Below are 44,259 nucleotides of genomic sequence, written 5' to 3'. Positions count from 1 at the left end.
TCTCCCGGGCGAAGAAGGCCGCCGCGTTTTTTAACAAATCCCGCTCTTGACGCAGAATCTTGTTCTCATGCCGAAGCCGCGCCAGTTCCTTTTCCACGTCCGGATGGGGGCCAGACAGCAGTTCCGTCTCCGTTGCTTCTGTCTTCCAGCGCTGCAGCGTCGATTTCCCGATCCCAAGATCGGCTGCCACTTCGGCCACCGTCCGACCGCTCGTCGACAAAATCCGCAGCGCATCTCGCTTGAATTCCGCCGTGATCTTGACCTGCTTTACTCGAACCATCAAAACCTCCATCAAACCCAAATTTTAGGATGATGGCTCTCCACTTTGCCAGGGCAAGTCCACCCGGCTTGTCATTGATCGTGGACTCTATGGTGTGGCGGTTGTGGCGCTATTCCGGCAGATGCTCCATCCGCGGGCCGCGCCAACGGCTCTCGCCATGCCGACCGAGCCATACCATGCCCGGTGGCTTTGGTTCGCCTGCCACCCGGATGCCTGCCAGGGACGGGTTATTTGTCCTTGCTGCGGCTATCCGGGGGTGCCGGAGGGGAGTGCCGCGGGTACGGACTGCCTGCTGTGCGGATGGATTGCTGATGGCGATGATCTCGATCCGTTGTGGCGAACCCCAGCCAATGGCGGCATTGACCTTTCCCTGGCCCGGCAACGGTTCGAGGTGCTGGGTTATGGAACAGTGCCGACAAGCCTGTCGTCAGAACAGGCTGCCATTTGGCAGGATCCCGTTATCCTGGCCATCAAGCGGCGGCTGACGCTGGCATTGGCCCGGCTTGTCGGGGGTGGCGCTGTTGATGGTGTCGCACTGGCAGAGATTGAAACGCTCTGGCATGGCTACCGCACCGCGTTGCGCCGATGCGGATGGGAAGGAGTATGGCCGGATGAGCCCTCAGTCGAAACGTGACCAATCCCGCACGGCAGCGCGGCGCAGTCTTGAACAAGCCGCCGGCATGCTCAGGGGCGAGCGGATCAATGTCAGTCTGCTGTTCAGCGATATGCGCAGCGCTGTCAATTGGGCGGTGGATTGCTGGCTTCGACAGCAGTCGGAGGCACCTGGCGTGAGTTGGTCCGACCAGGAGGTCCAGTTTCTGCGTGTCGCTCCGGCTGATCTGCGGGGTGATTATCTCCGCCTTGTCGGCGAATTGCCCCGGCTGGCGCAGGATCTGTTCGATCTGCTCGGCACCGATGGTGCGGGTGAAATCAATGGCACGGCACCTTCACTGCGCCCCTGGAAAGCGGCGGCGGCGGTGTGGACCCAGAATGCCGCCGAACTCATTGGTCGTCTGGTCGATGAACAGGCCTCGGACCGGGCATCAACAGCCCGTCGCGTTGAAGCGGGCGCGTTGCAAGGTCGCCTGAACGGTTTGGTGCCTTGTCTGCTTCTGGTCCAGCCGGGTGGACATTACAGCCGCCTGCGCCATGCCGGCGGACAGGCCGGCCTGTTTTCCCTTGGGGAACCCAATGCAGACCGCTCCGGCAGCATGATTTCCAAGGGGTTGGTGATGCCGCTGTCCCTGTGCCGCGATCAGGCGTTGCGCGAGAAGCTGCTGGCCTTCTCGGAAATGTTGCGCCCGCCAGCGCCGGGCACGCCGGCTTGGCGGGTGGCCAACCGCCGCCGCGCGCTTCAGAACTGGCTGGATCGGGAGGGGTTGAGCACGCTGCGTCTTGCCGACCAGGAGCCGGTGCAGCGATGGACCAGGTTCACCTTGAACGCCGCAGTCTATTCCGACTTGCTTGCCCGTTGTGACTATGTGACGGCCATTGCTGATGATCCTGGGCAAACGAGCCGGGTTCTCGACCATGCCCCCTTTGCCTGGGCTTCCCATGGTGCCTTGTTGGACTGGTACATGGGTCATGATCTGTCGATGCCGGTCTCGCCCTTTCACCTGTATCTTGCCACGGATGTCAGCGGACTGTCGGATCCCTTCCGCCCTGGCCGCGGTCGGGATTGGCAGTTCCGTCCGGTGTCCTATTGGGCGACCTTCATCCAACCGGTCGAAACAGCACAGACCACACCTGTGTCTGTTCGATTGACCCAGGAAGAAGCGGACTATGGCTGGATCTACCTTGATCTCAGCCTGGGTGAAGGTACGGCGCAGATCACCCTGTCAGAGGTCTATGATCCGCTGCCGGCATTGCTGGATTGGCTTAAAGCTGTCGAGGATGGTGACCTTCCGCTTGGAGTCGCGGTCGATGAGGAAGGCTCCGAGGCTTGGCTGATTGCCCATGAATTTGATGAACATCGCCTGCTTGTTGCTGTTCTGGACCGGTATGAACGGACGGAGCGCGTATCCGCCGTTGTTGATCGCACGGATTTCATCGAGGTTTTCCAGGCCGAGCTTTTGCGATTCCTGAGTTCAGAGCTGGACACCGAACGCTGGAATACACGCGAGGAGGATGAATCCAAGTATCTTGAACGACTTCTTGCGCATCCTTTTTTTGGTAAACACTCGGATGCTTGATGTTCGAGAAAATAGATACAAATGTATCCAATTGTTCTCAATCAAAAAACTGCGAACGCTAGCGAAGAGAGAGTTTGTCTCCAGGTGCTTTCCCTCCGCCATCTACCTGATAAATCAGATACTTATCAGCATAACTTGCGGTTCGTGAACGGGGACCAGCCGTTGCGAATGGTTGTCTTTATGCTGACGCCTATGCTGACACATAACCGGCCCCGCCGCCAACATGGCGAACAGCCCGCTGCCGGGTTTCCGGGTCCAGGTAATCCAGATACAGTTCCGTGACCTTGACGCTGCTGTGCCCAAGCACGCCTTGCAGGTCATAGATGCTGCCGGCGCCGCGCTGGAGATAATCGACGGCAAACCAGTGCCGTGGGTCATGGAATCGGAAGGTGATCCCATGCTTGTCTGTCCCGGCCGGCCCCCGCGTGTTGCGGAAGCTGGAGGATGGATTGCTGATTCGCACCACCTCTTGCCGGCCGCCGTCGGCCTGCGCCAGCTGCCATGGTGCCTGTGCGATTGCCGCCAGCCGGTCCAGAGACAGGGGGCACGGGCGGCGATTGATCAGAAGCTGTTCAAGAACCATCGGCGACAGATAGGCCAGCCGTAGGAAGCGGCTGATAAAGGGCACCGTCACCCCCTCCGCGGCGGCGATATCCGTCAGGGTTGCCGCCTCGCCCCGCTCCAGCCGGCGACGCCAGTTCCAGGCGCGGGCGATGGCCCGCAGTAAACGGGGATCGAGCGCGCGCCCGTCGGCGGTCATTTCGATATCGGCTGGCGGCACGATGCGCGGGCGGTTGTTGCGGCGCTTCAGGGCGAGCGGGATGACAATGCGGATGGTATCGGGGGCAACGCTCTCCAGGCTACGCGGGGTGAGCAGATCGCGTACCAATGTGCCCAGGCTAGCGGTGCGCAGGTCAACGATGATGCCGTCTGCGGTAACGGTGACGCGATTCACCAGCTGCCGTACCAGACGCGCCTGTTCGGCCACGAACAGGGCAGACCAGATCTCATCGAACCGGTCCAACGCCGCCACCACCTCTCCCGCGGTCAGGTCGGGCGCTTCGGAGCGGGCCGCTGCCAGGGTCTGCGCCACGATCTCCTGGAGGTGGCGGTGTTGAAACTCTGGGGCACGAAAACGAAGGTGACGCCGTTGCGGTCGAACACCTCGACCAGCCGGGAAAAGCCCATCAGGGCGCGGTTCAGTTTGTCGATGACGGCTACTTCATCCTCGGTCCAACCGGCAATGCGGTTCTGGCCCTGATCGACAATCGGGAAGCGGCCGGCCCGCTTGTAGTTACGAGTTTGAATTTTCGCCTTTCCCGTCACGGGTACCGGAATAAGGCAGTCTGCAACGGTCGCCGTGGTCCACGTTCCCATTAGTGCCCCTCCTTAATCGACTGGGGGCGCAGCAATCGTAAAAGCTCGGACGTAATCAGAGCATCTTGCTTGCCGAGATTTTCCAATTCACAGATCAGGGCCGGAACGGAGCCCGCTTCAGCATCTTCGCTTTGGCCGGCCCACCGGCAGGGGCTGAGGTTGTAGTCCGCCTCCTCGGCCTGCACCTTGGTGACGACGGCGACCTCGCCGTCGACCGGTTCGCCTTTCAGACAGGCTGCCGCCGCCGTTGCGCTCGGCGGCGAAATCCGCAAGTCAGGTGCTCCCCGATGTCACGGGGCCGTCGCACCCATTGATGATGGTGGGTCTGATGGTGGTGCGGGGAATTTGCGGTTATTTCCGCCGCTGGTTGGGGCACTGGGGCAAGGTCATCGTCGCCCGTGTGCGGCCCCGTCGCCGATGCACCTTCAGGACAGAACAGGCCCGCCGCTCATTCACACCGAACGTCGCCCCCAGATGGGCGATCGTTCGGCGGCGCGCGGCGGGCCTCACCACTTTTTTTCCGCAACCTCGCGCAACATGGCGTTGTCCAGCATCGCCTCGGTCAGCAGTTTCTTCGGGCGGCTGTTCTCATTCTCCAAGCCCTTCAGGCGCTTGGTCTCCGATACTTCCAGCCCGCCATCTTTCGCTTTCCTGGCGTAAAATGTCGCCTCGGAAATTCCATGCCGCTGGCAGATCTCTGCTGTCTTCTGTCTCGCCTCCTGCTCCCGCAGAATCCCGATGATCTGCTCCTCGCTGAAACGGCTCTTCTTCATCAAATAGCCCTCCCCGGTCGGAAGGACTCCGCTTTACACTGGGCGCATTTCCAGGGAGCAGGTCAGTCAATTGCTGACCCCGCGAATTTATGGGGCGAACGGCTTTTCACACCACTTTGCGCATGGCGTCCAGAAAGCCGTCAATCTCCCGGTCCAGATCCTGGGATTGGCGGGCCAGTGCTGCGGCTGATCCTAGCAATTGGGTGGAGGCGGCACCGGTGTCGGCCGCTGCCCGGGTGACATTGGTGATACGGTGGGAGACATCCCTGGTGCCGGTGGCGGCCTGATCGACATTGCGGGCGATCTCGTTGGTGGCGGCACCCTGCTGTTCCACGGCGGCGGCGATGGCCACCGTGCTGCCATTGACGTCGACGACGACCTGGGTGATCTCGTTGATGCTGTCTACCGCCGACTGGGTGGCCGCCTGGATGTCGGCGACCTGGGTCTGGATATCCTCGGTCGCCCGGGCCGTCTGGCCAGCCAGATTCTTCACCTCCGACGCCACCACGGCGAAGCCCTTACCGGCCTCCCCGGCGCGGGCCGCCTCAATCGTGGCATTCAATGCCAGCAGGTTGGTCTGGGCGGCGATTTCCTGGATCAGGCCGACAACCTCACCGATGCGCTGTGCGGCGATGGACAGGGTGCCCACCCGGTCATTGGCGGCACGGGCGCGTTCCACGGCATTGCCGGTGACGGTGCGTGACCGTTCCACCTGCTCGGTAATCGCCTGGATGGAGGCGGACAATTCCTCAGCAGCCGAAGCCACCGTCTGCACATTGCCCGACGCCTGTTCGGCCGCAGTGGCCACGGCCATGCTTTCGTGATTGGTGTCTTCGGCGGCTTCCGACATGGTCTTGGCCGTATCCTCCACTTCCGTGGCGGCGCGGGTCACCTGATCGGTGACATTGCGGATGGAGCTTTCGAACTTATCCGCCATGGTGCGGAACTGTTCCACCTTCTGCCCCATGGCGCTGGTGGCGGTGTTCATCATGCGGCTGCCGGCCAGGAAGGTGCCAACCATGCCTTTTTCCATGACACGCCGGTAATAGATCTGGTTGGTCACCGCCTGCATGGAGGCCGCCGCCTCCCGCACGAAGGCATCGGCCCGGTCGGTGACATCATTGATCCGGTGCAGCAATTCCCCCAGCTCCCCGCCTTCGCGGATGCCGGTGATGCGCGCCTCATAATCACCCTGGGCCAGCCGCTCCATCACCTGGTTGGCGGCGATGATAGCGTTGTTGGCGCGGGTCAGCAGCACGAAGGCAGCGGCGGTACCGGCCATGGTGATGGCCCCGCCGATGGCGGACAGGATGCTGTGACCCAGAACCCAGCCGATCAACCCGACCAGCCCGCCAGCCAGGGCGATGATGCCGGCGATCTGTGCCTTAAAGAGAGAAGATGAACTGGTCATAGCTCTGCCCCCGTTCCCGCAATACCTTGCCCAGCAATGCCTCGCTCGCCGCCATGCCTTCTCGGATGCGGCTATGCTTGGCCTCCTCGTCCAACAGTGCCTTGTAGACGGGGGTGATGATCTCACTGACGATGCGGCGGTCGGCGGTGCGCCGGTTGGAATGGTAGCCGATAATATTGCCGCCCATGTCGCGGGATGGCGTCACATGGGCGAAAACCCAGTAATAGTCACCGTTGCGGGCCCGGTTGAGCACATAGGCGAAGATTTCCTTGCCGGCGCCGATCTGGTCCCACAACAACTTGAAGACGACGCGCGGCATATCCGGATGCCGGATACAATTGTGGGGCGTGCCGAGCGCTTCCGCCTCGGTCATATGGGCAACTCGCAGGAAGGTACGGTTGGCATAAGTAATGCGTCCGCCCTTGTCCGTCTTGGTGACGATCAGTTCGTCATCGGCGAACTGGCGCTCCCGACCGGTCAGGGCTGGCCTCTGGTTACTATTTTCACTCATCGGCGTTCCTTCCACGGCATTTTTGTGGCACCCTTCTACTGTAATGATTAAGTGGCCGCATTGATCTAGGTCAGCTACTTTCCATTTGGATATTGTTGGAAATTTTCCACTTTTTCGTGTGGCGGGCCTCACTATTTGTTAATGATACTTGGTTTATCCTGGTGATCGTTAGGGCACAGGCTTGGGAGGGTTTGGCCGATGAAAAACTTTCTCGACTCTGTTATGGCCGTCCTGCGCGAGGATGATGTGGTTACCCCGACCCCGTCAATGGGGGCGCTGCATCATGCAACTGAAAATGCCCATGATCCGGTGGCAATCCCGTCGCGTGGGCATAGTGCGGCCCTGGGCCCCACCTTGCGGCGCATTTTCGGCGAACGTGACCCCACACAATGCGGCAGTATGCATCTGCTGGGGCTGGAAAGCCTGCAGGCGCGGCTGGGTGCTCGCTGGGCCACCGTGGCGGAACGGGTTCACCAACTGGCGGAAAAGCTGCTGGAACAGAAACTGGGGCCGGGCGATGCCTGGTTCCGGCACGGACATGAAACCTATGTCGTCGTCTTTGCCCATCTGGGGCCAGACCAGGCCCGGCTGATCTGCGCCAAACTGCTGGAGGAACTGCAGAAGCTGTTGTTGGGCGATGTCGATACCGACTCGATCATCGTGCATACGGCGGTGCAGGAACTTGGGTCGGAGATGCTGTTTGCCCCGGCCAAGCTGAAGGACATGCTGGATGCCGCCATGGCGCAGCAGCGCCATGGGCTGGTCGATGCGGGCGGGGCACAGGCGGAGCCAGGGGCGGCGGCCGGATCGCATCCGGCCCTGTCCGGCTGGGCGGGGCCGCTGGAGGTGAAATATCGTCCAGCCTGGGATTCACGCCAGCAGGTGCTGTCGATCTTTATCGCCCGCTGCTGCCGGGCCCGCCGGGGGCGGATGCCGGCCTGGGGCTATGAGTGCCAGGATGATCCAGCCGATCCGCATCAGATTTTACAGACCGACATGGCGATCATGCGTCACGCCGTGGATGTGGCGCTGGAACTATACGATAACCGCTTCCGCTTTTTCCTGTCCTTGCCGATAAATTTCGAAACATTGGCGGTTGTGGCCCGCCGACGGGAAATGGTGGCGCTGCTTCAGACCATCCCGGCGCATATGCGGGCCTTCATAACCTATCACCTGACCGGTGTGCCGGCGGGCGTGCCGGCCGGCCGGTTGGCGGAGATGGTTTCCACCCTGCGGCCCTTTGGCCGTACCATCATGGTGGTGGTGGATATTCATGGCAATGATCTGCCGGCGGTCGCGGCCTCCGGTGCCAGGATCGCGTCGCTGATGCTGCCGCCGGGAAGCAGCGCGGAGCGGTTGCGGCCGGATTTGCTGCGCTTTGGTGCCGCTGCCGCCAAGCTGCGCCTGCACATCTCCTTGGAGTCGGTGGAGGATGTGGAGATGGAGAAGCTGTGCGAGGAGGCGGGTGTCTCCTTCCTGGCCGGCGGGCTGATCGGCGGCTGGGTGGATGTGCCGGAAAATGTGCTGCGCCTGTCCCGCGATGAACTGGTGAAGCCGCGTTAAGCGGTGCAAATCGGCAATAAAAAAGCCGCCAGAAGGCGGCTTGATCCCGAAGGTATGGTGGGCGGTACAGGGATTGAACCTGTGACCCCTTCCATGTCAAGGAAGTGCTCTCCCGCTGAGCTAACCGCCCGTATCTCTCACACGCAGGGCGCAGGATGCCCGGCGATCCGGCCTTTCGGCCCATACCCGCTGGATGGTGGGCGGTACAGGGATTGAACCTGTGACCCCTTCCATGTCAAGGAAGTGCTCTCCCGCTGAGCTAACCGCCCGATCCGTCGAGTGCCCCGGAAGTCGTAACCACCGGAGTGGGCGGGCTTATAGCAACTGCCCCGATGGCTGGCAACACCCTATTTGGGTGGCGGGGATAAATTTTTCATACCCGCCTTGGCTGGCGGGCGGCGAAGGATTCCGTTACATCTCACACCATGAGACCTGCGCCACCCAGTCCCAGCGTTGAACACCGCGTCACAGATGCGGAAGGGGGCATCTTCCGGCTGCATCAGCCGGAGGAGCAATTGCTGCCGGTTGTGCTGGCCAGCCCACATAGCGGGCGCGATTATCCGCTGTCCTTTATCGCCCGCTCCCGGCTGGACCCGGTCAGCCTGCGCCGGTCGGAAGATGGCTATGTGGATGAGATATTTCAGCCGGCCGTCGGCCTGGGGGTGCCGATGTTGGCGGCCCTGTTCCCGCGTGCCTTTCTGGACCCCAACCGCGAAGCCTTCGAACTGGACCCCAGCATGTTCGACGGGCCGCTGCCCGGCCATATCAACAGCCGCAGCCCGCGCGTGGCCGCCGGGCTGGGCACGGTGCCCCGTGTGGTGGCGAATGGGGAGGAGATCTATACTGGTCGTTTGCCCTTTTCGGAGGCACAAGCCCGGCTGGATCGCTGCTATTATCCCTATCATCAGGCGCTGCGGGGGTTGATCGAGGCGACGCGGGCGCGCTTTGGCTATTGCATCCTGCTGGATTGCCATTCCATGCCCTCCATTGGTCTGCCGCCGGAACTGGCTGCCGTGGGCAGCCTGGATGCCGTGCTGGGGGATTGCTTTGGCAGCGCCTGTGCGCCGCAGGTCACACTGGCGGCAGAAAGCAATCTGACTGCCATGGGCTATGTGGTGGGACGCAATGCCCCCTATGCGGGGGGCTATACCACCCGTCATTATGGGTGCCCCGCCGATGGGGTGCACGCCTTACAGATTGAACTGAACCGTGCGCTTTACATGGAGGAACGGTCCTTAAGCCGGCTGCCCTATCTGGAAGTATTGGCCGGTCATATGCGGCGGCTGGTGGCGGCGGTGGGGGCCGTTCCGGCACCGGTTCTGCTGCCCCGGCTGTAGAATCAGCCGGGGCAGCAGAACCGGTCAAGAATGAAGAAGAACAGGGGGAAATCATATGAGCAGCATCAGCATTCGCCCGGTCCGGCCCGGTGACGCGGCCGCCATCGCCACGATCTATGCGCCGCATGTGACGGACGGAACCGCCAGCTATGAGGCCGTACCACCCGATGCCGCTGAAATGGCCCGGCGTATCCAGGGGCTGGTGGATCAGGGCTATCCCTATCTGGTGGCCGAGCGCGACGGGCGCTTTTTAGGCTATGCCTATGCCAGCCCCTTCCGCTCCCGCCCCGGCTATCGCTTCACGGTAGAGAATTCGATCTATATCGCGCCGGAGGCCCAGGGGGCCGGGGTGGGCCGCGCCCTGCTGCGGGCGCTGATCGATATCTGCACCAAGGCCGGTTATCGCCGCATGGTCGCGGTGATCGGGGATGGCGGAAATGATGGTTCCATGGGGCTGCATCGGGCGCTGGGCTTCACCCCGGCCGCCACAGTGCCAGGCTTGGGGGTGAAACATGGACGCTGGCTGGATTGGGTAATGATGGTGCGGCCGCTGGGCAGCAGCGAGGCGCCGCCCACTCTGGATGCCATGCCCGTACCCTTTACCCCCCAGATGCTGCCGGGGCTGTAAAGCAGCCCTTCTGGGCCAGCACTGCCCAGGTGCGGGCGGCCAGCCGGGCCGTATCGTCCAACGGCGCATAGTGCCAGCTTTCCAGCTGTCCGGTGAAGGGGCGGGTGATGCCGGCCGCCCGCAGCCTGTCATGGAAGCGGGTGAATTTGGGTGCATTGCCGGCCAGGTCGATAATATGCACCGGCTTGCCGGTGCTGGCCGCCTCCGACACCATGGCCACGCTGTCGCTGGTGACGATCAACGCATCGGCCAGGGCCAGGAAGCCGAAATAGGGATTGTCGCCCGTGCCGTCCCACAACCAGACCGGCAGGCCCGCCAGTTTCTCCCGTAGGATGGCCTCATTCTCGGCACCGGTGCGGCGCGATGTGGTGATCATCAGGCCCAGCTGCTGTGCGCGCACCAGCCGGGCCAGCCTTTCCGCCAGTTCCGCCATGATGGCCGGTGTCAGCTGGCTGAAGCGGTTGGAACCGCCGATCATCACCGCCACCAGCGGCCGGGCCAGTCCCGCCACGCGTGGGGCGAATGTTGCCGCGGCGGCGGCCAGTTTTGCCGGCGTCACCCGATGGATAGCACCGATGCTTTCCACCAGATTGGCCCCGCTTTTGCCGTCATGGGCGGGCAGGGAGACCAGATCGAACCGGTCGAACGGCACGCCGGGATTCTGGATATGCACCCGCACGCAGCGTGATGCCCGGCGCCCGATGGCCATGGACAGGCCCACCGCTTGCCGGCCGGAGGAGATCAGCACATCCGGCCAGGGCGGACCCAACCCGTCTGAGCCCGGTGCCAGCGGCAAGGACAGGCCGGGCAGCGGCAGATAGGGTGTGGTCTGCCGCCAGGGTGTGCGCAACGCGATGCGCTTCACGATGGGTGTCAGGCCCATGGCTTCCGCCAGACCCAGGCAGGGATTTTCAATCCCGGCGCGGCCATCGGACATTACCCAGCAGGTGGGAAGGGGACAGTTTGTCACGGTTAATGGCCTTTTACCCATGGATCGTATAAGAAAATTTCACCTGAAACGGCCCCCGCTCTTGCAGCTTGCCGTCGGGCGTGTAATATCATTGCTCAAATCCAAACTCCTGGAGTCAAAGAAATCACCATGCGGCGGGTTAAACTCGACCGGATTGATCGGCGCATCCTACGCGACCTGCAGGCAGACGGCCGGATGACGAATGTGGAGCTGGCGCGGCGCGCTGGCATCTCGGCCCCCCCTTGCCTGCGCCGTGTGCGCGCGCTGGAGGAAGCCGGCTATATTCGCGGCTATCATGCGGACATCAATCCCGAATCCATGGGCTTCCATGTGACGGTTTTCGCACAGGTCGGCCTGTCCTCCCAGGCCGAAACCGACCTGAAGCGTTTCGAATCCCTGGTCAATAGCTGGCCGGAGGTGCGGGAATGCAACATGCTGGCCGGTGAGACGGACTTTCTGCTGAAGGTCGTCGCCGTGGATTGGGACAGCTATCAGCGCTTCCTGACCACCAAGCTGACGGCGGCCCCCAATGTCAGCCATGTGAAGTCGGCGCTGGCCATCCGCCAGTCGAAATATGAACCGGGCGTGCCCATCGATGTCGATGTCGGCCCGGAAACCAAGGATGATGACGAGGATTACGACGACGAGGCGTAATCAGTGCGGCACCGGTGAGAGATCACCGGTGCCGTTTTTGTTTAAGGTGACTCCCTACAGCGGCTCCACATCCACCGCCACCAGCACCCCGTGGCTGCCGCCGCCCAGAATGACGCCGCGCAGCGGGCTGACATCATCATAATCCCGGCCCCAGGCCAGGGTGACATGATCGGTATCGGCCTGCCGGCCATTGGTAGGGTCCAGATCGATCCAGCCGGTGCCTTCGCCGCACCAGACCTGCACCCAGGCGTGACTGGCATCGGCCCCGCGCAGCCGTTCCTGGCCCGGCGGGGGCAGGGTGCGCAGATAGCCTGAGACATAGCGCGCCGGCAGGCCCACCGCGCGCAGGGCCGCGATCATCAGGTGGGCGAAATCCTGGCAGACGCCGCGCTGCTTGGTCAGCACCTCGGCAATCGGGGTGCTGACGGTGGTGGCGGTGGGATCGAAGCTGAATTCGCTGAAAATATGCCGCATCAGCGCCATCGCCCCTGCCGCCGCCGGCCGGCCGGAGGGGAAGAAGGCGGTGGCGAAGGCGGTGATGGCGGCATCCGGCGGGGGGACGCGCTGGCTGGCCTGCACAAACTCCACCGTTTCCGCCCGCTCCAGCGCCTGTAAGGCCACCTGTTCCCAGCAGGCACTCTGCGCCGGGTTCAACGGCGGCGGCGGCAGCACCTGCATTTCCATTTCCACCGTCACCGTCAATTCCCGGTGCGGGGTCTGGATGCTGGCATAGGTGGTCGGGTTGCCGAACCAGTCCAGCCGGTCCACCAGGGAGGCGGGCCAGGGCAGGATGGTCATGTCCGTCACCCGCCCGGTCTGGCGCGGATGCGGGCGTGGGGCCAGATGCGCCAGCAGATGCGAGCTGGTCACCATCTCCCCATAGGAATAGCGGGTAACATGGCGGCAGCGGTAGCGCATGGCTCCCGCCGGCCGCTCCCCCTCAAGTGGTGCGGGCGAAGACATGGCTGAAATAGGCCTGGCTGAGCAGGTTGGAGATTTCCGGCAGAATGCGGCCCAGCCGCTCCGTCAGGTCGAAAAGCGCCCCGGCATCGCGGGCCGGCTGCGGGTCGCGCACCAGTTGCGTGGCGGTGGAAAGCAGGGACAGCGCCAAGTGGGTGGGGCTGACATTGCTGCCATCGCCTTCCACCTCTGGCAGTTTGGCCAATTGCCGCTCCACCGTCTGGATCTGGAAGGCCAGCGAACGCGGATGTTCCAGATCGGCCAGCAGCAGCGACAAGACCGCTTCCCGCCGGATACCGATCGGGTGGCGTTCCCGATAGGCGGCATTGGCGGCCCCCAGTTCCAACAGAACCGACAGGGCCGCCCCGATATCCACCGTGCCGGCGGCAACCCCGCTGCCCTGTAGGGCACCGACAATGCCGATGGCGCGTTCCAGCCGCCGCCCCAGCACCAGGAAGCGCCAGGCTGGCCCGCGCGACATGCCATCCAGTTCCAGCCCCACCAGGGCGGCCAGCAGGGGGGCAATCTCATCCAGCCGCAACTGCACCGCTGCCGGGTCGCTGCGCAAGGGCGTGCTGGCCCGTTGGTCCAGCACCACCAGCAGGCGGCTGACATCAGCCGGCAGCCGGTCCCGCACGCACAGCACCGACCGGCGCAGCCGGTCCATATGGGCGCGCAACCCGCCAGGATTGCCGGGATCGGCAATGATCTCCAACGACTGGCGCATGGCCCGCACCGCATCGGCGGCGGGCGAGGCGGCGATGACCGGCGGGATCATGCCCACCCAGCCCATCAGCCGCAGCAGCGGCACCAGTTCTTCATCTGCGCCCGGATGGGCATCGTCGGATAGGCGGCGGGCGGCGGCGCGCAGAATGCGCACGACATTATCCGCCCGCTCCGCATAGCGGCCCACCCAGAACAGATGGTCGGCGGCGCGGCTGGGCAGATCGCCGCCATGCGGGCCGGTATCGCCGGCCCCATCCGGGGCGGTGACGCGGCTGCGGCGCGGCTGTGTCGCCAGCCCGCTGCCCACCACCCAGACATCCTTGGCCCCCGCCCCCTGCTGCAGCGAGACGGTGGGGTATCGATCATCGGCGCTGATCCGGGCCAGCCCACCCGGCATCACCATCCAGTCACCATCCGGGGTGGCGCAGGCAAAGGCGCGCAGCACCAGCGGCCGCGCCTCCATCCGACCATCGCGCCAGACGGGGGCCGTGCTGGGGGCCACCGCCTCCTGCGCCACCCAATCCTGCGGGCGGCGGCGGATACGGTGGATCAGGTCGGCACGGGCCGCCGCATCCAGGCTGGCCGGATGGATGGGCGTATGGCCCAGATTGGAAAAGGCCGGGCGGAAGACCAGCTGATCCAGCCGACTGAACATGGCCGCCCGTTGCTGCAGGTCACCCCCCCACAGGGTGGGCACATCGGCCAGCAAGGGCGCTTCCCCCAGCAGATACTCGCTGAGTTTGCCCATCCAGGGCAGCAGGGCGACACTGTCCGTCACCCCGGCACCGACGGCATTGCAGACCGTTACGTTACCGGAACGAACCGCCTGCAAAAGGCCGGGCACACCCAGCGCACTGTCGGGCCGCAATTCCAGCGGGTCGCAGAAATCATCATCCACCCGGCGCAGGATGACGTCGATCCGTTCCAGCCCGCCCAAGGTTTTCAGGTAAACGCACTGGTCGCGGACCATCAGGTCCGCGCCTTCCACCAGCAGCAGGCCCAGATGTCGGGCCAGATAGGCATGTTCGAAATAGGCCTCGTTGAAGGGGCCGGGGGTCAGCAGCACCATGCGCGGACTGCCATCCGGCCCCGAGGAGCGCGGGGCCAGACTGGCCAGGGTCTGGCGCAACTGTTCGAAGAAGGGCGACAGGCGCTCAACATTGCAGTTGCGGAACGACTCAGCCAGCGTCTGGCTCAACACCACGCGGTTTTCCAGCGCATAGCCGGTGCCGGTGGGGTTTTGCGTGCGGCTGGCCAGCACCCGCCAGATGCCGCCGCTGTCGCGCACCAGATCGGCGGCAAACAGGGTCAACCGGGCGGCGGGTTGAACCTCCAGGCCATGGCAGGGCCGCAGAAAACCCGGATCGCCCATCACCAGCCCCGGCGGCAGCACGCCATCCCGGATCAGGTTCTGGGTGCCGTACAGGTCACAGAAAACCCGGTCCAGCAGCCGGGCGCGCTGGCGCAACCCGCTGCTGATCGCTTGCCATTCCGTGGCGGGCAGCAGCAGCGGGACCGGGTCCAGCGGCCAGGGCCGTTCCACCCCCTGCGGGTCGGCGTAGGCGTGATAGGTCACACCGTTCTGGAACAGCAGCCGGCGGGCGGCGTCCCAGCTTTCTTCCATCGCGCCGGCTTCCGCCTCCCCGCTGGAAAAAAACCCCTGCCAGTGCGGGCGCACGCGGCCTTTGCCTGTGACCATCTCGTCCCAGGCATCGGCAGGGCAGGGGGGAAGGGAAAGAGCGGGTTCAGCCAAGGCGCAGGTCGAGGGTCAAAGGGAATTCCAGATTCTTGATCTCCGCCGGGGGCGGCATCGGCCCAGGTGTATGCCCGAACGGGAAGAAACGCGCCAGCCTCCGTCCTTCCGCCTCGTTGGCGTTGACGGGGAAGGTGGTGAAGTTCCGCCCGCCCGGATGGGCGACGTGATAAGTACAGCCACCGATGGAACGGCCCGTCCAGCTATCCAGAATATCAAACACCAGCGGTGTGTGAACCGGGATGGTGGGATGCAGGCAGTTAGGCGGCTGCCAGGCGCGATAGCGCACGCCGGCCACCAGTTCCCCCTCCACCCCCGTGGGGGTCAGCGGCACCTTGCGACCGTTGCAGGCAATGATGAAACGGTCGTCGGTGGCGCCGGTCAGGCGCACCTGCACCCGTTCCAGCGAACTGTCGACAAAGCGCACCGTGCCGCCGCCGCCCGGTTCCTCCCCCAGCACATGCCAGGGTTCCAGCGCGCTGCGCAGCTCCAGCGTCACATCGCGCTGGGTTATCGTGCCCAGGGTGGGGAAGCGGAAATTCAGGTGCGGCTTGAACCAATCTTCCTGGAAGCCATAGCCGGCATGGCGCAGGTCGGCCACCACATCAGCGATATCCTGCGCCACGAAATGCGGCAGCATGAAACGTTCATGCAGCTTGGTGCCCCAGCGTACCAGCCGGGCGCGATAGGGTTGACGCCAGAACCAGGCGATCAGGCTGCGCAGCAGCAATTGCTGCAACAGGCTCATCTGCGCATGGGGTGGCATCTCAAAGCTGCGCAGTTCCAGCAGGCCCAGCCGGCCCGTGGAACTGTCCGGGCTGTAGAGCTTGTCGATGCAGAATTCGCTGCGATGGGTATTGCCCTGCACATCCACCAGCAGGTGCCGCAACGCCCGGTCCACCAGCCAGGGCGGGGCACCCGGCCCCGCCTCGTCCAGGATTTTGAAGGCGATTTCCAGTTCATACAGACTGTCATGCCGCGCCTCATCCACGCGCGGATGCTGGCTGGTCGGCCCGATGAACATGCCGGAGAACAGGAAGGACAGTGCCGGATGGTTCTGCCAATAGGTCAGGAGTGACCGCAGCACATCGGGCCGGCGCAGGAACGGGCTGTCCGCCGGGGTGGCCCCGCCGACCACGATATGGTTGCCGCCCCCGGTGCCGACATGCCGGCCGTCGAGTGCGAATTTCTCCGTCGCCAGCCGGCTCTGCCGCGCATCCTCGTACAGGTCCGTGGTGTTGCGGACCAGTTCTTCCCAGGTGGAAGCGGGATGGATATTCACCTCGATCACGCCGGGATCGGGGGTGACGGCGATGGAATTCAGGCGCGGGTCGCGCGGCGGCGAATAGCCTTCCAGCACCACCGGCATATCCACTTCCACACAGGTCGCCTCAATGGCGGCGATCAGTTCCAGCCAATCCTCCAGATGCGAGGTGGGGGGCAGGAAAATATAGAGCCTGCCATCGCGGGGCTCCACACACAGGGCGGTGCGCACGATCCACCAGGCGGATTGGCCGCGGTCCGGCACCTCCTCGCGCACGTCGGCCATCTGGCGGCGGCGTTCCACCGGCTCCGTCTGGCCCTTCAGTTCAGCGGCCTGCTGCGCCAGTTCCTGATAGGCGGGCAGGGGCTGGCGCGTATCGAACGGGTCTTGCTCGTAAGACCAGGGATATTCCTTCTCATCCACCCAGGGCAGGCTGCCCAGCGGCAGGCGATAGCCCACAGGGCTGTCACCGGGGGCCAGCAGCAGCCGATCGCTGCGCAGCGGCCAGCCGCTGGACAACCAGACCGGCCCCGTCGCCTCATGCCGCCGGTTCAGCGGCAGGGCAAAGCCGATCGGCTTATCCAGCCCGCGTTCGAAGACGCGGGCCAGCCTTGCCCGCTCCTCCTCATCTTCCAGCTTGGCGTCGAACGGATCGACATTGAGGGGGAGCTTGCGTTCCTTCTGGATATAGTACCAGGGGTCTTCAAAGGCGGCGCGGGCATATTCCGGCGGGATGCCCAGGCGAGTTGCCAGGGCGCGGATGTATCGCTCGGCATCCTCCTGGCCGAAACCGTAATCCTTGCGCTCATCCGCCTGATATTCATCATGTGCCCACAGGGCATCCCCGTCGCGGCGCCAAAGCAGTTGCAAGGCCCAGCGCGGCAGGCTTTCGCCGGGATACCATTTACCCTGGCCGAAATGCAGCAGGCCGCCGGGGGCGAAGCGGTTTTTCAGCCGGCGGATCAGGTCGCCGGACAAAAGCCGCTTGGTCGGCCCCATGGCGGCGGTGTTCCACTCGGCCCCGTCCATATCGTCAATGGAAATGAAGGTGGGCTCACCGCCCATGGTCAGGCGGATATCGCCTTCCTGGATTTCCCGGTCGACCTGATGGCCCAAGGCCTCAATCGCCGCCCATTGTTCGGGCCAATAGGGTTTGGTGGTGCGCGGCTGCTCGGCAATGCGGGTCACCGACATCGCATGGTCGAATTCCACCTCGCACATTTCCAGCGCCCCGGTCACCGGGGCGGCGCTGAACGGGTCAGGCGTGCAGGCGACCGGAATATGGCCTTCCCCGGCGAACAAGCCGGAAGTCGGGTCCAGCCCGATCCAGCCGGCGCCGGGCAGATACACCTCGCACCAGGCGTGCAGGTCGGTGAAATCGGCCAGTGGTCCTTCCGGCCCTTCCAGCGGCTTCTGATCAGCCACCAACTGGATCAGATAGCCGGAGACGAAGCGCGCCGCCAGCCCCAGATTGCGCAGCAACTGCACCATCAGCCAGGCGCTGTCGCGGCAGGAACCGGTGCGCTTTTCCAGCGTCTCCTCACAGCTCTGCACCCCCGGCTCCAGCCGGATGACATAACCGATGGCCTGTTGTAGCCGGATATTCACATCGGCCAGGAAATCGACCGTGCCCCGTTCCGTCCGGTCGATACCGGCCAGCAGTTCGACCAACAGGGGGCCGGGTGTCTCCGCCTCCAGGAACGGTTTCAGATCCTTGGCCAGGGCCGGTTCATAGGTGAAGGGAAATTTTTCCGCCGCCGGTTCCAGGAAAAAATCCAGGGGATTGATGGACGACATGTCGGCCACCAGATCCACCTCCAGCGCGAATTCGGTGGTCTTTTCAGGAAAGACGAAACGGGCCAGCCAGTTGCTCTGCGGATCCTGCTGCCAGTTGAGGAAATGCTGCTTTGGCGTGACCTTCAGCGAGTAGGAGAGAATCGGCGTCCGGCAATGCGGTGCCGGACGCAGCCGCACCACCTGTGGCCCCAGCATGATGGGGCGGTCATAGCGATAGACGGTCTTGTGATGCAACGCGACATGGATACCCATACGGCCCTGTCTCCCAGCCCATTTCAGCGGCGGCCCGTTGGTGGCCCCCGCAACCCCGGATAGACACGGTAACATCAAAAGAATGATGGGTTAAGCTGCGTCGCAGCATTATTGTCCAACAGACGGAATCACGACATTTTCTTTCCCGGCAGGGAGGGCGCGGGCGGCGCTGGGCGGGGTGCCGTGCAGCCGCCCCCAGGCACGGCGCAACTGCCGGGCCGATGCGAATCCCGCCCTTTCCGCCACGGTTTCCATATCCAGGCGGGAATTTTCCAGCAGCTGGCGGGCCAGTGCCACGCGCAGCCGGTTGATATAATCCGGCACCCCCATGCCGGCATGGTCATTGAACAGGCGCGACAGGTGACGCGCGCTGGCATGGGCGATAAGGGACAGATCACTCAGGGTCCAGTCCCGCGCCGGGTCGGCGGCAATGGCATCCTGTACGCGGTGAATGGAAGGGTGCAGATGGTTGCGCCCCTCCAGCCAGGGCGAAAGCTGCGGGTCCGCCCCGGCCCGGCGGAGATAGACGACCAGATGCCGGGCCACCGCGCTGGCCACCGCTGGCCCGGCTTGGCGGGCCAGCAGATGCAGCATCAGGTCGATGCCAGCGGTGACGCCGGCACTGGTCCAGACGGGGCCGGCTTCGACATAAAGCCGATTCTCCAGCACCCGTGCCGCCGGCGCCAGTCGTTGCAGCTTCTCGCAATCACCGTGATGGGTGGTGCAATCCCGCCCGTTCAGCAGCCCCGCCTGTCCCGCCAGTACCGCGCCGGAGCAGATGCAGACCAGCAGATGATCCGGTCCCACTGTCCGGCGCAACCAATCCACGATGGCCTGTTCGGCTGCCCTGTCCCGCGTCACATCCTGCCCCGGCAGGGGGCTGGCATTGCCGGAGACCAGGATAACAGTTCCCGGCGCTACCCTGTCGGGCAGGGGGGCGATCCCGGCCAGTTCCAGGCCAACGGAGCTGATCACCCGTTCATCCGGGCCGGCATAGCGCGGGGCATAGGCGACCCGGCTGCCTTGTGTCAGCCCGCTGCGGCGCAGCACTTCCAGCGGGCCGGCAATATCCAGCAGCAGCGCGCGGGGCGGCACCACCACCAGAACCGGTATGCTTGTCTGATCCGCCATCATCACAGGGCCGCCAGGGCCTCCTCCACCGTGGTGATGCGGGCGAAGCGTTTCGCCAGCACCAGCTCCGTGCGCTGGGCGATTTCCGCCGGCGACCAGAGCCGACCTTCGTTGTCTTCCATGGGAAAAGTTAAGGTGGCCTCCGTCACATAATCCACCGTATAGCCCAGGTCGCTGGCATGGCGGGTGGTGGTTTCGCAGCATTGTTCGGTGCGGATGCCGCTGACGATCAACCGGCGGATGCCGTTACGGGTCAGCCAGACATCCAGGCCCGTGCCGACCAGGGCGCTGTGGCGGCTTTTGTCAAACCGCGCATCAGCCGCCACCGCCAGCGGTTCCAGCGTGCGCACATGGCCCGATGCGGGGGAGAAGGGGCCTTCAGCCTCGGTATGGAAAATCTGCACCACCTTGGCGCCAGCCTTTTTTGCCCCGTCATGCAGCCGCTGGATGCGGCTGCTGAAACGATCCAGATCGATCATGCCCCAATAGGGCCGGTGGCGAAAACTTTCCTGCACATCGATAACCAGCAGGGCGGTTTCAGGGGCGGACATTTTCGGCACTCCATCTTGGTTGATGGCGGGCAGGTTATCGGCTCTATCCCGGCCGGGAAAGGCATGGGCCGGACGGGATGCGGACATAAAACGCCAAATAGATGGCGGTTACTGATCCTTGGTGCCGAAAAGACTGTATCTGTGCAGCCCCATTCTCACAGGCTTTTTCAGCAAAACCGTGGAAACGGTTGAAAGCGCTTGTTAACCACCGCATGATTAGGATCAGGTGGAAGCAGCGCTTTCATCGGAGAACCGGTGGGGGCTGGTTTGCTGGAACCAGATGGGCGGAACATGGCGTTGAAGGCGCGTTCATAAATGACGGCCATGGAAACCGATGGCGGCGGATCGACCGAACATGAACAGCAACGCAAGAAGCTGAGCGGCAAGAAGATCGTTCTGTTCATTGTGCTGCCGCTGCTGCTGATTGTCGGCGGCGGTGCCGCCGCTTTCTTCACCGGGATGCTGGACGGGCTTCTGGGCAAGAAGCACGAAGGCGAGGGGGAGCACGCGGAGGAACAGCACGAGCCGGAGCTGCCAGCCTATCACGGCCCACCGCTTTATGTCCCCGTACCGGACATGCTGGTTAATCTGAATACCGGCGAACGCCGGGCCACCTTGTTGAAGCTGGGTATTTCGGTGGAAGTGGCGCGCCCGGAGGATCAGGCTGTTGTCACCACGGCCTTGCCCCGCATCACCGATGGGTTCCAGGTCTATCTGCGGGAATTGCGGATGGATGACCTGCGCGGTTCGGCCGGCATGTATCGGCTGCGGGAAGAATTGCTGCTGCGGGTCAATATGGCGGTGGCCCCGGTGAAGGTGAAGGACGTGTTGATCAGTGAATTCCTGGTTCAGCAATGATGGAAGGGATGGGAAACCATGGCCGGTCCTGAAGAGCTGAGCGAAGAAGAACGGATGGCCGCCGAATGGGCGGCCATGGCCGATGAAGGGGCTGGCGACGCCTTTGGTGAAATGGGCGGTGGCGGGGGCGGTGGCGCCACCCGCGTTCTGAACCAGGACGAAATCGACAGCCTGCTGGGCTTTGACAAGGACGGTTCCGGCGACGGCGACAATACCGGCGTCATGGCGCTGGTGAATTCGGCGCTGGTCAATTACGAACGTCTGCCCATGCTGGAGGTGGTCTTTGACCGCCTTGTCCGCATGATGTCGACATCCTTGCGTAACTTCACGTCCGATAACGTGGAGGTCTCGCTGGACCAGATCAGTTCCGTGCGTTTCGGTGATTATCTCAACTCCATCCCGCTGCCGGCCATGCTGGCCGTGTTCAAGGCGGAGGAATGGGACAATTACGGGCTGATGGTGATCGATTCCGCCCTGATCTATTCCATCGTGGACGTGCTGCTGGGGGGCCGCCGGGGTACGGCGGCCATGCGTATTGAAGGCCGCCCCTACACCACCATCGAACGCAATCTGGTGGAGCGGATGGTGCATGTGGTGCTGTCCGACCTGTCGGCCGCCTTCGATCCGCTGTCGCCCGTCACCTTCCGCTTCGACCGGCTGGAAACCAACCCCCGTTTCGCCACCATCGCCCGCCAGGCCAATGCCGCCGTGCTGGTGAAGCTGCGCATTGATATGGAAGATCGCGGCGGCCGTCTGGAGCTGCTGATTCCCTATGCCACGCTGGAGCCGGTGCGTGAATTGCTGCTCCAGATGTTCATGGGTGAGAAATTTGGCCGTGATAGCATCTGGGAAACCCACCTGGCCTCGGAGCTTTGGCAGACCGATGTTCACCTGTCCGCTGTTCTGGATGAAATCGTGCTGCCCTTGAGCGAGGTGCTGGCCTGGCGTGTCGGCAGCCGCGTTCTGTTGAACGTGGCCCCGGACGAAACGATCGAGCTGCGCTGCGGTGATGTGCCGATGTTCCTCGGCCGCATGGGCCGCAAGGGTGGCAATATCGCCGTGCGGATCGACCGTGAGGCCCCGAAACCGGAGTCACAGCCATGATCCCCGGCCTGTTGTCCCTGCTGCTGGATGTCGCCGTCATCGGCCTGCTGGTGGCCACCATCATTTATGCCGTGCGGCTGAACAAACAGCTTTCCGCCGTCAAGGAAAGCCGGGCGGAGCTGGAGGAACTGGTGAGGGGCTTTGCCGAAGCCACTGCCCAGGCCGACAGTTCGGTCAAGGGGATGCGCAAGGCCGCGTCGGAGTCGGGGGAGGCCCTGTCGGCCATGATCACCCGCGCCCGCAGCCTGAAGGAAGAGATGGAACTGATCGTGCAGGCCGCCGACGGGCTGGCCAACCGGTTGGAACAGGGGTCCGGCCGGGCGCGTCAGGCCGCCCAGCAGCAATCGCCCCCGCCGCCGTTGACGGCGGCACCGCCCCAGGCTTCCCGTTCCGCCGCGGCGCCGCAGGCCCTGCCAGCACCGTCCCGCCCGGCCTCCCCGCCGCCCGCCGCTTCGTCTGGCGGGCCTGAACCGCGCTCCCGGGCGGAGAAGGAATTGTTGCAGGCGCTGGAGAATCTGCGGTCATGAGCGTTCCCCCGGACAAGCTGGCCGCCGCTGCTGTCAAAAGCCCCGCCGCCCCCCGGGCGGCGGCAGCGCGCGCGCCGGCCAAGGCAGCCCCCGGAAAACGCCCGGTTGCGGCCAAGCCGAAGGTGAAGGCGCGGCGCCGGCCCCTGCTGCGGCCCGGCCTGCTGCCCGCCACCATCCTGGCTGCAGGTCTGTTGATCGGGGTGAAGGTGGGTGACGTCTGGATGGCGGTCACCACCGGTGCCGCCTTCAACCCCGTGCCGCCTTCGGTGGCAGAGGAACAGGCCCCCCAGGGCCTGCCGGAAAAGCCGGATGCGGCCAAGCTGGCCGTGCCGCCGGCGACCCAGGTGGCCGCCGCCCAGGCCCCGGCGCAGGAACCGGCAGCGCCCAAGCATGAGCCGGCCCAGGCACCCAGCCCCCCGGCCACGCCCGCGCCCGCGGTGCAGCAAGGCGATGAGCATGGTGCCGCCCCCTCCGGCGCGCCGGGACAGAGCTTCACGCCCAAGGAGGTGGAAATTCTCCAGCGCCTGCAGGAACGGCGGGAGCAGTTGGACCAGCGCGGGCGCGAACTGGACCAGCGGGAGGCCATGCTGGTGGCCGCCGAATCCCGCTTTGACCAGAAGATCGCCGAGCTGCAGAAGCTGAAACAGGAAATCCAGGGCCTGCTGACCACGGTGAATTCTGAACAGCAGGCACAGTTGGACAGTCTGGTGAAGATTTACGAGACGATGAAGCCGGTCGATGCGGCGAAAATCTTCAACAGCCTGGAAAACAAGGTTTTGCTGAATGTCATCAGCCGCATGAAGGAGGCCAAGGCCGCCCCGGTGCTGGCGGCGATGGATTCAGCACGTGCGCAAGAGGTTACAATCCTGTTGGCGGAGCGGAAGAGACTGCCAACCGTGCCCGAATGATTGTATGTAAGCGGCGGAACCGTCTCCGCCGGCGGGGTTTGGCCCTCTCGGTGGGGCTGTTGCCCTGTCGCGTTATTCCCTCCGTTGAACCTGATGCTTGCCGAAGGTGTCCAGATGCTCCGCACTGCCGTTGATCCCGCCCTGAAGGAACGTCTGGACCTGGCTCGCCAGGAGGCGCGGCTACCTTTGTCCCGCGACGAGGTGGCGGGCATCGTCGCCTCCGTGCTGAATTCCATGGGTGGGGAGATTTCCCAGCACGATCTGCGTATTTATTCCGAGCTGGAGGGGCTGGCCCGCTTCATCCACAATGCGAAGAAGGAAATCGCCGCCATCCAGCCGGCTGACATCCATTCAGAGCATATTCCCCTGGCGACGGATGAGCTGGATGCCGTGGTGGGCGCCACGGAAGATGCCACCAACCGCATCATGGATGCCTGCGACCAGATGATGGCGCTGGCTGGCGATGTGCCGAGTGCGGTGTCTTCCAAGCTGATGGACATCACCACCGGCATCTATGAGGCCTGCAACTTCCAGGATATTACGGGTCAGCGAATCACCAAGGTGGTGCGCGCCCTGAAACATATCGAACAGAAGGTGGAGGCGCTGCTGGTCGCCATGGGCGAACAGGTGGAACGCCGCCACCCGGTAACGCCGGATGCGCCGGCGGTGGCCCTGGTCGTTCCCGATTCCGACCTGCTGCATGGTCCCTCCATGCCGGGTTCCGGGATCGACCAAGCCTTTATCGATTCGCTTTTCGACTGACCCTTCCCGCCAGAGGATGAATGTCCCAGGATCGCCCCCCGTATCAGCCCTTCTTCTGGCCATCCCCGGCATCCACCGCCGGTGGGGATGGGCAGGGGGGCGGGGCCCTGACGGTCTATCTGGGCGTTTTCATCCTGTTGTTGGGATTTTTCATCCTGTTGAACGCCATTTCGCATTTCCATGATCAGAAGGTCGGCGCGGTGCTGCGCAGCGTCGACCAAGCCTTCGCCATGCCCCGCCTGCTGTCCGGCGACAGCGGGGAGCGAGTGCATGACCGGGCCATGGGTGGTGATGCGTTGCAGGCGATTTCCAGCCTGGGCGATCTGGTGCGCAGCGAGGTAGCGCTGGCCAGGGTGGAGACCAGTGCCGATGGTCTGGCCCTGACGGCCACCATGCCGGCCGACGCGCTGTTCAGGCCCGGCGGCGGGGTGCGCACCGACCGGCTGGCGCTGCTGGACCGGCTGGCTGGGGTTCTCGTCCCGCGTCCCGGTGGGGTGCAGGTGGCGGGGGAGATGCTGATGGGCATCAAGGGGCAGCGGGAAACCGCCCCCGCCGTGGCGCGCATGGGCGCGCTGGCCCGGGCGCTGGTGGCCAATGGTACCCCGGCGGCGGCCTTGTCCATCGGACTTGAGCCGGATGACCCGGCCGGGCAGCTGCGCCTTGTCTTCCGCTTGCCACCACCCCCTGCCATGGCGGGTGACGGGGGTGGGCGATGAAGGCCGGCCTGCCGCTGCTGAAACTGTTTCCCGCCCCGCAAACGGCCTCGGGTAAGGCTTGGCTGGTCACTTTCACCGATCTGGTCTGCCTGCTGCTGACCTTCTTCGTCATGCTCTATTCGATGTCGGAGCCGGACCCTGCGCGTTACCAACGCGCCCTCGGCGTTGTTCCCGGTCAGGGGCGCGGTGGTGTCGGTGCGCCGCCCCCGTCGGCCACCTTCACGGCGGAAAGCCTGAACCGGGAGAAGGCGGCAGATCTGGGTTATCTACGGCGGGTGTTTGAAAATCTGCTGCCCGGCAACACGGCCCTGGCCGATCTGCGGATGGAACGCCGGCCGGAAGGGCTGGCGCTGACGCTGCCGGCGGACCTGCTGTTTGCACCGGGGGACGCGCAATTATCTGAAAATGGCCGTGCGGCCCTGTTCGTCATGGCCGGGGTGGTGGATAATCTGGGCAATGCGCTGGATGTGGCCGGCCATGCCGATGCCACCCCCGCCGGCAGCCATTGGCCCTCCAACTGGGAATTATCGCTGGCCCGCGCCCAGGCCGTGGCGGCAGCCCTGCATCAGGCCGGTTATCTGCGCCCCATCACCATGCGCGGCCATGGTGATGGCAGGGTGGGGGAGGTGGCCGGGCCAGCTGAAGGCAATGCCCAGGCCCGCCGGGTTGAACTGGTGATCCGTGACCATGGGGGCCCCCGCTGATGCGCCGGCCTTGCCTTCCCCTGATTGTCACCATGACGGCGGTGCTGGCGCTGCTCTCCGGTGTGGCCAGCGCCCAACCGGGCAAGCCAACGGCGGCAACGGCTGCTGCGGCCAAGGTGGGGGTGCGCAGTGGGGTGCATCCAACCTATACGCGGCTGGTTTTCGATTGGACCAGCAACACCGCCTATACTGCCGAACAATCCGGGCAGGATGTCACCGTGCGTTTTCCGGTGACGGCAGAGGTCAATCTGGCACCTGTGCTGCGGGCCAGGCCGACAAGGGTTGAAGGGCTGACACAGGCGGTGGAGGGTGGCGCGCTGCTGGTGCGTTTCCGTATCCCGGCCGGGGCCGGCATCAAGGATATGCGAGCCGGCACCCGCGTGGTGATCGATATTCTGGACAAGGCACCCGCCGCCCCTGCCAAGCCAGCGCCAGCAGCAGAATCCACGCCGGCGGCGACCAAACCGGCCCCCGCCCCGGAAAAGGCGGAGAGCAAGGAGAAGCCACCGGCGACAACGACGGCGAAGGCTGAAATCCAAGAAAAGCCGCCCGCCCCCGTTGATCCAAGACGGGCCAAGGAAGGCGCGCCGCTGTTCGAGTTGCGTGGCCGTCCGGCCCCGGCCGAGGGGGAGGCCGCCGCCAAGGGGCAACCCACGCCCCTGACACCCGCGCCGGCCGCTGGACAGCCGGCACCGGGCGACGGTTCCATGCCGCCCGCGCCTGCCGCCAGCCCCGCCCCGGTGCCGGCGGTGGAACAGGCTGCCCTGGCACCGGCACCGTTGGTTGACAGTGTCAGTATCCCGTTTGATCCCAAGCTGGGGACGGCGGCGGCGGTGTTTGAGCGGGCGGGATATCTGTATGTGCTGTTCGACCGGCCGGTGCCGCCAGAGACCGCGCCGGCCCCCGGCAGCGTCCCCGGCCTGAATACGGCGGTGGAGCCGGTGACGGTGCCGGATGCAGCCGGCTTCCGCCTGCCCATGCCGGCCCTGATGCAGGCCCGCGTCCAGCGCGATGGCACGATCTGGCGCATCGGGCTGAACCGGGCCACCGACCTGCCGCCCAATGACCCGGCGACGGTGCTGACCGCCACGCCAGACCCGCAATTCGCCTTAGGGGCGCGTCTGGTGGTGGCCGCCCCGGATGTGGCCAAGGTGTTGAGCTTCAAGGATCCGGTGGTGGGCGACACGCTGTTCGTGACGCCACTTTCCACCCCCGGCCCGCATCTGCCCACCGCCCAGCGTTTCGCCCAGGCCCAATTGCTGCCCAGCCTCCAGGGGCTGGTGGTGCGCCCGCTGGATGACCGGCTGGTGGTGCAGCCGGTGCGCGAGGGGGTGGAAATCTCCGTGCCCGGCGGGCTCAGCCTGTCGCCGGCGGCCGATCTGGCCTCTGTCGCCCCCCCGCCGGTGCCGAAGCAGGAAAAGGAAAAGCTTTTCGATTTCAAACGCTGGGGGCAAGTCCCGGCTGAGCGCTATCTCGCCGCCAGGCAGGAGCGCTGGCAGCATCTGGTGGAATTGCCAGACGCGGAGCGCAATCGCGGCCGGCTCGACCTTGCCCGCTTCTACATTGCCAATGGCCTGTCCTATGAGGCGGGCGGCATGTTGACACGGGTGCAGGAGGTGCAGCCCGATGTGGATCGCCGGCCGGAATTTCTGGCTGTGCGGGGCATCGCCCGGGTGTTGAACGGCAATCTGGATGGTGCGCTGGCCGACCTGTCCAATCCGGGATTGGCGGGGGAGAAGGATGCCGATCTCTGGCGGGCGGCAGCCCTGGCCGGCAAGCAGGATTATGCCGGCGCGCACGCCCTGTTCCAGGCCCGCAAGGACCAGCTGGCGGCCTATCCCGATCCGTTTTTTGTCGGCCTGTCACTGGGGGCGGCCGATGCTGCCCTGCATCAGGGGCAGCCGGAAGCGGCGGCCTTGATCCTGGACAAGGTGGTCAAGCGCGGCGGGGAGGGCGGCCAGCAGGGTCCGGGGGTGGAATTCTATCGCGGTCTCGCCTTCCGCGCCCTGGGCGACAAGGAAAAGGCGCTGGGCCTGTTTGAAACAGCGATGAACAGCCGCGACCGGCTCTATGCCATGCGCGGCAAGAAGGAATGGATCGATACTGCCCTGGACCTGGGCAAGATTGACGCCAAGGAAGCCGCCAAACGGATGGAGGAAATGCGCTTTGCCTGGATAGGTGACGCGCTGGAACTGGCCAATCTCCGCCGTCTGGGAGAGATTCATGCCCTGGCAGGTAATTATCCCCAGGCGTTCGAAACCATGCGCCGCACCATCTCCCTGTTCCCGGATACGCCGGACGCCAAGGAGATTGCCGCCGACATGACCCGCACCTTCACGGATATTTTCGCCAAGGACGGGGCGGCCAAGATGCCACCGCTGGAGGCGCTGGGCCTTTATGAACAATACCGTGAACTGACCCCGCCGGGGGCAGAGGGCGACCTGATCATCCGCAAGCTGGCCGAACGGCTGGTGGAGATCGATTTGTTGGACCGGGCGGCCGAACTGCTGGACCATCAGGTGCAATACCGGCTGACCGGCGTGGAAAAGGCCCAGGTCGGCACAAGGCTGGCCGGCATCCGCCTGCTGGATGGTAAGCCGACGGATGCGGTGGCCGCCTTGGATGCCAGCCAGGTGGAGGGCATTCCCCCCGAACTGGCCGAGGAGCGCCGGCTGCTGCGGGCCCGCGCCCTGTCGCAATCGGGCAAGGGGCTGGATGCCATCCAGCTGTTGACCGGGGATCAATCTGGCAATGCCAATCTGTTGCGGGTGGATATCGCCATGCGTGACAAGCAATGGCCGCAGGCCGCCCAGGCGCTGGGCGATGTGATCGGCCCGCCGCCCGCGGCGGGTGCGGCGCTGGATGCCAAGACATCGGGCCTGGTGGTGCAGCGCGCTGTGGCCCTGTCGCTGGCGCAGGATAATGCCGGGCTGGAAGCGCTGCGCCGCGATTTCGGCCCGCTGATGGAAAAGACCAAGGATGCCACAGCGTTCCGCGTGCTGACCCGGCCGGAGGAAGCGGCGGGTCTGGCCGATGCCGCGACCATCCGGTCGCGTATCACGGAAATCGACCTGTTCCGCAGCTTCCTGGATAATTACCGGGCCAAATCCGCCGACAAGCCGGCCGCCGCCGCCACCCCGCCAGCCCAGTCGGCGCAGAATCCGTCATAACCTTCCCTTACGTCGCGGCAAGGTCTATGTAGAAGGGAACGGAACGGGACCAGGGGTGCAGCAAGATCGTGGCCGCAGGATTGTTCGATGCCGCCGCACCAAGGCCCCTGGCCGACCGGTTGCGGCCCCAGAAACTGGCCGACGTGGTGGGCCAGGACCATCTGCTGCGCGAGGGTGCGCCGATCGGCCGGATGATCGGCGCGCGGCGGCTTTCCTCCATGATCCTCTGGGGGCCGCCCGGTTGTGGCAAGACCACGCTGGCCCGGCTGCTGGCCCAGACCACCGACCTGCACTTTGAGCCCCTGTCGGCCATTTTCTCCGGCGTGGCGGACTTGCGCAAAATCTTCGAGGCGGCGCGCGCGCGGCGGATGGGCGGGCAGGGCACCCTGCTGTTCATCGATGAAATCCACCGCTTCAACCGCTCACAGCAGGATGGTTTCCTGCCCTATGTGGAAGATGGCACCGTCACCCTGGTGGGGGCGACGACGGAGAATCCATCCTTTGAACTGAACGCCGCACTGCTGTCGCGCGCCCAGGTCTTTGTCCTGAACCGGCTGGATGACGCGGCGCTGGAGCAGCTGCTGCAACGGGCGGAGGCGGAAGAGGGCCGGCCCCTGCCGGTGGATGGCGATGCGCGCAATGCGGTGAAGGCGCTGGCCGATGGCGATGGCCGTTACTGCCTGAACCTGTGCGAGGAGCTGTTTGCCCTGCCGGCGGGCACGCTGCTGGATACCAATGGGCTGGCCAGTGCCGTGCAGCGGCGGATGCCGCTCTATGACAAGGCGCAGGAAGGCCATTATAATCTGATTTCCGCCCTGCATAAATCGTTGCGCGGCTCCGACACCGATGCAGCGCTTTATTGGTACGCGCGCATGTTGGCCGGTGGGGAAGACCCGCGCTATATCGCCCGCCGCCTGACCCGCTTTGCGGTGGAGGATATCGGCATGGCCGACCCGGCTGCATTGACCCAGGCCACGGCCGCCTGGGAGGCCTATGAACGGTTGGGCAGCCCGGAGGGGGAGTTGGCCATTGCCCAACTGGTGATCTATCTGGGCACGGCGCCGAAATCCAACGCCGCCTATACGGCCTATAAGGAGGCGGTGCGTGCCGCCAAGGAGACGGGCAGCCTGTCGCCGCCCAAACATATCCTGAATGCGCCCACCAAGCTGATGAAGCAGTTAGGCTACGGCAAGGGCTATAATTACGACCATGACACGCCGGAAGGCTTCAGCGGGCAGAATTACTTCCCCGACGAGATGCCCCGCCGGGAATTTTACCGCCCCGTCGAACGCGGCTTTGAACGCGACGTGCGCAAGCGGCTGGATTACTGGGCCCGGCTGCGGGCGGAGAAAGGCTCTGGTTCGTAAGGCTATTCTATTATATAGATGTGAATCTCATTAATTGGGATTTATAGCCCTAACGCTATGGATTCCCGTTCATCAGGGATCATTCGCTGATGGGATTCGCTTTGAACCGCCGCGCCTTTCTGCACCTTGCCTTGTCCACCGGTATCATTGCCGCTGCGCCCGTCGATGCAGCCGCGCCGTCCCCGGCCTATCGGCCCGGTGCGTTGTTGTACAGTGATGACTTTACCCAGGGGCTTGGCCAATGGCAGGTGGAGATGCACCGGCCGGGCCGGGTGGCGGCACAAGACGGGGTGATGGAAATTGATGTGCCGGCCGGCACCTCTGTCTGGTTCCGGCACCCGCTTTCCGGGCCGGTGCTGATTGAGTATGAGGCGCAGGCGGTGTCCGAAGGGGGGCCGAATGATCGGGTCAGTGACCTGAATGCCTTCTGGATGGCGACCGATCCCGCCGCCCCCGGCGGCGATGTGCTGGCGCGGATCCGCAGCGGCAAGTTTGAGGATTATGATACGCTGAAAACCTATTATGTCGGCCAGGGCGGCAACTGGAACAAGACCACCCGATTCCGCCGCTATATCGGTCGGCAGGATGACCGGCCGCTCTTGCCGGAAAATGACCGGCAGGATGCGGCTGACATGCTGGTGCCCAACCGCTGGCAGAAAATCACCCTGCTGGCCGCCGGCCCCACCATCCGTTATTTCCGTGATGGGGTGCTGCTGTTCGATTATCACGACCCCGAACCCTATATGCGCGGCCATTTCGCCATCCGCACTACGCAGAGCCATCTGCGCATCCGTGGCTTTCGCATCTATCAGGCTGTTGCGGGGTAAACCCGCCGGATGGCAAATCGTTAATGCAGATACCAACCCGGCGTGAACAGGGCTTGTCCTGATGGGGTCGGATAACCAAACTGGGTGACTACGTTGCCGGAGTTACCCACCTTGGTTCCCGCCCTGTCCGACCGCATCCGTCCCATCGTTGACTGGCTGTTGCTGGAAGGCAACCGCTTGACCGATATGGACGCGCTGTTCGCGGAGCTGATTGACCGGGTGGCCGCCGCCGGCCTGCCCATCGGTCGTGTCTCCTTGAATCTGGAGCTGCTGCATCCCGAGGTGGTGGGGGAGGGGCGGGTCTGGCTCTGCGGTCAGGCCACCCAGGCCCACCGGGTCCACCGCGTCGATACCGACCTGTCGGAATATCTCAGCAGCCCGGTCTATCAGGTGGACCAGACCAATCAGCCCTATCGTGTGCGGCTGGCGACGGAACAGACGGAAATGTCCTTGCTGCGCCGTCTGCAGGCCGATGGTTTCACCGATTATTACATCATCCCCATGCAGGTGCAGGATCGGCACCGCACGGCGGCCATGTCCTTTGCCGCCAAGCGCGTGCCGGCTTTCAGTGACGATGATATCCGCGATCTGGAACATATTGTTGCCGCCGTCTCCCCGGTGCTGGAAGCCCGCGTGGTGCGGTCCATCGCCTGCGATCTGCTGACCACATATCTGGGCCAGGGCGCGGGGGAGCGGGTCTATGCCGGGCAGATCCAGCGCGGTGATGCAGAGAGCATCTTTGCCGCCGTGCTGTTCTGTGACCTGCGCAACTTCACCCGCTACACGACCGAACATCTCAGCCATGAGGTGGTGGCCCGCCTGAACCACTGGTTCGAACTGGCGGTGGATGCGGTGGAGGCGCATGGCGGGGAGGTGCTGAAATTCATCGGCGACGGGATGCTGGCCATCTTCCCTGCCGACATGCTGAACCCGCGCGAAGCCTGTGGCCATGCACTGGCCGCCGCCGCCACGCTGGAAGCCGCCGTCGCCCGCTGGAATGAGGCACCGCCGGCTGGCCAGATTCCGTTGGAATATGGTCTGTCGCTGCATCTGGGCCATGTTGCCTTCGGCAATATCGGTGGCCGGCGGCGGCTGGATTTCACGGTCGTAGGCCCGGCGGTGAATATGGCCAGCCGTCTGCTGGATGCCGCCAAGGGGCTGGATTGCCCGCTGGTGGTGTCCACCGCCTTTGCCGGCTGTTCGGGCCGCGCCATGCGCTCCCTGGGGGTCCATGCCCTGCGTGGCATTGACCAGTCAGAGGAAATTTTCACACCGCATTGAGGGAAATCGCTGCCCGTGCTATCGCTGCGGCCCGATTTCCCGCCTGCCAAAGCAGTTCTCCCCATGAAGATCGCCGTCCGTTTCGCGCCCAGCCCCACCGGCTTCCTGCATATCGGCAATGTCCGCACCGCCATCGTGAACTGGCTGTTCGCGGCGCGGCAAGGCGGCAGCTTCATGTTCCGTCTGGATGATACGGACGAGGAACGCTCCACCCAGGAATATGCCGATGCCATCGCGCAGGATCTGACCTGGCTGGGCCTGACCTGGGACCGTTATGCCCGCGAAAGCGACCGCTATCCCCGCTATGGGGAGGTGGCGGAAAAGCTGAAGGCCGCCGGCCGGCTTTATCCCTGCTATGAAACGCCGGAGGAGCTGGGCCTGAAGCGCAAATCGCTGCTGGCCCGCCACCTGCCGCCGATCTATGACCGCGCGGCCCTGCGGCTCAGCGATGAGGATCGCGCCCGGCTGGAGGCAGAGGGCCGCCGCCCGCATTGGCGTTTCAAGCTGCTGCATGAGGATATCGTCTGGGACGATCTGGTGCAGGGGCACAAGCATTTCAAAGGGGCCGACCTGTCCGACCCGGTGCTGATCCGCGAGGATGGCCGCCCGCTTTATACGCTCACCTCCGTCGTCGATGATGTGGATTTCGCCATCAGCCATATTGTGCGCGGCGAGGATCATGTGACCAACACGGCGGTGCAGGTGCAGTTGTTTCAGGCCATTATCGGGCTGGAAGGGCAGGGGGAGGTGCCGACCTTCGCCCATCTGCCGCTGATCGCTGGGGCTGAGGGCGAAGGTTTGTCCAAGCGCCTGGGCTCCCTCTCCGTCCGCTCCATGCGGCTGGAAGAGGGGGTGGAGGCGCTGGCGCTGACGTCATATCTCGCGCGGCTGGGTACGGCGGATGCGATTGCGGCGGCCGGATCGCTGGCCGAACTGGCGGAAGGGTTCGACTTCGCCAAGTTCGGGCGCGGCACGCCGAAATTCGATCCGGATGAGTTGATGCGCCTGAATGCCCAGGTGCTGCATCAGGCCCCGTTTGCCGCCATGGCCGAGCGGCTGGCGGCTTTGGGGTTGGACGGGGTGGATGAGGCCTTCTGGCTGGCCGTGCGGCCCAACCTGTCCAAGCTGGCCGATGCCATGGAATGGTGGGCCGTGACCCATGCGCCGGTCACGCCGCTGGTGGATGATGCCGCTTTCCTGGCCACCGCCGCCGGGCTGCTGCCCGATGGGGTGTGGGATGAGACGACCTGGGGGGCCTGGACCAAGGCGGTGGGGGCGGCCACAGGGGCCAAGGGCAAGGCCCTGTTCCTGCCGCTCCGCCGCGCGCTGACGGCGCGTGACCATGGGCCGGAACTGAAGACCCTGCTGCCGTTGATCGGCCGTGAGCGCGCCCTGGCGCGGCTGGCCGGGCGGGTGGCGTGATGGTTGGCCAATCCACCAATGCTGCCTTCCCCGCGAAAGCGGGGATCCAGGGGGCAGAGGCCCGACCGTTTGGTGCAAGCGGCCCCTGGACCCCCGCTTTCGCGGGGGAGGCAAACAGGGTGAGGGGTGAGCGTAAAGCAGATTTCCGATGTCAGCAGGGCGTTGTCGCCCCGTCTCCTCTCGCCTGATATTCAAGACCAAGTTTCCGAAAGCAGACCCATGGCCCTGTCGCTCTACAACACACTCCTGCGCGCCAAGGAAGCGTTCCATCCCATCGATGCGAACAATGTGAAGCTGTATGTCTGCGGCCCCACGGTCTATGACTATGCCCATATCGGCAATGCCCGTACCTTCAGTGCCTTTGACCTGCTGGCCCGGCTGCTGAAGCAGCTTTATCCGCAGGTGACCTACGCCCGGAATATCACCGATGTGGATGACAAGATCATCGACCGGTCGAACCAGTCCGGCGAGCCGATTGACAGTGTGACCGCCCGCACCACGGCGCAGTTTCATGCCGATATGGATGATTTGGGACTGTTGCGCCCCGACATCGAACCGCGCGCCACTCGCCATATCGGCGATATGGTGGCGATGATCGAACGGCTGGTGGAGAAGGGTTTCGCCTATGCGGCGGAAGGCCATGTGCTGTTCCATGTGCCTGCCATGGCCGATTACGGCCAGCTTTCCCGCCGCAGCCAGGAAGATCTGATCGCTGGCGCCCGGGTGGAGGTGGCCCCCTATAAGAAGTCACCCGCCGATTTCGTGCTGTGGAAGCCGGCCAAGGCGGGCGAGCCGGGCTGGGACAGCCCGTGGGGCAAGGGGCGTCCTGGCTGGCATATTGAATGCTCCGCCATGACGGCGGCGCATCTGGGGCAGGTGTTTGATATTCATGGCGGCGGGTTGGATTTGATTTTCCCCCACCATGAAAATGAAATCGCGCAGAGCCGTTGCGCCCATGGCACCCAGGTCATGGCCAATGTCTGGATGCATTCAGGCTTCCTGACCATCGCCGGCGACAAGATGTCCAAATCCTTGGGCAACTTCTACACCGTGCGGGAATTGCTGGACGAATTTCCGGGGGAGGCGTTGCGGCTGGCCATCCTGTCGGCGCATTACCGCCAGCCGCTGGACTTCACGAAGGAGAAGGTGGCCCAGGCGCGGGCGACGCTGGACCGCTGGTATGGCGTGTTGCGCGCGGCGGGTGACTTGCCGGCCGCGGCGGTTCCGGGCGACCTGCTGGCGGCCCTGACGGACGACCTGAACACGCCGCTGGCCATCAGCGCCCTGCATGAACTGGCCAATGCCTATCACCGGGAAAGCGATCCGGCGGCCAAGCAGGCGGCAGCCGCCGGCCTGAAGGCGGGCGCGCAACTGATGGGCTTCCTGGGCCAGCCGGCGGAAAGCTGGTTCAAGTGGCAGCCCGCCGGGGCGGTGGCCTTGGACGAGGCGGCAATCGAGCAGGCCATTGCCGACCGTCTGGCCGCCCGCAAGGCCAAGAACTTTGCGGAGGCAGACCGCATCCGCAAAGACTTGGCCGATCAGGGCATCATCCTGGAGGACGGCCCGCAGGGGACGAGCTGGAAGCGGGGGTGAGGGAAGGGGGCGGCGCCATTGCCGCTTTCTCCACCGTCACCCCGGCGAAGGCCGGGGTCCAGGGGCCACAAGCGCTTCGCTCTACGAACTGGACCCCGGCCTTCGCCGGGGTGACGGTTGGTGCAGGTGAAAACGGGGCGAAGGGTCGTTTGCGTTGGCGCCAATAAGCGTTTGCTAGCGTGAACGCCCCCCTCAAACCCCATCCAGCCGCCGGCCCCAATCCTCTACCATTGCATTGGCCAGCCGGTTGGCGGCCAGCCGGCGCAGGCCGGGGCTGGCGCCGGTCAGCTCCGACAGTTCCGCCAGCGCTTCCCGGTTCAGTGTATCGACATACAGCACACGCAGGGTGCGGGCGATATCCCAGGCCGGGTGGGGCCGGTCCAGCAGGCGGATCGGGTCGCCCTGGGAAATCGCCCCCGCTTTCAGCACCCGGTAATACCAGCCGGTGCGCCCGGTCTTCTGCACCAGACGCGGCAATACCGGCAGGCCGAAGCGTACCCCCAGCTTCCAGCAGGGCTGACGGGCCTGTGACACTTGAAGCTGGGCGCCCCCCACCTCCACCACGTCCCCCAGGCAGATATCAGCCTCCGTCACCCCGGCGACGCTGAAATTCTCCCCAAAGGCACCCGGTGCAGCCAGATGCGGCACCATCAAAGGCTGTTCGGCGGCCCAGCGCGCATAATGGTCGAACGGGTAGAGATGGATGGCCTTCTCCGCCCCGCCATGCACCTTGTCATCGCCCACCTGATCGCCGAACAGGCCGTTTTCATCGGCTTGCACCGGGCCCGGCACGGGGCGGCGGGCCTGGATGCTGCTGGGCACCCCTTTCGGTCCCAGCGGTTCCGGGGTGCCGATCAGCAGCGTGTCGATCAGGGCGATGCCATGGCTCATGGGTTGGTTCTCCAATGCAGGCGGGGGCGTGGCCGGCAGCATAATCCGTCTGCCCCCTTCCTGTATGAACGCACATGTCCCGATGACATTTTCACCGGCGGCCAAATAACCTTTCGATATCGCCCAGCTTCAGCTCCACATAGGTGGGGCGGCCATGGTTGCACTGGCCACTATGGGGTGTCGCTTCCATCTGACGCAGCAGGGCGTTCATTTCGTCCACATTCATCGCCCGGCCAGCGCGTACGCTGCCATGGCAGGCCATGCGCGAACAGATCGCCTCCAACCGTTCCTTCAGCGCGTGGGCGTCGCCCAGCTCGGCCAGCTCGTCGGCAATATCCTTGATCAGGCCGCGCACATCGGCCCGCGCGCCCAGCATGGCCGGCACTTCGCGCACCACCACGGCACCCGACCCGAAGGTTTCCAGGATCAGGCCCATCTCCGCCAGTTCGGCCGCGCGTTCGCCCACCCGGTCGGCATCGGCCGGGTCCAGCTCCACCACCTCCGGGATCAGCAGCATCTGGCGCTTTACCCCGGCCCCCAGCATGTCCTGCTTCATCCGCTCATAGACCAGCCGTTCATGGGCGGCGTGCTGGTCGACGATGATGATGCCGTTTTCCGTCTGCGCCACGATATAGGTGGCGTGCAGCTGTGCCCGCGCAGCACCCAGGGGAAACTGGCTGGCCGGCGGCGGCGCACTGTCTGAGACGGCTTCATTACGGGCAGCGGGGGCGAAATTGGCATCCGGCGGTTCCGCTGCCGGTTGGGGCAGAGGGGCCTGGAAGCGCCAGCTTGCCTCCGCCAACTCGCGCGCCACCGGCGGCGGGGCGTGGTGCTGATACTGGCCGGGGAAGGCAGGGCCGGCCGCAGCGGCAGGCCGGGCCGGTGGTTCCCATAACAGGCTGGTCTGTGGGGCGACACGCGGGGTCAGGCTGGCCAGCGTGTCGGCGGCCACCGTGGTGCTGGCCCGGTGGCCGGCAGCGGCCAGCGCATGTTTCAAGGCACCGACGATCAGGCCGCGCACCAGGGCCTGATCACGGAACCGCACCTCCGTCTTGGCCGGATGCACATTCACATCCACCTCATGCGGGTCCAGTTCCAGGAACAGGGCCAGCACGGGGTGACGGTCCCGCGCCAGGAAATCGGCATAGGCACCGCGCACGGCCCCCACCACCAGCCGATCCTTCACCGGCCGGCCATTGACGAACAGATATTGCCCGGCCGCCGTCGGCTTGTTGTAGGTGGGCAGGCCGATATGGCCGGTCAGCCGCACGCCCGCGCGCTCGGCATTGACGGGAATGGCATTTTCCTGGAATTCCCGCCCCAGCACGGCCCCCAGCCGCACCAGCCTGGCCTGTTCAGCCTCCCCCGTGCTGGCGGCCAGCCGCACTGGCGTGCGCCCTTCATCATTCACCGTGAAGGCGACATGGGGGTGCGCCATGGCCAGCCGTTCCACGATATCAATGGCGTGCTGGCTTTCGGTGCGGCTGCCTTTCAGGAATTTCAACCGGGCCGGCGTGGCGAAGAACAGGTCGCGCACCTCCACCCGCGTGCCTGCGCCGCCCGGCGCCGGGCCGACCGGCCCCTTGGCCCCGCCTTCCACCTGAATGATGCTGGCATGGTCGGCATCGGCCGTGCGGCTGGTGATGGACAGGCGGCTTACGGCACCGATGGAGGGGAGCGCTTCACCGCGAAAACCCAGCGTGCGGATATCGGTCAGGTCGCCATCGGGCAGTTTGGAGGTGGCATGGCGTTCCACCGCCAGTTCCAACTGCTCCGGCACCATGCCGATCCCATCATCCACCACCGACAGCAGCGCCTTGCCGCCATCGCGCAGGGTGACGTCGATGCGCCGCGCGCCGGCATCCAGCGCGTTCTCCACCAATTCCTTCACGGCGGCGGCAGGGCGCTCCACCACCTCACCGGCGGCGATCTGGTTGACAAGCGTATCGGGCAGGCGGCGGATGATCGGCATGACCCAGGTCATAGCACCGATGGGGGCTGGCCGCCAAGCCGGCTACAATATCTATCCGTTCGGGGTGGAGGCCGCGATGTCCAGCCGGCCCCGCAGCACGGCGGCCGTGTCCACCATGCCCAAGGTTTCGCACATGGTCAGAACCGGGTCCAGGCTGGAAGGCAGCCCCTGGCGGGAGCGGGGGGACACCTCGTGGCTGCGTAGATAGCGGTCGATCTCATACAGCGCCTTGCCGCCGAATTCTGCCTGCAGGGTGGCGATACGGCCGCCGCTGTCATTCAGCCCCAGCCGCGAAAGCAGGGGCGGCATGACGATGGACAGCACCGGCAGCACCTCCCGCGCCCGGTCGCGCTGCGGTCCCTGACCATGCAGCAGGTCGGTCAAATCCTCCAGATAGGCCAGACAGAGCCGGCTGACATAATCCAGTGACAGCCGCTGTGGCGGCAGGGCGGCGATGCGCTTTCCCTCCGGCTGGTCGGGGGCCAGCAAAGGCAGCCGGTGCAGCCGTTCGATGAACCGTTCCATGTTCATCAGCTTGTCCGACAGGGTTTGCAGCGCCCCCATGGCCTGCAGCCGAGGGGGGATGGCCAGGGCGGCGCTGATGTCCTGCAACTGCTGGTCCAGCCGATGGCGCAGCCAGCGCATGGCCAAACAATCGGCATCTTCCAGCCGTTCGAAATAGAAGGGGAAGGCATCGATCACATGGATGGGATCGGCGCTGATATTGAACAGATAGAGCAGATAAAGATCGAACTGGTCTTCCAGCAGTTCCAGCAGCGTATACCAGTTGCTGCACAGCCGCAGCGCTTCCACCCCTGGCAGGCGCCGCACCAGGGGCGCTTGCTGGAAATAGCGCACATTGGGCATGACCAGCCGATGCCATTTCATCACCCGGGCGATGAAACCCAGCATCTCTGTTTCCGCCGCATTCAGGCCCAGCCGTTCCGGCAGATCAGGCGTGTTGTTGAAGAAATAGGCGGCCAGATCGGCCACCCCGGTAGAGACGCGATCCAGGCTGATCTGATCGCCATCGAAGCAGGCCAGTGCGTGCTGTCGCTTCAGCTGCTCTACCGGCTCAGGATGGGCAGCCTCCAGCGCCAGCCAGAGTGGGGTCAGCAGCCGGCGGGGCACCAGCCAGCAGGCGGAACCCGCCTCGGATGCATCCACCAGGAACCGCTCCAGCGGCCGCCAGCACAGCCGCTCCACCGAGCCGACGCGGGGCGGCCGGGCCTGCCGCAGCCAGGGGCGCAGCATCTCCAGCAGCTCCGGCGGTGCGCCTTCCAGAATGGCCTGGAATTCCAGCGAACGGGTGAGATGCAGCAGATCGGCGCCGGTCATTTCCCGCAGACAGCGCCGCTGCGCCTCCACATCCAGGGCCTGGCGCAGGGCGTGGAGACGGGTGAAGGAGGGGGATGGGGTGCCGGCGTTCATCCAAGGCCTTATCGCTGGTGACGCCGGCAAGCGTAACAGCAGAGGCGGCGGGCTGCCGACAGCCCGCCGCTACCCCCATGGATAGGGGATCATACCAATCTCCTTCATGCGCCGGGCGCCCGCATTCGCGGGCTTGGCTCACGCCGCATGGGCGGCGGGCCGGCGGTCGCCGGCCTCCAACCCGCCTGAAGGTGCCCCTTCAGGCGGGTTGGGATCAGTACACACCGCCGGTGCCGGTGCCGATGGTGGGGGCCGGCTGGCTGCCCGGCACCGGCTGCCCGGCGGAAGAGACGAAACCGGCACCATTATCGCCGCCATCCAGCACGCCCTGGCCGTCATTGGGCTCCGTGCCGGGGATGAAACCTTCCCAGATGGCGTTGCGCGTGCCCGGCGGCACCGGCTTGCCACTTTCCGGATCGACGCGGACCAGTTGCAGGCCCGGCGGCACACGGAAGGGGATGGCCGGCTGATCCTTCAGCGCCACCGTCATGAAATCCTTGAAGATCGGCACTGCCACGCTGCCGCCGGTTTCATGATCGCCCAGCGAACGCGGCTGGTCATAGCCAACAAATACCCCCACGGTCAGATCGGGAGAGAAGCCGACGAACCAGGCATCCATACTGTCATTGGTGGTGCCGGTCTTGCCGGCCAGCGGCTTGCCGATTTCGCGGAGCTTGGTGGCCGTGCCGCGCTGCACCACGCCTTCCAGCATGGAGACGACCTGATAGATGGTGCGCGGATCATCCACCTGTTCCCGCTCATCCGGCACCTGCGGCACCTGATCCGGGCTGACGGGCACCGCCTCGGCCAGCGGGCTGGGGGCGGCCGTCTGCGGTACGGGAACCGTGCCGGCGGTGCCGGTGTCTGCTGTCACAGCGGCTGTTGCCAGCGGCATCTGGCAGCCGACACAGGGCCGGTTGTCATGGCGGAAGACGGTCTTGCCGGTGCGGTCCTGCACCCGGTCGATGAAGCTGGGCTCAATCTTGCGGCCGCCATTGACCAGCATGGCATAGGCGGTGGTCATGCGCATGACCGTGGTTTCCCCCGCCCCCAGCGCCATGGAAAGCTGGGCCGGCAGATTGTCATAGATGCCGAATCGGCGCGCCGTCTCTACCACCGGGTCCATGCCGATATACTGCGCCAGCCGCACTGTCATGACGTTACGCGACTTCTCAATGCCGACGCGCAGCGGGGTCGGGCCATAGAATTTGTCGGAATAGTTGGCCGGCTTCCATTTGCCAAGGCCCCCGCCCTGGTCCAGGGCAAAGGGCGCGTCCAGCACCAGGGTGGACGGGGTGAAGCCATGGTCCAGCGCCGTCAGATAGACGAACGGCTTGAAGGAGGAACCGGGCTGGCGCATGGCCTGGGTGGCGCGGTTGAACACGCTCATCCGGGCGCTGAACCCGCCGGACATGGCCAGCACGCGGCCGGTATGCGGGTCCATCGCCATGATGGCGCCCTGCACCTCCGGGATCTGGCGCAGGGCGAACTGGTCGGCCTTCTCGCCCTTGGCCCCGGCCAGCGTTTCCACGAACACCACCTCACCCGGTGAAAGCGCGTCGGATGCCTTGGCAATGCTGGGGCCGACGATGCGGCCCTTGTCCGACTTGCGGGCCCATTTCAGTTCGGACAGCGGGATGCGGCCCTGGCGGCCATCGATCAGCCCGACGGTGACGGCATCATCGGCCGTCTTCAGCACCACGGCCAGATCCCAATCCTCCCCACCGGGCGGGATGCGGATTTCTTCCAGCTTTTCCTGCCAGCTATCCAGCCCCTGCAGCCGGGCAACGGGGCCGCGCCAGCCATCGCGCCGGTCATAGGCCATCAGCCCGTCGCGCAGCGCGGTGGAGGCGGCGGCCTGCAGGGTCGGGTCCAGCGTGGTGCGCACCGACAGGCCGCCGGCATAGAGCGTCTGCTCCCCATAGAGCTTGGCCAGCTCGCGCCGCACCTCTTCAATGAAGTAATCGGCGCGGACCTGATTATCGCCGGCACGGTCGGCGAAATTCAGCGGCTCCTGCCGGGCGGCGTCGGCCTCTGCGGCGGTGATGTAGCCATCTTCTTCCATGCGGCCCAGCACATAATTGCGCCGGGCGATGGCGGCATCGCGGTGACGTTCGCGGTAATAGCGATCGGGCGCCTTGGGCAGGGAGGCCAGGAAGGCCGCCTCGGCAATGGTCAACTCATCCAGGGACTTGTTGAAATAATTGAGTGCGGCGGCCCCCACGCCATAGGCGCGGTTGCCCAGGAAAATCTCATTCATATAAAGCTCAAGGATCTGGTCCTTGGTCATCGCATCCTCGATGCGGCTGGCCAGGATGGCTTCCTTGATCTTGCGGACGTAGGAGACTTCGTTCGTCAGCAGGAAGACGCGGGTGACCTGCTGGGTGATGGTGGAGGCACCGATGGGACGGCGGCCGGAGCCGAGGTTTTTCAGGTTCTGCAACTGGGCGCGCAGCACAGCCAACCAGTCAACCCCATGATGGGTAAAGAAATTCTGATCTTCTGCCGAGACAAAGGCATGGATCACCCGCTTGGGCACCGAGGCGATGGGCACGAAGACGCGGCGTTCACTGGCAAATTCCGCCACCAGCCGCCCGTCACCGGCATGAACGCGGGTGGCGACGGCGGGCGTGTAATTGGCCAGGGTCGTATGGTCGGGCAAATCCTTGCTGTAGCGGATATAGCCCAGCACGCCGATCCCGACGCCGACTGCCGCCAGCGCCACCCCACAGACCAGCCCGGCCTTGATCCATCTATTCATTTTCCAACCCGTTCCCATACGGGCGCCCGCACCCGCATCAGCAGAAAACACCATAATTGCGGCGCCGAGGCATCGGCCCGCCTTCATCCTGGCATTCTAGCAATCTCGTGAAGATTATGTCGCCCTCATGACCGTTTCCGGCCCGCGCCCGGCGAAAAGTAGCCATCCACGGCGCGCACGAGCGAAGCAGCCATGCGGCGGCGGTGGGCAGCATTGGTCAGCAGCTTGGCGTCCTTCGTGTGGGAGAGATAGCCCATTTCCACCAGCACCGACGGCACATCGGGCGCCGTCAGTACCCCGAAACCGGCGGAACGCAGGGGGGATGGCAGCACGGCAATCGCCTTGTCCAGGCTGGTCAGCACCAGGGCGGCGAAACGGCGTGACTGGTTCATCTTTTCCCGCTGCGACAGGTTGATCAGGATATTGGCAACCTGTTCGGGCTGGGAGGACAGGTCCAGCCCGCCCAGCGCGTCTGCGCGATTCTCCCGCTGGGCCAGGGTTTCCGCCTCCCGATCCGAGGCTTTCTCTGACAGGGTGTAGATGGAAAGACCGCGCACCTGCTTACGGTCGATGCTGTCGGCGTGAAGGGAGATGAACAGGCTGGCCCCCTGGTCGCGGGCCACGGCGGCGCGGTCGCGCAGGGGGATGAAAATGTCCTTGTCGCGTGTCAGCACCACCCGATAGCGCTTGCTGGCCAGCAATTGCCGTCGCAACTCCCGCGCCATGGCCAGGGTGATGTCTTTCTCATAGGTGCCGTTGCCGGCAATGGCACCGGGATCCTGGCCACCATGGCCGGGATCGATGACGATCAGCGGCAATTCCACCTTGGCCGGTGGCTTGGGCCGGGGCGGCAGCGGCGCACGGCCCAGGCTGGCGGCGGCCACCACAAGGCCGGCACCGGGTCTGCCGGCTGATTGCGGGCCGTTGGCGCTGGGCTGGGGGCCGGTGACGCTGGCCGCCAGCTCCGGCGGCGGGCTGACCGGCTCCTGCGGGGCAAGGGGCGGGGGCAGGGTGCCGATGGTTTGGGGGGCGCCCGCGTGCGGTGTGCCGCTGGCGGGTGCCAGATCCAGGATGAAGCGCGGCGGGCGGCCATCGCGTGGCGGAATGATCTCCGCCAGCACCACCCGCACCGGACCCGTCGTCGGCAGCACCAGCCGGACCCGGCCGGGGGCCATATTGTCCGACGCCACGGCCAGCACCAAACCCCGACCGGGCAACATGGCCCCGCCCCAGGCAACATCGGCCAGATCAATCACCACACTATAGGGGGACGATTGGGTCTGCACCCGGAAGGGGATCGCCTGGGTCAGTTCCAGCACGAAGCGGGTCTTGTCCGGATGCACACCCAGCCGGGCGTCGAGAATCTGCGACAAAACCGGGGAGGCGGGTGGGCGGATGGCACCCATCTGGGCCTGGTTCAGGGCGATCCGGCTCTCCTCACCGGCGCAGGCCGTCTGCCAGGGCAGCAGCCAGAACAAGGCCAGCAAAAGCGCACAAGTGACCGCCCACGCGATCCGGCCTTGCTGCCGGGCATGGTCGGCCCCGGTTCCTGCGGGATGCTGACGGCGCCTCACGCCTGTTCCGTCCCCCGGCGGTGATGAAATACCAGCGCTTTTATAGGCACGGAAAATCAGCCACTTCAACGGCATTGATAAGAAATCGCTTTATCCTGGCTGCTTGCGTCGGTCCCTGTCGGGCAGAAAACGCACATCCCCTATCCGGCGGATGCAAATCTATCATTGTGGAAGGGGGCTACTCCTGTTTATGGTGTCTCTTGCGACAAACCATGCGTCGTCCTTGCCCTCCCGGGCTTCGGCGTCGCGCTCCGGGACCGC

General features: G+C 64.9%; 36 protein-coding genes, 2 tRNA genes and 1 pseudogene. 18 read left to right on the top strand and 21 right to left on the bottom strand.

All coding sequences use genetic code 11. From position 1 onward, the window contains the following. On the bottom strand, positions 1–280 hold a 280-nt coding region (locus tag GE253_RS09825; protein ID WP_247878592.1), incomplete at its 3' end, for a transposase. Positions 281–707: 427 nt separating this feature from the next. Next, positions 708–842 carry a hypothetical protein gene (locus GE253_RS26505; RefSeq protein WP_282183198.1) on the bottom strand — a complete coding sequence of 45 codons (135 nt, stop codon included), beginning with the start codon at positions 840–842 and terminating at the stop codon, positions 708–710. A gap of 49 nt (positions 843–891) precedes the next feature. Between GE253_RS26505 and GE253_RS09815 the strand changes: the two genes are divergently transcribed. After that, complete coding sequence (locus GE253_RS09815) at positions 892–2,472, top strand: hypothetical protein (RefSeq protein WP_153203910.1); 1,581 nt, start codon at positions 892–894, stop codon at positions 2,470–2,472. 190 nt (positions 2,473–2,662) lie between these two features. Here the strand turns inward: GE253_RS09815 and GE253_RS26040 are convergent, their stop codons facing one another. The 6 genes and pseudogenes from GE253_RS26040 to GE253_RS09780 all read right to left on the bottom strand — a co-directional run bounded on the left by GE253_RS26040 (position 2,663) and on the right by GE253_RS09780 (position 6,544). Further along, the gene (locus GE253_RS26040; RefSeq protein ID WP_211101407.1) at positions 2,663–3,565 is read right to left on the bottom strand and encodes a hypothetical protein; all 903 of its coding nucleotides are present in this window, start codon (positions 3,563–3,565) and stop codon (positions 2,663–2,665) included. Then, entirely contained in the window at positions 3,520–3,849 is a 330-nt protein-coding gene (locus GE253_RS26035) for a hypothetical protein (RefSeq protein WP_211101406.1), read from the bottom strand. Before GE253_RS26035 ends, GE253_RS26040 begins: the two co-directional genes overlap by 46 nt. Next, on the bottom strand, positions 3,849–4,121 hold the full coding sequence (locus GE253_RS26030) for a hypothetical protein (protein WP_211101405.1): 273 nt from the start codon (positions 4,119–4,121) through the stop codon (positions 3,849–3,851). Before GE253_RS26030 ends, GE253_RS26035 begins: the two co-directional genes overlap by 1 nt. A 154-nt stretch (positions 4,122–4,275) precedes the next feature. Then, positions 4,276–4,622: pseudogene (locus GE253_RS09790) on the bottom strand (transposase); the annotation flags it as partial. A 106-nt stretch (positions 4,623–4,728) separates the two neighbouring features. Then, positions 4,729–6,033: a methyl-accepting chemotaxis protein gene (locus GE253_RS09785; protein WP_173012571.1), complete on the bottom strand. Its 1,305-nt coding sequence runs from the start codon at positions 6,031–6,033 to the stop codon at positions 4,729–4,731. Continuing rightward, entirely contained in the window at positions 6,008–6,544 is a 537-nt protein-coding gene (locus GE253_RS09780) for a PAS domain-containing protein (protein WP_153203908.1), read from the bottom strand. Before GE253_RS09780 ends, GE253_RS09785 begins: the two co-directional genes overlap by 26 nt. Before the next feature lie 198 nt (positions 6,545–6,742). Between GE253_RS09780 and GE253_RS09775 the strand changes: the two genes are divergently transcribed. After that, complete coding sequence (locus tag GE253_RS09775; protein ID WP_153203907.1) at positions 6,743–8,107, top strand: hypothetical protein; 1,365 nt, start codon at positions 6,743–6,745, stop codon at positions 8,105–8,107. A 55-nt stretch (positions 8,108–8,162) separates the two neighbouring features. On the opposite strand, the gene GE253_RS09770 is transcribed toward GE253_RS09775, so the two are convergent. Both GE253_RS09770 and GE253_RS09765 read right to left on the bottom strand, forming a co-directional pair. Next, a tRNA-Val gene (locus GE253_RS09770) sits at positions 8,163–8,237 on the bottom strand. A 64-nt stretch (positions 8,238–8,301) separates the two neighbouring features. Then, positions 8,302–8,376: transfer RNA gene (locus GE253_RS09765), tRNA-Val, on the bottom strand. Between the two features lie 156 nt (positions 8,377–8,532). Here GE253_RS09765 and GE253_RS09760 point away from each other — a divergent pair. Both GE253_RS09760 and GE253_RS09755 read left to right on the top strand, forming a co-directional pair. Continuing rightward, complete coding sequence (locus GE253_RS09760) at positions 8,533–9,444, top strand: N-formylglutamate amidohydrolase (RefSeq protein WP_153203906.1); 912 nt, start codon at positions 8,533–8,535, stop codon at positions 9,442–9,444. Positions 9,445–9,499: 55 nt separating this feature from the next. Beyond that, the gene (locus tag GE253_RS09755; protein WP_153203905.1) at positions 9,500–10,072 is read left to right on the top strand and encodes a GNAT family N-acetyltransferase; all 573 of its coding nucleotides are present in this window, start codon (positions 9,500–9,502) and stop codon (positions 10,070–10,072) included. Here GE253_RS09755 and GE253_RS09750 read toward each other — a convergent pair. Further along, the gene (locus GE253_RS09750; protein ID WP_153203904.1) at positions 10,044–11,009 is read right to left on the bottom strand and encodes a mitochondrial fission ELM1 family protein; all 966 of its coding nucleotides are present in this window, start codon (positions 11,007–11,009) and stop codon (positions 10,044–10,046) included. The two genes, GE253_RS09755 and GE253_RS09750, sit on opposite strands and share 29 nt — an antisense overlap. Positions 11,010–11,171: 162 nt before the next feature. On the opposite strand from GE253_RS09750, the gene GE253_RS09745 reads away from it, so the two are divergent. Beyond that, the gene (locus GE253_RS09745) at positions 11,172–11,696 is read left to right on the top strand and encodes an Lrp/AsnC family transcriptional regulator (RefSeq protein ID WP_153203903.1); all 525 of its coding nucleotides are present in this window, start codon (positions 11,172–11,174) and stop codon (positions 11,694–11,696) included. 54 nt (positions 11,697–11,750) lie between these two features. Here the strand turns inward: GE253_RS09745 and GE253_RS09740 are convergent, their stop codons facing one another. The 5 genes from GE253_RS09740 to GE253_RS09720 all read right to left on the bottom strand — a co-directional run bounded on the left by GE253_RS09740 (position 11,751) and on the right by GE253_RS09720 (position 20,130). Beyond that, positions 11,751–12,614 (bottom strand): transglutaminase family protein, encoded by an 864-nt coding sequence (locus tag GE253_RS09740; protein ID WP_153203902.1) that lies wholly within the window; start codon positions 12,612–12,614, stop codon positions 11,751–11,753. Positions 12,615–12,636: 22 nt separating this feature from the next. Beyond that, a complete protein-coding gene (locus GE253_RS09735; protein ID WP_153203901.1) occupies positions 12,637–15,081 on the bottom strand; it encodes a circularly permuted type 2 ATP-grasp protein in 2,445 nt (814 codons plus the stop codon). Between the two features lie 46 nt (positions 15,082–15,127). After that, entirely contained in the window at positions 15,128–18,448 is a 3,321-nt protein-coding gene (locus GE253_RS09730) for a transglutaminase family protein (RefSeq protein WP_153203900.1), read from the bottom strand. Between the two features lie 108 nt (positions 18,449–18,556). After that, positions 18,557–19,582: a helix-turn-helix domain-containing protein gene (locus GE253_RS09725; RefSeq protein WP_153203899.1), complete on the bottom strand. Its 1,026-nt coding sequence runs from the start codon at positions 19,580–19,582 to the stop codon at positions 18,557–18,559. Then, on the bottom strand, positions 19,582–20,130 hold the full coding sequence (locus GE253_RS09720; protein ID WP_153203898.1) for an isochorismatase family protein: 549 nt from the start codon (positions 20,128–20,130) through the stop codon (positions 19,582–19,584). Before GE253_RS09720 ends, GE253_RS09725 begins: the two co-directional genes overlap by 1 nt. 315 nt (positions 20,131–20,445) lie before the next feature. Between GE253_RS09720 and GE253_RS09715 the strand changes: the two genes are divergently transcribed. The 13 genes from GE253_RS09715 to cysS all read left to right on the top strand — a co-directional run bounded on the left by GE253_RS09715 (position 20,446) and on the right by cysS (position 35,369). Further along, positions 20,446–20,988, top strand: coding sequence for a flagellar basal body-associated FliL family protein (locus GE253_RS09715; RefSeq protein ID WP_153203897.1), 543 nt, complete (start codon positions 20,446–20,448; stop codon positions 20,986–20,988). An 18-nt stretch (positions 20,989–21,006) separates the two neighbouring features. After that, positions 21,007–22,092, top strand: coding sequence for a flagellar motor switch protein FliM (gene fliM, locus GE253_RS09710; protein ID WP_089287953.1), 1,086 nt, complete (start codon positions 21,007–21,009; stop codon positions 22,090–22,092). Further along, positions 22,089–22,619: a DUF6468 domain-containing protein gene (locus GE253_RS09705; RefSeq protein WP_153203896.1), complete on the top strand. Its 531-nt coding sequence runs from the start codon at positions 22,089–22,091 to the stop codon at positions 22,617–22,619. Before fliM ends, GE253_RS09705 begins: the two co-directional genes overlap by 4 nt. Beyond that, the gene (locus GE253_RS09700) at positions 22,616–23,527 is read left to right on the top strand and encodes a hypothetical protein (RefSeq protein ID WP_153203895.1); all 912 of its coding nucleotides are present in this window, start codon (positions 22,616–22,618) and stop codon (positions 23,525–23,527) included. The genes GE253_RS09705 and GE253_RS09700 overlap by 4 nt, the downstream gene beginning before the upstream one ends. A gap of 114 nt (positions 23,528–23,641) precedes the next feature. Further along, a complete protein-coding gene (locus tag GE253_RS09695; RefSeq protein ID WP_153203894.1) occupies positions 23,642–24,289 on the top strand; it encodes a chemotaxis protein CheZ in 648 nt (215 codons plus the stop codon). A gap of 20 nt (positions 24,290–24,309) precedes the next feature. Then, the gene (locus GE253_RS09690) at positions 24,310–25,005 is read left to right on the top strand and encodes a hypothetical protein (RefSeq protein WP_153203893.1); all 696 of its coding nucleotides are present in this window, start codon (positions 24,310–24,312) and stop codon (positions 25,003–25,005) included. Next, on the top strand, positions 25,002–25,709 hold the full coding sequence (locus GE253_RS09685) for a flagellar motor protein MotB (protein ID WP_153203892.1): 708 nt from the start codon (positions 25,002–25,004) through the stop codon (positions 25,707–25,709). Before GE253_RS09690 ends, GE253_RS09685 begins: the two co-directional genes overlap by 4 nt. Then, positions 25,709–28,879, top strand: a complete 3,171-nt coding sequence (locus GE253_RS09680) for a tetratricopeptide repeat protein (protein ID WP_153203891.1) — start codon at positions 25,709–25,711, stop codon at positions 28,877–28,879. Before GE253_RS09685 ends, GE253_RS09680 begins: the two co-directional genes overlap by 1 nt. A gap of 68 nt (positions 28,880–28,947) precedes the next feature. Continuing rightward, complete coding sequence (locus GE253_RS09675; protein ID WP_348770813.1) at positions 28,948–30,246, top strand: replication-associated recombination protein A; 1,299 nt, start codon at positions 28,948–28,950, stop codon at positions 30,244–30,246. An 89-nt stretch (positions 30,247–30,335) separates the two neighbouring features. Beyond that, positions 30,336–31,073, top strand: coding sequence for a DUF6250 domain-containing protein (locus tag GE253_RS09670; RefSeq protein WP_153203890.1), 738 nt, complete (start codon positions 30,336–30,338; stop codon positions 31,071–31,073). 84 nt (positions 31,074–31,157) lie between these two features. Beyond that, positions 31,158–32,354: an adenylate/guanylate cyclase domain-containing protein gene (locus tag GE253_RS09665; protein ID WP_153203889.1), complete on the top strand. Its 1,197-nt coding sequence runs from the start codon at positions 31,158–31,160 to the stop codon at positions 32,352–32,354. A 63-nt stretch (positions 32,355–32,417) separates the two neighbouring features. Beyond that, a complete protein-coding gene (gltX, locus tag GE253_RS09660) occupies positions 32,418–33,776 on the top strand; it encodes a glutamate--tRNA ligase (protein ID WP_153203888.1) in 1,359 nt (452 codons plus the stop codon). Between the two features lie 219 nt (positions 33,777–33,995). After that, positions 33,996–35,369, top strand: coding sequence for a cysteine--tRNA ligase (gene cysS, locus GE253_RS09655; protein WP_153203887.1), 1,374 nt, complete (start codon positions 33,996–33,998; stop codon positions 35,367–35,369). 192 nt (positions 35,370–35,561) lie between these two features. Here cysS and GE253_RS09650 read toward each other — a convergent pair whose 3' ends face one another. From GE253_RS09650 to GE253_RS09630, 5 genes are all read right to left on the bottom strand, one after another. After that, positions 35,562–36,260, bottom strand: a complete 699-nt coding sequence (locus tag GE253_RS09650) for an MOSC domain-containing protein (RefSeq protein WP_153203886.1) — start codon at positions 36,258–36,260, stop codon at positions 35,562–35,564. Between the two features lie 91 nt (positions 36,261–36,351). Beyond that, positions 36,352–38,232 (bottom strand): DNA mismatch repair endonuclease MutL, encoded by a 1,881-nt coding sequence (gene mutL, locus GE253_RS09645; protein ID WP_153203885.1) that lies wholly within the window; start codon positions 38,230–38,232, stop codon positions 36,352–36,354. Positions 38,233–38,283: 51 nt separating this feature from the next. Next, positions 38,284–39,663 carry a hypothetical protein gene (locus GE253_RS09640; protein ID WP_153203884.1) on the bottom strand — a complete coding sequence of 460 codons (1,380 nt, stop codon included), beginning with the start codon at positions 39,661–39,663 and terminating at the stop codon, positions 38,284–38,286. A 214-nt stretch (positions 39,664–39,877) separates the two neighbouring features. Beyond that, positions 39,878–42,424: a penicillin-binding protein 1A gene (locus GE253_RS09635; RefSeq protein ID WP_153203883.1), complete on the bottom strand. Its 2,547-nt coding sequence runs from the start codon at positions 42,422–42,424 to the stop codon at positions 39,878–39,880. Between the two features lie 125 nt (positions 42,425–42,549). Beyond that, a complete protein-coding gene (locus tag GE253_RS09630; RefSeq protein WP_348770812.1) occupies positions 42,550–43,998 on the bottom strand; it encodes an N-acetylmuramoyl-L-alanine amidase in 1,449 nt (482 codons plus the stop codon). Positions 43,999–44,259 lie beyond the last annotated feature (261 nt).

Source organism: Niveispirillum sp. SYP-B3756 (genome assembly GCF_009495745.1).
Lineage (GTDB): Bacteria > Pseudomonadota > Alphaproteobacteria > Azospirillales > Azospirillaceae > Niveispirillum.
Note: the sequence above shows the minus strand (reverse complement) of the source record. Positions and strands in the feature narration are given on the sequence as shown.

What these genes read in the sequence shown, in the direction of transcription:
- GE253_RS26505 (WP_282183198.1), bottom strand. Translation starts at nt 842, where the DNA reads ATGCCAGAGCGTTTCAATCTCTGCCAGTGCGACACCATCAACAGCGCC.
- GE253_RS09815 (WP_153203910.1), top strand. Translation starts at nt 892, where the DNA reads ATGAGCCCTCAGTCGAAACGTGACCAATCCCGCACGGCAGCGCGGCGC.
- GE253_RS26035 (WP_211101406.1), bottom strand. Translation starts at nt 3,849, where the DNA reads ATGGGAACGTGGACCACGGCGACCGTTGCAGACTGCCTTATTCCGGTA.
- GE253_RS09785 (WP_173012571.1), bottom strand. Translation starts at nt 6,033, where the DNA reads ATGACCAGTTCATCTTCTCTCTTTAAGGCACAGATCGCCGGCATCATC.
- GE253_RS09780 (WP_153203908.1), bottom strand. Translation starts at nt 6,544, where the DNA reads ATGAGTGAAAATAGTAACCAGAGGCCAGCCCTGACCGGTCGGGAGCGC.
- GE253_RS09775 (WP_153203907.1), top strand. Translation starts at nt 6,743, where the DNA reads ATGAAAAACTTTCTCGACTCTGTTATGGCCGTCCTGCGCGAGGATGAT.
- GE253_RS09760 (WP_153203906.1), top strand. Translation starts at nt 8,533, where the DNA reads ATGAGACCTGCGCCACCCAGTCCCAGCGTTGAACACCGCGTCACAGAT.
- GE253_RS09755 (WP_153203905.1), top strand. Translation starts at nt 9,500, where the DNA reads ATGAGCAGCATCAGCATTCGCCCGGTCCGGCCCGGTGACGCGGCCGCC.
- GE253_RS09750 (WP_153203904.1), bottom strand. Translation starts at nt 11,009, where the DNA reads ATGTCCGATGGCCGCGCCGGGATTGAAAATCCCTGCCTGGGTCTGGCG.
- GE253_RS09745 (WP_153203903.1), top strand. Translation starts at nt 11,172, where the DNA reads ATGCGGCGGGTTAAACTCGACCGGATTGATCGGCGCATCCTACGCGAC.
- GE253_RS09740 (WP_153203902.1), bottom strand. Translation starts at nt 12,614, where the DNA reads ATGCGCTACCGCTGCCGCCATGTTACCCGCTATTCCTATGGGGAGATG.
- GE253_RS09735 (WP_153203901.1), bottom strand. Translation starts at nt 15,081, where the DNA reads ATGGTCACAGGCAAAGGCCGCGTGCGCCCGCACTGGCAGGGGTTTTTT.
- GE253_RS09730 (WP_153203900.1), bottom strand. Translation starts at nt 18,448, where the DNA reads ATGGGTATCCATGTCGCGTTGCATCACAAGACCGTCTATCGCTATGAC.
- GE253_RS09725 (WP_153203899.1), bottom strand. Translation starts at nt 19,582, where the DNA reads ATGATGGCGGATCAGACAAGCATACCGGTTCTGGTGGTGGTGCCGCCC.
- GE253_RS09720 (WP_153203898.1), bottom strand. Translation starts at nt 20,130, where the DNA reads ATGTCCGCCCCTGAAACCGCCCTGCTGGTTATCGATGTGCAGGAAAGT.
- GE253_RS09715 (WP_153203897.1), top strand. Translation starts at nt 20,446, where the DNA reads ATGACGGCCATGGAAACCGATGGCGGCGGATCGACCGAACATGAACAG.
- fliM (WP_089287953.1), top strand. Translation starts at nt 21,007, where the DNA reads ATGGCCGGTCCTGAAGAGCTGAGCGAAGAAGAACGGATGGCCGCCGAA.
- GE253_RS09705 (WP_153203896.1), top strand. Translation starts at nt 22,089, where the DNA reads ATGATCCCCGGCCTGTTGTCCCTGCTGCTGGATGTCGCCGTCATCGGC.
- GE253_RS09700 (WP_153203895.1), top strand. Translation starts at nt 22,616, where the DNA reads ATGAGCGTTCCCCCGGACAAGCTGGCCGCCGCTGCTGTCAAAAGCCCC.
- GE253_RS09695 (WP_153203894.1), top strand. Translation starts at nt 23,642, where the DNA reads ATGCTCCGCACTGCCGTTGATCCCGCCCTGAAGGAACGTCTGGACCTG.
- GE253_RS09690 (WP_153203893.1), top strand. Translation starts at nt 24,310, where the DNA reads ATGTCCCAGGATCGCCCCCCGTATCAGCCCTTCTTCTGGCCATCCCCG.
- GE253_RS09685 (WP_153203892.1), top strand. Translation starts at nt 25,002, where the DNA reads ATGAAGGCCGGCCTGCCGCTGCTGAAACTGTTTCCCGCCCCGCAAACG.
- GE253_RS09680 (WP_153203891.1), top strand. Translation starts at nt 25,709, where the DNA reads ATGCGCCGGCCTTGCCTTCCCCTGATTGTCACCATGACGGCGGTGCTG.
- GE253_RS09670 (WP_153203890.1), top strand. Translation starts at nt 30,336, where the DNA reads ATGGGATTCGCTTTGAACCGCCGCGCCTTTCTGCACCTTGCCTTGTCC.
- gltX (WP_153203888.1), top strand. Translation starts at nt 32,418, where the DNA reads ATGAAGATCGCCGTCCGTTTCGCGCCCAGCCCCACCGGCTTCCTGCAT.
- cysS (WP_153203887.1), top strand. Translation starts at nt 33,996, where the DNA reads ATGGCCCTGTCGCTCTACAACACACTCCTGCGCGCCAAGGAAGCGTTC.
- GE253_RS09650 (WP_153203886.1), bottom strand. Translation starts at nt 36,260, where the DNA reads ATGAGCCATGGCATCGCCCTGATCGACACGCTGCTGATCGGCACCCCG.
- mutL (WP_153203885.1), bottom strand. Translation starts at nt 38,232, where the DNA reads ATGCCGATCATCCGCCGCCTGCCCGATACGCTTGTCAACCAGATCGCC.
- GE253_RS09640 (WP_153203884.1), bottom strand. Translation starts at nt 39,663, where the DNA reads ATGAACGCCGGCACCCCATCCCCCTCCTTCACCCGTCTCCACGCCCTG.
- GE253_RS09635 (WP_153203883.1), bottom strand. Translation starts at nt 42,424, where the DNA reads ATGAATAGATGGATCAAGGCCGGGCTGGTCTGTGGGGTGGCGCTGGCG.